The organism is Paraburkholderia sp. PREW-6R (genome assembly GCF_039621805.1).
Taxonomy (GTDB): domain Bacteria; phylum Pseudomonadota; class Gammaproteobacteria; order Burkholderiales; family Burkholderiaceae; genus Paraburkholderia.
Window position 1 is genome coordinate 1,946,807 of sequence record NZ_CP155074.1, and the last position, 57,671, is coordinate 2,004,477.

General features: G+C 62.9%; 46 protein-coding genes (2 of these 46 running past the window's edge). 16 read left to right on the forward strand and 30 right to left on the reverse strand.

What is annotated here, in order from left to right; genetic code table 11:
- Positions 1–703, reverse strand: partial view of a PHB depolymerase family esterase gene (locus AAGS40_RS23950; RefSeq protein ID WP_345815469.1) — the 5' portion only. 491 nt of this gene lie to the left of the window's left edge; 703 of the gene's 1,194 nt are visible here — the first part of the coding sequence; it begins with the start codon at positions 701–703; the stop codon falls past the left edge of the window.
- 376 nt (positions 704–1,079) lie between these two features.
- Between AAGS40_RS23950 and AAGS40_RS23955 the strand changes: the two genes are divergently transcribed.
- The gene (locus tag AAGS40_RS23955) at positions 1,080–1,781 is read left to right on the forward strand and encodes a phosphatase PAP2 family protein (protein WP_345815471.1); all 702 of its coding nucleotides are present in this window, start codon (positions 1,080–1,082) and stop codon (positions 1,779–1,781) included.
- Positions 1,782–1,971: 190 nt separating this feature from the next.
- On the opposite strand, the gene AAGS40_RS23960 is transcribed toward AAGS40_RS23955, so the two are convergent.
- Complete coding sequence (locus AAGS40_RS23960; protein ID WP_345815473.1) at positions 1,972–2,808, reverse strand: TOBE domain-containing protein; 837 nt, start codon at positions 2,806–2,808, stop codon at positions 1,972–1,974.
- A gap of 249 nt (positions 2,809–3,057) precedes the next feature.
- On the opposite strand from AAGS40_RS23960, the gene AAGS40_RS23965 reads away from it, so the two are divergent.
- Positions 3,058–3,852: an SDR family oxidoreductase gene (locus AAGS40_RS23965; protein ID WP_345815475.1), complete on the forward strand. Its 795-nt coding sequence runs from the start codon at positions 3,058–3,060 to the stop codon at positions 3,850–3,852.
- A gap of 221 nt (positions 3,853–4,073) precedes the next feature.
- Here AAGS40_RS23965 and AAGS40_RS23970 read toward each other — a convergent pair whose 3' ends face one another.
- On the reverse strand, positions 4,074–4,457 hold the full coding sequence (locus AAGS40_RS23970; protein WP_345815477.1) for a tautomerase family protein: 384 nt from the start codon (positions 4,455–4,457) through the stop codon (positions 4,074–4,076).
- Between the two features lie 100 nt (positions 4,458–4,557).
- Between AAGS40_RS23970 and AAGS40_RS23975 the strand changes: the two genes are divergently transcribed.
- Positions 4,558–5,409 (forward strand): LysR substrate-binding domain-containing protein, encoded by an 852-nt coding sequence (locus AAGS40_RS23975; protein WP_345815479.1) that lies wholly within the window; start codon positions 4,558–4,560, stop codon positions 5,407–5,409.
- A gap of 57 nt (positions 5,410–5,466) precedes the next feature.
- Here AAGS40_RS23975 and AAGS40_RS23980 read toward each other — a convergent pair whose 3' ends face one another.
- Positions 5,467–6,135, reverse strand: coding sequence for a hypothetical protein (locus AAGS40_RS23980; protein ID WP_345815480.1), 669 nt, complete (start codon positions 6,133–6,135; stop codon positions 5,467–5,469).
- A 111-nt stretch (positions 6,136–6,246) separates the two neighbouring features.
- Here AAGS40_RS23980 and AAGS40_RS23985 point away from each other — a divergent pair, with 111 nt between their 5' ends.
- Together AAGS40_RS23985 and AAGS40_RS23990 are read left to right on the forward strand one after the other, a co-directional pair.
- Positions 6,247–6,684 carry an MbcA/ParS/Xre antitoxin family protein gene (locus AAGS40_RS23985; RefSeq protein WP_345815482.1) on the forward strand — a complete coding sequence of 146 codons (438 nt, stop codon included), beginning with the start codon at positions 6,247–6,249 and terminating at the stop codon, positions 6,682–6,684.
- Positions 6,681–7,382 carry an RES family NAD+ phosphorylase gene (locus tag AAGS40_RS23990; protein WP_345815484.1) on the forward strand — a complete coding sequence of 234 codons (702 nt, stop codon included), beginning with the start codon at positions 6,681–6,683 and terminating at the stop codon, positions 7,380–7,382. The genes AAGS40_RS23985 and AAGS40_RS23990 overlap by 4 nt, the downstream gene beginning before the upstream one ends.
- 52 nt (positions 7,383–7,434) lie before the next feature.
- On the opposite strand, the gene AAGS40_RS23995 is transcribed toward AAGS40_RS23990, so the two are convergent.
- Complete coding sequence (locus AAGS40_RS23995) at positions 7,435–8,172, reverse strand: metallophosphoesterase (RefSeq protein WP_345815486.1); 738 nt, start codon at positions 8,170–8,172, stop codon at positions 7,435–7,437.
- A 510-nt stretch (positions 8,173–8,682) separates the two neighbouring features.
- Here AAGS40_RS23995 and AAGS40_RS24000 point away from each other — a divergent pair.
- From AAGS40_RS24000 to treY, 8 genes are all read left to right on the forward strand, one after another.
- Positions 8,683–9,345 carry a DUF1345 domain-containing protein gene (locus tag AAGS40_RS24000; RefSeq protein WP_345815488.1) on the forward strand — a complete coding sequence of 221 codons (663 nt, stop codon included), beginning with the start codon at positions 8,683–8,685 and terminating at the stop codon, positions 9,343–9,345.
- Positions 9,346–9,821: 476 nt separating this feature from the next.
- Complete coding sequence (locus AAGS40_RS24005) at positions 9,822–13,262, forward strand: maltotransferase domain-containing protein (protein WP_345815489.1); 3,441 nt, start codon at positions 9,822–9,824, stop codon at positions 13,260–13,262.
- Positions 13,259–16,723, forward strand: a complete 3,465-nt coding sequence (treS, locus tag AAGS40_RS24010) for a maltose alpha-D-glucosyltransferase (protein WP_345815491.1) — start codon at positions 13,259–13,261, stop codon at positions 16,721–16,723. The genes AAGS40_RS24005 and treS overlap by 4 nt, the downstream gene beginning before the upstream one ends.
- Positions 16,716–18,926 carry a 1,4-alpha-glucan branching protein GlgB gene (gene glgB / locus AAGS40_RS24015; protein WP_345815493.1) on the forward strand — a complete coding sequence of 737 codons (2,211 nt, stop codon included), beginning with the start codon at positions 16,716–16,718 and terminating at the stop codon, positions 18,924–18,926. Before treS ends, glgB begins: the two co-directional genes overlap by 8 nt.
- A 104-nt stretch (positions 18,927–19,030) precedes the next feature.
- Entirely contained in the window at positions 19,031–21,250 is a 2,220-nt protein-coding gene (gene glgX, locus AAGS40_RS24020; protein WP_345815494.1) for a glycogen debranching protein GlgX, read from the forward strand.
- A gap of 171 nt (positions 21,251–21,421) precedes the next feature.
- Positions 21,422–23,341: a malto-oligosyltrehalose trehalohydrolase gene (gene treZ / locus AAGS40_RS24025; protein WP_345815496.1), complete on the forward strand. Its 1,920-nt coding sequence runs from the start codon at positions 21,422–21,424 to the stop codon at positions 23,339–23,341.
- On the forward strand, positions 23,338–25,614 hold the full coding sequence (gene malQ, locus AAGS40_RS24030) for a 4-alpha-glucanotransferase (RefSeq protein WP_345815497.1): 2,277 nt from the start codon (positions 23,338–23,340) through the stop codon (positions 25,612–25,614). The genes treZ and malQ overlap by 4 nt, the downstream gene beginning before the upstream one ends.
- Entirely contained in the window at positions 25,611–28,469 is a 2,859-nt protein-coding gene (gene treY, locus AAGS40_RS24035; RefSeq protein WP_345815499.1) for a malto-oligosyltrehalose synthase, read from the forward strand. The genes malQ and treY overlap by 4 nt, the downstream gene beginning before the upstream one ends.
- A gap of 118 nt (positions 28,470–28,587) precedes the next feature.
- Here the strand turns inward: treY and AAGS40_RS24040 are convergent, their stop codons facing one another.
- Positions 28,588–29,931: a hemolysin family protein gene (locus tag AAGS40_RS24040; protein ID WP_345815501.1), complete on the reverse strand. Its 1,344-nt coding sequence runs from the start codon at positions 29,929–29,931 to the stop codon at positions 28,588–28,590.
- Between the two features lie 94 nt (positions 29,932–30,025).
- The gene (locus tag AAGS40_RS24045) at positions 30,026–30,832 is read right to left on the reverse strand and encodes a HAMP domain-containing sensor histidine kinase (RefSeq protein WP_345815503.1); all 807 of its coding nucleotides are present in this window, start codon (positions 30,830–30,832) and stop codon (positions 30,026–30,028) included.
- A gap of 186 nt (positions 30,833–31,018) precedes the next feature.
- On the opposite strand from AAGS40_RS24045, the gene AAGS40_RS24050 reads away from it, so the two are divergent.
- A complete protein-coding gene (locus tag AAGS40_RS24050; RefSeq protein ID WP_345815504.1) occupies positions 31,019–31,360 on the forward strand; it encodes an FKBP-type peptidyl-prolyl cis-trans isomerase in 342 nt (113 codons plus the stop codon).
- Between the two features lie 78 nt (positions 31,361–31,438).
- A complete protein-coding gene (locus AAGS40_RS24055; protein WP_345815505.1) occupies positions 31,439–32,221 on the forward strand; it encodes an AraC family transcriptional regulator in 783 nt (260 codons plus the stop codon).
- A 73-nt stretch (positions 32,222–32,294) separates the two neighbouring features.
- Here AAGS40_RS24055 and purF read toward each other — a convergent pair whose 3' ends face one another.
- From purF to AAGS40_RS24170, 23 genes are all read right to left on the reverse strand, one after another.
- Positions 32,295–33,845: an amidophosphoribosyltransferase gene (gene purF, locus AAGS40_RS24060; RefSeq protein WP_345815507.1), complete on the reverse strand. Its 1,551-nt coding sequence runs from the start codon at positions 33,843–33,845 to the stop codon at positions 32,295–32,297.
- A 153-nt stretch (positions 33,846–33,998) separates the two neighbouring features.
- The gene (locus AAGS40_RS24065) at positions 33,999–34,493 is read right to left on the reverse strand and encodes a CvpA family protein (RefSeq protein ID WP_345815509.1); all 495 of its coding nucleotides are present in this window, start codon (positions 34,491–34,493) and stop codon (positions 33,999–34,001) included.
- A gap of 7 nt (positions 34,494–34,500) precedes the next feature.
- Complete coding sequence (locus AAGS40_RS24070; RefSeq protein WP_345815510.1) at positions 34,501–35,475, reverse strand: SPOR domain-containing protein; 975 nt, start codon at positions 35,473–35,475, stop codon at positions 34,501–34,503.
- 29 nt (positions 35,476–35,504) lie between these two features.
- The gene (gene folC / locus AAGS40_RS24075) at positions 35,505–36,815 is read right to left on the reverse strand and encodes a bifunctional tetrahydrofolate synthase/dihydrofolate synthase (protein ID WP_345815512.1); all 1,311 of its coding nucleotides are present in this window, start codon (positions 36,813–36,815) and stop codon (positions 35,505–35,507) included.
- Between the two features lie 201 nt (positions 36,816–37,016).
- Positions 37,017–37,889, reverse strand: coding sequence for an acetyl-CoA carboxylase, carboxyltransferase subunit beta (accD, locus tag AAGS40_RS24080; RefSeq protein ID WP_345815514.1), 873 nt, complete (start codon positions 37,887–37,889; stop codon positions 37,017–37,019).
- 84 nt (positions 37,890–37,973) lie between these two features.
- Positions 37,974–38,786 (reverse strand): tryptophan synthase subunit alpha, encoded by an 813-nt coding sequence (trpA, locus tag AAGS40_RS24085; protein ID WP_345815515.1) that lies wholly within the window; start codon positions 38,784–38,786, stop codon positions 37,974–37,976.
- Positions 38,787–38,833: 47 nt separating this feature from the next.
- A complete protein-coding gene (locus tag AAGS40_RS24090; protein ID WP_345815516.1) occupies positions 38,834–39,751 on the reverse strand; it encodes a site-specific DNA-methyltransferase in 918 nt (305 codons plus the stop codon).
- Between the two features lie 11 nt (positions 39,752–39,762).
- Positions 39,763–40,956: a tryptophan synthase subunit beta gene (trpB, locus tag AAGS40_RS24095; RefSeq protein ID WP_345815518.1), complete on the reverse strand. Its 1,194-nt coding sequence runs from the start codon at positions 40,954–40,956 to the stop codon at positions 39,763–39,765.
- Between the two features lie 60 nt (positions 40,957–41,016).
- Positions 41,017–41,739, reverse strand: a complete 723-nt coding sequence (locus AAGS40_RS24100) for a phosphoribosylanthranilate isomerase (RefSeq protein ID WP_345815520.1) — start codon at positions 41,737–41,739, stop codon at positions 41,017–41,019.
- Entirely contained in the window at positions 41,736–42,548 is an 813-nt protein-coding gene (truA, locus tag AAGS40_RS24105; RefSeq protein WP_345815522.1) for a tRNA pseudouridine(38-40) synthase TruA, read from the reverse strand. The genes AAGS40_RS24100 and truA overlap by 4 nt, the downstream gene beginning before the upstream one ends.
- Positions 42,545–45,196: a FimV/HubP family polar landmark protein gene (locus AAGS40_RS24110; protein ID WP_345815524.1), complete on the reverse strand. Its 2,652-nt coding sequence runs from the start codon at positions 45,194–45,196 to the stop codon at positions 42,545–42,547. The genes truA and AAGS40_RS24110 overlap by 4 nt, the downstream gene beginning before the upstream one ends.
- Positions 45,197–45,335: 139 nt before the next feature.
- Positions 45,336–46,457 (reverse strand): aspartate-semialdehyde dehydrogenase, encoded by a 1,122-nt coding sequence (gene asd / locus AAGS40_RS24115; RefSeq protein ID WP_345815526.1) that lies wholly within the window; start codon positions 46,455–46,457, stop codon positions 45,336–45,338.
- Positions 46,458–46,807: 350 nt separating this feature from the next.
- Positions 46,808–47,875: a 3-isopropylmalate dehydrogenase gene (leuB, locus tag AAGS40_RS24120; protein ID WP_345815527.1), complete on the reverse strand. Its 1,068-nt coding sequence runs from the start codon at positions 47,873–47,875 to the stop codon at positions 46,808–46,810.
- 87 nt (positions 47,876–47,962) lie between these two features.
- Positions 47,963–48,616: a 3-isopropylmalate dehydratase small subunit gene (leuD, locus tag AAGS40_RS24125; RefSeq protein WP_345815528.1), complete on the reverse strand. Its 654-nt coding sequence runs from the start codon at positions 48,614–48,616 to the stop codon at positions 47,963–47,965.
- 86 nt (positions 48,617–48,702) lie between these two features.
- On the reverse strand, positions 48,703–48,861 hold the full coding sequence (locus AAGS40_RS24130; RefSeq protein WP_345815529.1) for an entericidin A/B family lipoprotein: 159 nt from the start codon (positions 48,859–48,861) through the stop codon (positions 48,703–48,705).
- Between the two features lie 5 nt (positions 48,862–48,866).
- Entirely contained in the window at positions 48,867–50,276 is a 1,410-nt protein-coding gene (gene leuC, locus AAGS40_RS24135; protein WP_345815530.1) for a 3-isopropylmalate dehydratase large subunit, read from the reverse strand.
- Positions 50,277–50,593: 317 nt separating this feature from the next.
- The gene (gltA, locus tag AAGS40_RS24140; protein ID WP_345815531.1) at positions 50,594–51,895 is read right to left on the reverse strand and encodes a citrate synthase; all 1,302 of its coding nucleotides are present in this window, start codon (positions 51,893–51,895) and stop codon (positions 50,594–50,596) included.
- Between the two features lie 83 nt (positions 51,896–51,978).
- Positions 51,979–52,251 (reverse strand): succinate dehydrogenase assembly factor 2, encoded by a 273-nt coding sequence (locus tag AAGS40_RS24145; protein ID WP_345815532.1) that lies wholly within the window; start codon positions 52,249–52,251, stop codon positions 51,979–51,981.
- A 1-nt stretch (position 52,252) separates the two neighbouring features.
- Complete coding sequence (locus AAGS40_RS24150; protein WP_345815533.1) at positions 52,253–52,957, reverse strand: succinate dehydrogenase iron-sulfur subunit; 705 nt, start codon at positions 52,955–52,957, stop codon at positions 52,253–52,255.
- Positions 52,958–52,981: 24 nt separating this feature from the next.
- Complete coding sequence (gene sdhA, locus AAGS40_RS24155) at positions 52,982–54,757, reverse strand: succinate dehydrogenase flavoprotein subunit (protein WP_345815534.1); 1,776 nt, start codon at positions 54,755–54,757, stop codon at positions 52,982–52,984.
- A gap of 4 nt (positions 54,758–54,761) precedes the next feature.
- Positions 54,762–55,130 carry a succinate dehydrogenase, hydrophobic membrane anchor protein gene (sdhD, locus tag AAGS40_RS24160; RefSeq protein WP_345815535.1) on the reverse strand — a complete coding sequence of 123 codons (369 nt, stop codon included), beginning with the start codon at positions 55,128–55,130 and terminating at the stop codon, positions 54,762–54,764.
- Between the two features lie 3 nt (positions 55,131–55,133).
- Positions 55,134–55,550 (reverse strand): succinate dehydrogenase, cytochrome b556 subunit, encoded by a 417-nt coding sequence (gene sdhC / locus AAGS40_RS24165; RefSeq protein ID WP_345815536.1) that lies wholly within the window; start codon positions 55,548–55,550, stop codon positions 55,134–55,136.
- Positions 55,551–55,706: 156 nt separating this feature from the next.
- Positions 55,707–56,507, reverse strand: coding sequence for a GntR family transcriptional regulator (locus tag AAGS40_RS24170; protein ID WP_345815537.1), 801 nt, complete (start codon positions 56,505–56,507; stop codon positions 55,707–55,709).
- Between the two features lie 539 nt (positions 56,508–57,046).
- Here AAGS40_RS24170 and AAGS40_RS24175 point away from each other — a divergent pair.
- Positions 57,047–57,671: the 5' portion of a malate dehydrogenase gene (locus tag AAGS40_RS24175; protein WP_345815538.1), read on the forward strand. 359 nt of this gene lie beyond the right edge of the window; only the first 625 of its 984 coding nucleotides appear in the window; the start codon lies at positions 57,047–57,049; its stop codon lies off the right edge, out of view.

Here is a 57,671-nt window from a genome sequence, read left to right on the forward strand (position 1 = left end):
ATGCGGGGCCAGAATGCAACGCGACCGCCGCAAAATGCTCCGGATAGGTCAACGCGAGCAGCGCCGTCAGCCCCGCACCCGCGGAAATGCCGGCGACATACACACGTTCGCTGTCGAAGCCATATTGCGCAATCAGCGCATCGACGAGCGATACGATTGCCTTGGCCTCCGCACCGCCTGCGCTCTCGCCGGCGTCGTACCAATGCCAGCAGCGATGCGAGTGCACGTGTTTGGACTGCTCGGGATAGACCACGGCGAATCCGTAACGATCGGCGAGCACGTTCATCCGCGTGCCTTCGGCGAATTCGTCGATCGACTGGGTGCAGCCGTGCAACATCACGACAAGCGGCATGGCCTCGTGCGCATGGCCCGACGGCAGGTACAGCCCGTATTGCAGATGGTTGACGAGCCGACCCGGCGCAGCGGGCGCCGAGTGGAACGAGCGTGTCCATGCACCGCTCGTCCACGCCGACGCGCGCGGACGCACACGCGACTCTCGAACGACGCGCGGCGCTTCGCGCTTCGCGGAAGCACGCACGACGGCCGCCGGCTTGGCAGGACGCGCTTTGGTTGAAGGCTTGGGGGTGGCGGGACGCGCGGGGCGGGTCGCCGACCGGCGGGTGGTCTTGCGCGCCTGTTCAGACTGGATGGTCAGCAGACGCTTCAGGCCACGCAGCCAGATCTTCGATAGACTTTTTGCCATCGGCGGATAACCTCGCAAAAAGGGACGGGTCCATTCGCATTGAACGGTACTTTGTTGTGCAATGCACAATAACACCAATCCTTATGCGATGCTGGATGCCGCCGAGACGTTTCGCAAGCAAATTGCCGTGCCGCAAACGCGTTTCTGATCGGCGCGAGACGGCCGTACAGCGCATTGGAAGCGGGGGCGAAGCGTGTTCGCCGACCCACGTTCGGAGGCAGAAACCGTCGCGCGCGCCAAACCCTGTTACCGGCCCGAGTCTATACTTAAGGGTAATTCACAAACGCGCCGGGACGGCGCGGCGTCGGCGAAACTTGCTGCACGCGCGTTGAATTGCCACCCACCCAATTCCAGCGGCACTGGTCGCGCTTTCGCTATGCCCGATTTGTCTACCCACCTGTGGTTATCGATTACCAGCCTCGGCAGCGCCGGCATGACGCTGCCTATCGCGTTTGCGATTGCACTCTGGCTGGCGGTCGGCTATAGCTGGCGCATGGCGGCGGCCTGGCTGGCGCTGCTCGGCGCGGCGATCGGCATCGTCACGGTGACGAAACTGGCCTTTCTCGGCTGGGGCGTGGGCGTGCGTGAGCTGGATTTCACGGGTGTCAGTGGACATTCGATGCTGTCCACGGCCGTCTACCCGGTCGCGTTGTTCCTGGTGTTGTTGCCTGCGCGGCCTGCTTTCCGGCTCGCCGGCGTACTGCTCGGCCTCGCCGCGGGGATCGCGGTGGGGCTGTCGCGCGTGGTATTGAGCGCGCATTCGCCGTCTGAAGCCATTACAGGCTGTCTCGTCGGGGCGCTTGCAGCGCTCGTTTTCGTGCGGATGGCGTGGAACGCCGAGCCGGGCAAGCTGTCGGCGCTGCCGGTAACGGTCAGCATGCTGGTGCTCGCCTTGTTGATGCACGGCGTGCACGTGCCCACCCAACGCTGGGTCACGCATATTGCGCTGAAAGTGTCGGGCCATGACCGGCCGTTTATCCGCGCCAGGTGGCACGCCCTGCGCAACGCCCGTCCGGCTGCCACACCGCTCTCTCAAACCCGCAACACATTGACGCCGAGCGACTCGGCGCACGCGTAACCGTTCTCTCGCTCGGTCCTCTGGCGCCAAACGAATGGCGCCGTCACCTTAGCCGGTTTGCTTTCAGCCGTGGCAAGCATGGCCCTTTCGGGCGCGATGGCCGCGGGCGGCCGGGTCAGGCATTCGCTAACCCGCTGCACAGCGAGCGTTGACAAGCAAAGCGCCGATCTTCGGGCACGTGGTCACCGCCTCAGTCCTTCACCCCGAGAATCACACTCGACGCCTTGAATGCCGCGACGGCATTGCCGCCTTCAACGAGTCCGAGCGTGTCGACGCTTTCGTTCGTGACCACTGCGGCAATCACCGCGCCGCCGTCCAGCAGGAGCGTCACCTCGGCGTTGACTGCGCCGCGCTTGACGCTCTGCACGATGCCACGCAACTGGTTGCGCGCGGACAGTTTCAGTGGCGCGCCGTTGTCACCGTCGACCAGCAGCACGACCCACGACGCCTTAATCAGCGCGAACGCCGCCGCGCCCACAGCAAGACCCAGCGCCTCGGTACTGTCATGCGTGACGACGGCGACGATCGCGTGACCGCCGGGCAGCGCCAGTGACACTTCGTCGTTGACCGTGCCGCGCGTGATCGACGACACCGTGCCGTAGAGCTGATTACGCGCGCTCGTCTTGACACCTATGCGGCCAATCAGATCCCAATCCGTCGCGAAGCCTTCGATCGCCGCGCCTGCCCGTTCGAGAAAGCGCCGATGCTCGCGCTCCACTGCGCGAAACGTCTCGATCAGCCTGATCGCGCGTGGCGTGAGCGTGGTGCCGCCACCGCCTTTGCCGCCGGTCAGTCGCACGACAAGCGGTTCGCCAGCGAGATTGTTCATCGTATCCACGGCGTCCCACGCGCCCTTGTAGCTGATGCCGACCGCCTTCGCCGCGCTCGTGATCGAGCCGGTTTCGCCAATTGCCGCGAGCAGCGCGATCCGCGACGCGCCGCCGAGCGTGTGCGCACCCGCCTGAAACCAGACGGAGCCACCGAGTTCGAGTGGACCGTGAGAAGGATCGGCGCGTTCGGAAGTCATGGCGATATGGCGCTCGACGCGTGTTCAGTCGAGACGGATGGCAAAGGACAACGCATCATATACGCCGTCGCCTCACGAATGCGAGCCCCGCCCGATGCGCAAGTGCCGCGCTCCCTGCTTTTCCACGCGATAGATGCAATACTTTGCGACACCTGAACTCAAAGCATTGACCATCCAGCTGTTCTTGGCATTTCCGGCGCGACCGGCCACCCATGCGCCGCGCGCCGCCACCTCGAAAGGAGCAAGCCAGTGAATCTCGATCTATCGGGCAAGACCGCCATTGTCAGCGCGTCCACGGCCGGCATCGGACTCGCCATCGCAACAGGTCTCGCCGCGGCGGGCGCCGAGACCATCATCAATGGACGCAAGCAGGAGGCCGTGGACCGCGCGATCGACGCGATCCGCAAAAGCGCGCCACAGGCAAAACTGCGTGGTTTCGCCGGCGATCTCGGCGCGCCGGAGGGCTGCGACGCACTCGCGAAGGCCGTGCCGCACGTGGACATTCTCGTGAACAACCTGGGCGTATTCGGACCCGGCGACATCTTCAGCACGACAGACGACGACTGGGAACGTTATTTCCAGATCAACGTGATGTCGGGCGTGCGGCTCACGCGCCACTATCTGAAGGGAATGATGGAGCGCAAATGGGGACGTGTGGTGTTCATCTCGTCCGAATCGGCGTTGAACATTCCGCCCGACATGCTCGCCTACGGCTTCTCGAAGACGGCGCAGTTGAGCGTGGCACGCGGCATCGCCAAATACGCGGCGGGCAGCGGGGTGACGGTCAACTCGGTGCTGCCCGGACCGACCCTGTCCGACGGCTTCCGCTCGATGGTGGAGGACACCGCGAAAGAACAGGGCAAGACCGTCGAACAGGTCGCCACGGAGTTCGTCCGCGAGCATCGCAGCAGCTCGATCATCCAGCGCGCGGCTAGTACGGAGGAAGTCGCGAACATGGTCGTCTATGTGTGTTCGCCGCAGGCTTCGGCAACCACCGGCGCGGCGCTGCGCGTCGACGGCGGCGTGATCGACACGATCGCGTAACGGCGGCGTGCGTCCGGCGCATCGAAGGAGGATGAGCGCTCGGACGGTCGGCAGACGCTGGACGGCCGGCGGCAGTGGCTTCGGCCTGCGCTGCCGGCCGCCCGACTTCTTGACGTTAGTGGCGCACCCGTCGCACGCGCCTCTCTAGCTCCAGCCGCAGCACAGGTGCCTCCCCATCCGGCCGCAAGCGCAACCGCGGCCGCAGCCCCGCCGCAGCCAGATCAAAGCGCGTATTGCGCAATGCCATTACCGAACGACCAGTTTTCCTTCAGTACCTCGACGAGATTAATCAGCACGTCTTCCCGTCGCAGCCCGGGCGACTCCGCCAGCTCATTCGCCATACGCTCGTAGAGCGCCTTTTTCTGCTCCAGCGTGCGCGTGTTATTCAGCGTGATCTGAATCATCACGAGTTCATCGCTGCGTTGCACGTTCAGATACTGGTGGTCGTACACGAAATTGCTCGCTGAGTGCTCGGTAAGGAGCATGAAGATGTCGTCTTTAGGGACATTAAATGTGTCCACCAGCGAACGTTGAATGCTTTCAGTGAGCGCCTTGCGATACTCGTCGGACTTGCCTGCGCGCAGCGCGATCCGGGTGAGCGGCATGATGAAACTCCTTCTCGGTGTTGATTAGGTAAGCACAGCTTAAGCGCACGCAGTCATAATAAAAAGATATCATGAGATATTTCATCCATTTTCAAATGAAATGAAAGTGCTCGATCTGGATGCCGTCCGCGCCTTCGTGCTGGTAGCTGACCTGCTCAGTTTCACGCGCGCCGCCGAGGCGCTCGACACCACGCAGTCCGCGGTCAGCCTGAAGCTCAAGCGGCTGGAAGCGCATCTGGGCAAGCAGTTGCTGGAACGCACGCCACGCGTCGTGCGGCTTTCCGCAGACGGCAACGCGTTTCTCAGCGCCGCGCGCGATCTGCTGAACGCGCATGAGCGCGCGCTCGGGTCGTTGTCGGTGGAGCGCAGGCGGCTGGCGTTGGGACTGAGCGAGCACGTCGCCGGGCCGGACCTAGCGACTCTGCTCGCGCGCCTGAATGCGCACGATCCCGGCCTCGTCGTGGAGTTGCATATGGGCTTGTCCGCCGCGCTGCTCGCCCAGTTCGACGAGCGCCGTCTCGACGCCGTGATCGTGCGCTACGGTGCGGACGAGCCGCCGCGCGACGACGCACAGGTGCTGTTCAGCGAGCCGCTCGGCTGGCTTGCCACGCCGGACTGGTCGCCGCGCGCCGGCGAGCCGTTGGCGCTCGCGCTGCTCGCTTCGCCGTGCAATGTGCGCGACGTGGCGCTGCAGGCGCTCGCCGGCGCGGGCGTTGCCTGGCAGGAAGTGTTCGTGGGTGGAGGTGTCGCCGCGGTCGGGGCGGCGGTGGCGGCAGGGCTGGCGGTCTCACCGCTGGCGCGCCGCGTCGCGCCGCGCGGTCTGATCGACGTCGGTGCGCGGCTAGGCTTGCCGGCATTGCCGGCGTCGCGCGTCACGTTGCACGCGCGGGTGAGAGACAAACGGTCGATGGAAACGCTGCGGCTAGTGACGAATGCACTCGCCTCGAACTGAATGCCGATCGGCCGCACCGCGCACCACTGCGGCAATGAAGAGCGCGTCGACGCCCGGTCAGTGAAGGATCGGCGGCAGCGACCCGCTGCTCGCGGTCGCGGGATCGGTACTGGATGTAGCCGGATGCGCCGCAACCGCCCCTGACGACATCGCGCCAACGTTTGCGGATGCGGCCGTCGTCGTACCGTGAGGCGCCGCCGGTTTGCCCACCGTGCTTTTCGCGGCGACTTTCACCGTCTGCGCACGGGCGCTGCGGCCTTGTACGAAATTCGCATGCACCACCTTGCCTTGAGATGCCCTGCTTTGCGCGAATTGCGCATGCGGCTTCTTGCTTTGCACCACGAGCGCGGCCTTCGGCTTAGCCTTGGTCGCATTCGGATTCGCCGCAGCGGCTTTGCCCGCCACCGTCTTCACCTGACCATGCGCAGTCTTGCCGTTAGATGCCGCCGCGACGTTCCGCGCCGAATGCGACGGGTGCCTGGTGCCCGCGACATGCTGTGCCACCGCTCTGGAGCCTGATTTCGAGCCTGCATGCGCCGCTGTCCTGGAAGCGGCATGATGACCCGCGCCGGACTGACCGATCGCGCCCCCCGTGGTTTGTTTCGAATGTTTCCCAACGTGCCCGGCTGCTTCCGGCGGATTCCACACTTCGCTGTATTCCGCGGCTGTCACCGCGCTCGATGCACACCATACGGCCACCGCCGCTGCGACTGCTCGAACCCACATCTGCTGCATCTCCTGATCTCTTGCTCATGACGAGCCCGGATTATATTCCCTTGCAAAAATCCATTTATAGACTATATTCATCACCAAGTACAAAAAAGGACTTATTCGATCATGGCTCACGCCGCTCGCGCTCCCCAGCCTGACCTACCCGGCCGCCAGCCGGTCTCGGCGCCCACGCTTTCAGACATGTCCGCAGCAGGATTGCGCGCATTCTTCAACATTGCCCGCGACTGGGACCTCAGTGCCGAAGAGCAGATCGTGTTGCTCGGCTCACCGGGCCGCTCCACTTATTTCAAGTGGAAGTCGGCACCTGAAACGGCCAGGCTTGGGCGTGACACGCTAGAGCGTCTGTCGCTGCTGCTCGGCATCTACAAGGCGCTGCAGATTTTGCTGCCGCAACCCAGCGCCGCCGACAGTTGGCTCAAGCGCCCCAACAGCGCAGCGCCGTTTGGCGGCCGCCGCGCGCTGGACCGCATGCTGGCCGGCAACGTCAGTGATCTCGTGGCCGTGCGCCAGTATCTCGACGCAATGCGAGGCGGCTGGGCGTGACACAACCGCAATGGCAGAACCGCTGGCGTACCGCGCCGCTCGACTGGGCGCCCGCTTACCGGGTGATTCCAACCCGTTTTCCCGCCGTCAATCTGTTCGACCGGGTCGCTTCGCCAGAAGATTTCGACGCCCTGTATGCGCTCGAGGCCATGACTAACGACCGCCTGCGCACCGAGGTAGGCGAACTGGAGCTCGTGCCGCGCGAAGAGCGCCGCTTCGGAACAGGTTACGGCCCGATCATGGCTGCGCTGACGCATCTGAATCCGCTCGGCAGCCGCTTCTCGGACGGCACCTTCGGCGTGTTTTATTGCGCGCGCTCGCGCGCCACGGCCATCGCTGAAACGCGCTATCACACTGGCAAATTTCTCGAAGCCACGGCCGAACCGCCAACGCGTCAGCAGATGCGGCTTTATACGGTCGTCGCGCAAGGCGAGGTGGTGGATCTTCGCAACGACGCGTCGCTCGATCCCTCCGTGCTCTCACCGGACGATTACCTGGCCGGCCAGGCGCTTGGCCGCGCGGCGCGCGAAGGAGGCGCGCCGGGCATCGCCTATCCGTCTGTGCGGGATGACGGCGGCGAATGCCTGGCCGCATTTAGCACGAGGCTGCTGCGCGACTGCCATCACGCAGCGTATCTGGAATACAACTGGAATGGCAGCAGCATCGACATGGTGTTCGAGCTAAGCCAGGTGGGTTGAAGGCCCGCGCGGCGCCGAACGGGCGCGAAAGGTGGGCGACGCCCGCGCGCTGTCAAGGCAGCGCCAGTTCCGCTGCGCCTTCCGCGCGTGCTTCGTCGACGGAGATGGACCAGCGGCGCAGCGCCAGCGGCTCGACGATGGTCAGCTTGCCGCCTGGCCCGAACGCGCCGGTATCGATGAAAATCTGCGAGCCGATCTGCTGGATGTCGCGCACCGGCGTATGACCGCAATACGTGAGCGAAAGACCGCGTTGACGCCGCGGATCACCGTTGCCAATGGCCAGTTCTCGACCCCACAGCAGTTGCTGCCGGACCTCGGCGGAGTAGTTGCCTGCGTCAAGTTCAGCGTCGGAGCCAAAAAATTCGGCATGCAAAACGTTGAAGCGTTCCTTGCCGCTGCCCACCACGCGAACCAGCGGCAGCGTGCGCAGATGGTCGGCATAGTGCTGCAGACGTTCGTCGGACAGCGCGGCGGCCCACGCGCCGCCAATGCCATACCACCACTGCCGCCGCAAGCGGCCTTCGGCGACGGAGCACAATGCGTCTTCGTGATTGCCGAGCACGGCGAAAAACCAGGGCTTGGCCAGCAGCGCCAGTGCCTGTTCGGAATGCTCGCCGCGATCGACCAGATCGCCGACCGAAAACAGGCGGTCGCGCGCCGGATCGAACGCAATGTCGCTCAGCAGATAGCGCAGCGCATCAACGCAGCCATGCAGATCACCGACGACGAAGTCGCGGCCTGCCACATTGGCAGCATGATGTTGGACGGAGTTGGAAAGTACGGTGGCCATTCGTTAATGATAGTGCCGCGCACAAGAGTGTGTATGCGGGGTGCCTATCTTATCCGGGCGTCAAGTTAAGTCAAAACCGCGCACTACCGCGCCAGGTTTCGACTTTGCGTGGTAGTGATTACCGGGCGGGCGTTGCGCGAAGCGGTCGCTATTGCTGATTTGCCGATTGAAGGCGGATCACCGCGACGGTGAACTGCCGATCAGCGAATCGCTGTACGCGCAGGTTCGTGAACCGCAGCAAGCGGCTCTGACCATCCCACGCCATTTTATTCAGTAAAGCTGAATATCGACAGCCCCGCGGAGCCGTCGACCGTCCGCCGAAGGGCTCGCACTTTACCGAGTCGCTCAGTCAGCGCACGCAACAAAAACATGCGCCGCCTGCCAATCCGCTTTCAACTGAAAGCGGTGCGCAAGCCCATTGCCGGAGACTAGCGTCCGGGTCTTCAATTCATCCACAAATGGTGCCCGAAGCGCGGGTAGAATCCGCGACAGGACATCCCACCGACATTCATGCTTACCAAATACTACCCACAGGTTTTACGCAACCGGCCACGAATGATCGTCGGCCTGGCTTTCGGTATAGTTGCCGCGCTCGTTGTCCCTGAACACTCGCGGCCAATGGTTCGCGTACTGGTCGGCTGGGATGCCGCAGTATGGAGTTACCTCGCGATGATCTGGACACACATGGCCCTCGCGGACGAAGGCCGTGTACGCGACTTCGCGCGACGTGACGACGAGAACGCAGGTGTGGTGCTCATCGTGATCTGCGTCGCGACGATCGCGAGTATCGTTGCGATCGTGATGGAGCTGGCGTCGGCGAAAGGCACGGCAGGCGCCTCCACGGTCTGGCATTACGTATTGACCGGTCTTACGATGATCGGCGCGTGGTTCATGATCCCGACGATTTTCACGCTGCACTATGCGCGTCTCTATTACGATCCGGACACGCCGGAAACCGCGCTGCTCTTTCCCGATCACAGTCTCGAACCCGACTACTGGGATTTCCTGTACTTCTCGTTCACCATTGCGGTAGCTTCGCAGACTTCCGACGTCGTGCTGCGCTCACGCACGGCTCGACGCGCGACGCTTGCCCAATCGATCCTGTCGTTCTACTTCAACGTCGCGGTCCTTGGCCTGTGCGTGAATATCGCCGCCGGCCTGCTCGGCTCGTGACAGCCAGGATGGCGGCAGTGTCACGCGCCTCAACTTCTCGTTTTGCGACAAGCGCGTCGACGCGGCCACCCGCTCAACTGCGCTCCATGTAAATCGCGGACCGCCGCCACCGCTTTTACACACGCGGCGTGTGCATCTCGTCTGATCAACGCAATGCAAACGGCTGGTCTCTTTCTTACAGGGCGCACACTTAACCTCACCCCCGCTCCAGGCGAATCTCAGTGGCACAAGGTTTGCTGCGTCTACGCAACAGTTCTGGCCGGTTGGCGCGTGCATCCAAGACGTCTCATGCCGCATTGGGGTTCATGCACCTCCCGCTGGCCAGCGGCGTGACGATCTTTGCACTACATTGACCAGTACGCGCCCTCGCTTCACGCTGTGCGCGGTATCCGGCTTTGGAACTCTGGAAGCCCAATGAGCGCTGTGATCGCATGCCTTTGCATCCACACCGCAGCAGGACAATCTGGAAACGACCGATGGAATCTCCAAACGGGTACGCGCCGCGGATCTACTTTTTTCATTCACTTCTGGTTGGGCCACTCGATGCATGGCCAGCGCAGTTCGCTCACGCGGCGGCGCTGGGCTTCGATCATGCGCTGATCGGCAGCCCGTTCGAGCCCGGACGGGCGGGACATGGGCAGGTGGTGGGCAATCATGCCCGCCTGCATCCCGTGTTCGAGGCACACGAGCCGGTCACTCAGGCCGTTAAATCGCTGACGGCCGCTGCAGGTCAGCAGGGCCTGACGGTGCTGGTCGATCTGGTGATCGACCGGATGGCCGCCGACGGCGCGCTGTATGCCGAGCATGCCGACTGGTTCCATCCATTCGAATCCGAAGAGGCGCGGCTCGACCCGCGCCATGTGCATCGCGAAGATAACGTTGCGTATGCCAACTTCGACGACCCGGGCACGACCGACGCGCTCGTGGGCTGGTGGACGCAGCAATTGCTGACGCTCGCCGACGCCGGCGTGGGCGGCTTCCGGTTCGACTCGCCGCATCGGGTACCGGCCGAGGTCTGGCGCCGCCTGCGCGATGCGGTGCGTGCCAGCCACCCCAACCTGCGCTTTCTCGCCGCCACGCCCGGTCTCTCGCGTGACGATCTGCTCGGGCTGCAAGGCGCGGGCTTCGACAGCGTGTTTTCGTCGGTGCGCTGGTGGGACTTTCGCGCCAGCTGGATGGTGGAGGAACATGCCGCGCTTGCCCGTGTGGGTGCGCCGATCGCGTTTCCCGAAGCACCTTACGGCAATCGCCTCGTTTCCGAGCTGACCGATACTCATGACGCCACCATTGTCGAGCGAGCCTACCGCCGCGCGCTCTTCACGGCAGCCTCGATCGGCAGCGGCTGGATGATGCCCATGGGTTTCGAATACGGCATCGGCGAACCGATGTCGCAGACGCGTGGCGACGCATCGCAATTTGCTTTGGCTTGTCAGTCGAAGCAATTCGATCTGACCGCGCCGATCGCGCATCTGAACGAGGTAGCAGGCAAAACGGGCGTGCTGCACGCAAACGGAGAGCTGCGCCCGCTCAGCGGTCCCGGCGCGCCTGCCGCCGTTCTGCTGCGCGCCAATCGGCCCGACGTGCGCGGCGCGGACGAAGCCATCCTCATCGCCATCAATCCTGAACTCGGCGCGCCGGTGCGCGTCGATCCGGCGCGCTTCCTGAACGGCGTGCCCGGCAACTTCACGCGTTTCGTTCCGCTCGACGCGCCCGGTCACGTCACGCCGACCACCCTGACGCCATTCGCCCTTGCGCCCGGCGCGGTGCGTCTGTTCCGCGCGGTGGCCGAGAAGCCGATCCGTCTCGCGCCGCCGGTCGACAAATCGAACAGCAAGCGCAGCGGCCGCAAAACAGTGGTGGAAGCGATCAACGCGCCGCGCGTGGCCATCGAAAGCGTGACGCCGTCCGTCGACAACGGACGCTTTGCCGCGAAGCGCACGGTCGGCGAACGCGCTGAGATTACCGCGGCGATCTTCGCCGAAGGTCACGACAAGATCGCCGCCGCGGTCGTCTGGCGCGCCGCGGACGAAACCGCGTGGCACGAAACCTTGATGACGCCCGCGCAGCCCGCCGGCCTAGACATCTGGAAAGCGCGCATTCCGCTCGAACGGATGGGCCGTTACGAGTTCACGGTGATCGCCTGGCGCGACGACTTCGCGTCGCTCGTCGAGCATGTGCAGAAGAAGCTGAAAGCCGGCCAGACCGTCGAACTCGAACTGGACGAAGCGTCACATCTGTTTGCGCTCGTGCTCGCCGAAGTGGAAACGGTGGAAGGCGCGGTGACCGAACCGCTCGAACACATCGTCAAGGTGTTCACCAAGGCCGACCCCGACACCAAACTCGCGCTGCTGCTTGCGCCGACTACCGCGAAAGCAATGACCGCCGCGCGCCATCGGCCGTTCCTGAGCCGCGATCCGGTGGTCTACAAGATCGACGCCGAACGGACCGCCGCGCGCTTTGCAAGCTGGTACGAGATCTTCCCGCGTTCGATGAGCGACGACGAATCGCGCCACGGCACGTTTGCCGACGTCACCACCAAGCTGCCGCGCATTCGCGACATGGGCTTCGACGTGCTGTATTTCCCGCCGATTCATCCGATCGGCGTGGCGAACCGCAAGGGGCGCAACAACACGCTGACCGCGCAACCGGGCGACGTCGGCAGTCCCTATGCGATCGGCGGCGCGGAAGGCGGCCACACCGCTGTGCACCCGCAACTCGGCACGCTCGACGACTTCAAGAAGATGCTCGCCGCTGCGCACGATCATGGCCTCGAAATCGCGCTCGACTTCGCAGTGCAGTGTTCGCCGGATCACCCGTGGCTGAAGGAGCATCCGACATGGTTCGCCTGGCGGCCCGACGGGACGCTGCGCTACGCCGAAAACCCGCCGAAGAAGTATCAGGACATCGTCAATCCGGACTTCTATGCGCACGACGCCAAGCCGGATCTGTGGCTCGCGCTGCGTGACGTGTTCCTGTTCTGGATCGACGCGGGTGTGCACATTTTCCGCATCGACAATCCGCATACCAAGCCGCTGCCGTTCTGGGAATGGGTGATCGGCGACATTCGTGCGCGCTTCCCCGACACGATTTTCCTTGCCGAGGCATTCACGCGTCCGCGCATGATGAACCGGCTGGGCAAGATCGGCTTCTCGCAGTCGTACACGTACTTTACGTGGCGCGAGACGAAGCGCGATTTCATCGAGTACATGACCGAACTCACGCAAACCGGCGCGCGCGACTCGTACCGGCCGAACTTCTTTGTCAACACGCCGGACATCAACCCGCGGCACTTGCAGTCGCAAGGTCGCACGGGTTTCCTGATCCGCGCCGCGCTGGCATCGACGCTGGCCGGTTTGTGGGGCGTGTACAGCGGCTTTGAACTATGCGAAGCCGCCGCGCTGCCGAACAGCGAGGAATATCTCGATTCCGAGAAGTATCAGTTGCGCGCGTGGGACTGGAATCGTCCCGGCAATATCGTCAACGAGATCAGTGCGCTGAACCGGATCCGCCGTGCGAACCCGGCGCTGCAAACGCATCTCGGCCTGACCTTCCTGACCGCGCACAACGACAACATCCTGTTCTTCGAGAAGGCGACCGAATCGCGCGACAACGTGATCATCGTCGCGGTCAATCTCGATCCGTATAACGAACAGGGTGCGGACGTCGAATTGTCGTGGGAAACTTTCCAGAACTGGAATCTTCACGATCATGGCGCACTGGAAGTTACCGACCAGATGACCGGCGCGCGTTTCGAATGGCACGGCCGCTGGCAGCATATCCGGCTCGGATCGGGCCAGCCGTTTTCGATCTGGCGCATCGCGCCGCTTGGCGGCCTGCCCGCCGAGCGCCCCGATGAAGCCGACAGCGACTATCACGCAGACGCTGGCAACCCAACCACCACGGAAGGTGCGACATGAAGCGTGACGATCCAACCCAAACCACGACGCAATCGCCAGTCGGCAACGCGCCCGGCAATACGGCGAGGCCGCGCACGAACCGGCGCGGCAAGCCCGCTGCGCTGAGCGACGATCCGCTCTGGTACAAAGACGCCATCATCTATCAGGTGCACATCAAGTCGTTCTTCGACGCGAACAACGACGGCGTGGGCGATTTTCCCGGCCTGATTGCAAAGCTCGACTACATCGCCGCACTGGGCGTGAATGCGATCTGGCTGCTGCCGTTCTATCCGTCGCCGCGTCGCGACGACGGCTACGACATCGCGGATTACCGCAATGTGCATCCGGACTATGGCCAGCTTTCCGACGTCAAGCGCTTCATTCAGGAAGCGCATGCTCGCGGCATCCGCGTGATTACGGAACTGGTGATCAACCACACGTCCGATCAACACCCGTGGTTTCAGCGCGCCCGCCGCGCGAAGCCGGGTTCGAACCATCGCAACTACTACGTGTGGTCCGATACCGATCAGAAATATCAGGACACGCGGATCATCTTCATCGATTCCGAGCCGTCCAACTGGACGCACGATCCCGTAGCGGGTGCGTACTACTGGCACCGCTTCTACTCGCACCAGCCCGATCTGAATTTCGACAATCCGGCTGTGCTGAAGGAAGTGCTGCAGGTAATGCGCTTCTGGCTCGATATGGGTATCGACGGGCTGCGGCTCGACGCGGTGCCGTATCTGGTCGAACGCGAAGGCACGAACAACGAGAATCTGCCGGAAACGCACGCGATCCTGAAGAAAATCCGCGCCACCATCGACGCGGAATATCCGAACCGGATGCTGCTCGCCGAGGCGAATCAGTGGCCCGAGGACGTGAAGGAATATTTCGGCGACGAAGACGAATGCCACATGGCGTTCCACTTTCCGCTGATGCCGCGTATTTACATGTCGATCGCGAGCGAAGACCGCTTTCCGATCACTGACATCATGCGGCAGACGCCGGACCTCGCCGCAACGAACCAGTGGGCGATTTTCCTGCGCAATCACGACGAATTGACGCTCGAAATGGTCACGGATTCCGAGCGCGACTACCTGTGGAACACGTACGCCAGTGATCGCCGCGCGCGCCTGAATCTGGGCATTCGCCGCCGTCTTGCACCACTGATGGAGCGTGACCGCCGCCGGATCGAGCTGATCAATTCCCTGCTGCTTTCCATGCCCGGCACGCCCGTGATTTATTACGGCGACGAACTCGGCATGGGCGACAACATCCACCTCGGCGATCGCGACGGTGTGCGCACGCCGATGCAATGGTCGTCGGACAGGAACGGCGGCTTCTCGCGCGCCGATCCGGAACAGCTGGTGCTGCCGCCGGTCATGGGTTCGCTGTACGGTTTTGACGCGATCAACGTGGAAGCGCAAAGCCGCGACCCGCATTCGCTGCTGAACTGGACGCGGCGCATGCTCGCCACGCGCCGGGCTAAGCAGACGTTCGGCCGTGGCACGATCCGCTTCCTGAAGCCGGAAAACCGCAAGATTCTTGCGTATCTGCGCGAAATGCCGGGCGAGCCGCCGATTCTTTGCGTGGCGAATCTTTCGCGTGCGCCGCAGGCGGTCGAACTCGATCTGTCCGAGTTCGCCGGATCGGTGCCGATCGAAATGACTGCCGACTCCGTGTTCCCGGCCATCGGTCAGCTCACGTATCTGCTGACTTTCCCGCCGTATGGCTTCCTGTGGTTCATGCTGTGCCCGGGTGGCCAGCGTCCGACCTGGGCGCAGGCGCATTCCGAACAGTTGCCGGAGTTCGTCACGATCGTGATACGCGAAGGCCAGGTCGGCCCGACGCCGGAAAACGTGCGTCTGCTGGAATCCGAAGTGCTGCCTTCATGGCTGAGCCGGCGCCGCTGGTTTGCGTCGAAGGATCAGAAGCTGAATGCGGTTCGGCTTGCCGCGCTGACCACGATTCCGAACGGCGGCTTTGCGTTCACCGAAATCGAGGCTGACGTGGGCGACCACACCGAACGCTACGTGGTGCCGATCGCGATCACGTGGGGCGGCGAAACCACCTTCCCGCTGTTCAAGCAACTGGCGCTCGCGCGTGTGCGCCGCGGCCGCAACGTGGGTCATCTGACGGACGCTTTCGCGCTGCCGATTTTTGCGCACGGCGTGATGCGCAAGCTGCGTGAGCGCGCGATCGTGCCCACCGTGCAGAAGAGCGAAATCAGGTTCATTCCGACCGAGCGATTCGATGAACTCAGTGAACTCGGCGAGCGTCCGGAGATCCGCTGGCTGGCGGCGGAGCAAAGCAACAGTTCGCTGATCATCGCCGACGCCGCCGTGCTGAAACTGGTGCGCCGGCTCGTCGCCGGCATCCATCCGGAAGCGGAAATCAGCCGTTATCTGACGCAGCTGGGTTACGCGAACACTGCGCCGCTGTTCGGCGAAGTGGTGCGCGTCGATCCGGAAGGCGTGCCGCATACGCTGTGCATTCTGCAAGGCTATGTGGAGAATCAGGGCGACGCGTGGAACTGGTCGCTCGACTTCCTGCGCCGGGCGGTGGATGAACTCGCGATCGCCGTCGATACCGAATTGCAGTCCACGCCGGATCGCGACAAAGAGTCCATTCTGAAGGAGAGCTATAGCGCACTGGCCGGCATTATCGGCCGCCGCCTCGGCGAGTTGCACGTGGCGCTCGCGTCGCCGACCGACGACCCGGCGTTCGCGCCGGAACCCGCCAACGCCGAGCAGGTGAAGGCGTGGGTCGACAGCACGCAGGCGATGCTCGCCACTGCGCTGGACAGGCTTGCCCAGCGCATTGACCAGATCAGCGATCCCGAGACGAAGGCGTTGGCGCAACGCCTGCTGGAGCGTCGCGAGGCGCTCGTCGACGCGGTCAACAAGCTGGTGTCGGCCAACGCGGGCGCACTGCGCATCCGGATTCATGGCGACTTCCACCTGGGTCAGGTGCTGGTCGCGCAAGGCGACGCCTATCTGATCGACTTCGAAGGCGAACCGGCGCGTTCGCTCGACGAACGTCGTCAGAAATCGAGTCCGTTGCGCGACGTGGCGGGACTGATGCGTTCGCTGTCGTATGCGAGCGCCGCCGCGCAGCCCACGTCGGAAGGCGCTCCGCAGCAGACCGCCGACCGCAAGCGCGCCCTGTTCGACCGTTTCCGCGCGCATGCGACCGACACGTTCCTCAAGGAATACCGCGCGGCCGCCGCAGAATCGCCGACGCCGCTGGTTGCGCCCGAAGCGGAGCAGGCGTTGCTCGACCTTTTCCTGATCGAAAAAGCCGCTTACGAAATCCGTTACGAAGCAGCCAACCGTCCGACGTGGCTCGGTTTGCCGGTTCGCGGTCTCGCGTCGCTCGCGAGCCGCCTGCTCGGCGACACCGGCACACCCCCGCAAGATTCCTCAACCCAGGCGCGTGGCGCCGCCACACCGCCTAATCCGGCCGAGGGCGACTATGAGTGAGCATGATCCGGCCGCTGGCCTCCAACCGATCGATATCGACGCGCTCGTCGAGGCGCGTCACCCCGATCCCTTTTCACAACTCGGGCTGCATCACACGGACGCGGGTCCGGTGGTGCGCGCGCTATTGCCGAACGCGGCGCGTGTCGCGGTCGTCGCGCGCAGCGACGGCTCCCTGCTCGGCGAGCTGGAACAGCTTCGCCCGGGCCTGTTCGCCGGGCGTGTGACGTCGGCAGCCCCATACCGTCTGCGGATCGACTGGCACGGCGTAGAGCAGGAGATCGAGGACACGTACTCGTTCGGCCCCGTGCTGGGCGACGAGCCGCTTGGCCGTCTCGCCGGCGGGGACCCGTACGCAGTGCTGGAATGTCTCGGTTCCCGTCCCATGGAAATCGACGGCGTGCCCGGTACACGGTTCGCCGTGTGGGCGCCGAATGCGCGGCGGGTTTCCGTCGTGGGCGATTTCAACGCATGGGACGGCCGCCGGCATCCCATGCGGCTGCGTCATCAGGCCGGTGTGTGGGAGCTGTTCGTGCCGCGCGTCGGTCCGGGCACCCGCTACAAATATGAGATGCTGACGCGCGACGGTCATCCGCTGCCGCTGAAGGCCGATCCCTGCGCGATGCAGACGGAAAAGCCGCCGGGCACCGCGTCGGTGGTGGCGCACGTGGATGAAATCGAGCAGTTTCCGTGGACCGATCAGAACTGGATCGAATCGCGCGGCGGCAAGCAGACGCCCCGCTCGCCGATCTCCATCTACGAAGTTCACGCAGAGTCGTGGCTGCGTATTGCGGAAGAAGGACAGCGTGGGCTCGACTGGGAAGAGCTGGCCGATCGCCTGCTGCCGTACGTGAAAAGCATGGGCTTCACGCACGTCGAGTTCATGCCGGTTGCAGAGCATCCGTTCGGCGGCTCGTGGGGTTATCAGCCGCTCGGACAGTTCGCGCCGTCCGCGCGCTTCGGGAAACCGGAGCAGTTCGCGACGTTCGTCAACAAGGCGCACGAAGCGGGCGTCGGCGTGATTCTCGACTGGGTGCCCGCGCACTTTCCGAACGACGCGCACGGCCTCGTGCAATTCGACGGTACGCCGCTCTACGAGCACGCCGACCCGCGCGAAGGCTATCACCAGGACTGGAACACGATGATCTACAACCTCGGCCGCAACGAGGTGAGCGCGTTCCTGGTGGCGTCGGGCCTCGCGTGGCTCAAGCGCTATCACGTCGACGGTCTGCGCGTGGATGCGGTCGCCTCCATGCTCTACCGCGACTATTCGCGCAAGGCCGGCGAGTGGGTGCCGAATATTTACGGCGGACGCGAAAACCTGGAGTCGATTGCTTTCCTGAAGCGTCTGAATCACGAAGTGCGCTATGTGCCCGGCGTGCCGGGCGCCATCACCATCGCGGAAGAATCCACTGCGTGGCCGGGCGTCACCGCGCGCGTGGAGGATGGCGGTCTGGGTTTCGACTTCAAGTGGAACATGGGCTGGATGCACGACACGCTGCACTATATGGAGGAGGACCCGGTCTACCGTCAGTACCATCACCACAACCTGACGTTCGGGATGGTCTACGCGTACTCCGAGCGTTTCGTCCTGCCGCTTTCACACGACGAAGTGGTGCACGGAAAAGGCTCGCTGCTTGGCAAGATGCCCGGCGACGCGTGGCAACGCTTCGCCAACCTGCGCGCGTACTTCGGCTTCATGTGGACGCATCCGGGCAAGAAGCTGCTGTTCATGGGCGGCGAATTCGGCCAGATGGCGGAGTTCAATCACGATACGTCGCCGCACTGGCATCTGCTCGACGATCCGCGTCATCACGGCGTGCAAAAGCTCGTGCGCGATCTGAACCGTCTGTATGCGAACGAACCTGCGCTGCATCTGCTCGACGCCGAACCGGGCGGCTTCGACTGGCTGATCGGCGACGACAGCGGCAACAGTGTGTTCGCGCATCGCCGCACCGATGGTGCAGGCCGTGAAATCGTCGTGGTCTGCAACATGACGCCGGTGCCGCGCGTGGGTTATCGCATCGGCATGCCGCGCGGCGGACGCTGGGAGGAAGTGCTCAATACGGACGCCGGCGTGTATGGCGGCTCGAACATGGGCAACGGCGGCGTGATCCATACCGAGGAAATGTCGAGCCACGGCTGGCCGCATTCGGCCGCGCTGACATTACCGCCGCTGGCGACGATCGTACTGCGCGCGGACTGATCGACGTGCTGTCAAGCGGGCGCGCGGCGTGCATTCGATGCGCCGCGCGCCCGTTGCATGAAGACCCACGATAGCGTTCAACAAACAGAACAGGAAGGGGAATCATGTCGCATGCAATGCCCGACCGGCTTCTGCCCGGCTCGCCCTATCCGCTTGGCGCCAGCTGGGATGGCCTCGGCGTGAATTTCGCGGTGTTTTCCGCGAACGCGCAAAAAATCGAGCTTTGCCTTTTCGATCCGACCGGCCGCAAGGAAATCCGCCGCTACGCATTGCCTGAATGTACCGACGAAGTGTGGCATGGCTACCTGCCGAACGCCCATCCCGGCACCGCTTATGGCTTTCGCGCGCACGGACCCTATCAGCCGCAGCAAGGACACCGGTTCAATCCGCACAAGCTGTTGCTCGATCCGTATGCGCGCAAGCTGGTCGGCCAGTTCCGCTGGTCGGACGCGTTGTTCGGGTATCGCGTGCATTCGAATCGCGCGGACCTTTCCATCGACCGGCGCGACTCGGCGCCCGCCATGCCGAAGTGCGTGGTGATCGACGAAGCTTTCGACTGGTCGCATGACAAGCGCCCGAATGTGCCGTGGGGCGAGACCATCGTCTATGAAACGCACGTGCGCGGCGCGTCGATGTTGCGTCCGGATCTGCGTCAGCATGAGCGCGGCACGTTTGCCGCGCTGGCGTCGCCGGAGTTCATCGAGCACATGGTGAAGCTGGGCGTGACAGCCATCGAACTACTGCCGGTGCATGCGTTTCTGAACGACCGCTTTCTCGTGGAGCGCGGCCTGCGCAATTACTGGGGTTACAACACCGCGGCGTTTTTCGCGCCCGAGCCATCCTATCTGAGCACGCATCGGCTCGACGAAATGCGCATTGCCGTCCGGCAACTGCACGCGGCGGGCATCGAGGTGATTCTCGACGTGGTCTACAACCACACGTGCGAAGGCAGCGAGATGGGTCCGACCATTTCGTGGCGCGGCCTCGACAACGCCAGCTATTACCGCCTGATTCCAGGCGACGAACGCCACCATATCAACGACACCGGCTGCGGCAACACCGTGAATCTGATGCACCCGCGCGTGCTGCAGATGGTGATGGACTCGCTGCGCTACTGGTCCACCGCGTTCAACATCGACGGCTTCCGTTTCGACCTCGGCGTGACGCTCGGACGCGAGCAGCATGGGTTCGATCCCGGCTCCGGCTTTTTCGACGCGTTGCGCCAGGACCCGATCCTGTCGCAACGCAAGCTGATTTCCGAACCGTGGGACATTGGCCCAGGCGGCTATCAGCTTGGCAATCATCCGCCAGGTTTTGGCGAATGGAATGACCGTTTCCGCGATACCGTGCGCCGTTTCTGGCGCGGCGACGCCGGCTTGCGGCCCGATCTCGCGGCGCGACTCACCGGTTCGGCCGACCTCTTCAACCGGCGCTTCAGGAAGCCATGGGCATCGGTCAATTTTGTCACGTCGCATGACGGTTTTACGTTAGCGGATGTGACCGCTTACGAGAAGAAGCACAACGAAGCCAATCGCGAAGGCAATAACGACGGCCACAACGAGAACTGCAGCCGCAATTGGGGCGTCGAGGGTCCGACCGATGATCCGGCCATTCTGGACACGCGCAAACGCGTAGCGCGCTCAATGATTGCCACACTGCTGATGGCGCTCGGCACGCCGATGCTGCTGGCCGGCGATGAATCGCTGCGCACGCAGAACGGCAATAACAACGCGTACTGCCAGGACAACGACATCTCGTGGATCGACTGGGAGCACGCCGCCGCGCCGGACGGCCAGCAAATGACGGCGTTCGTCGCGCGCGTGATTGCGCTGCGCAAGCAGCATCCGCTACTGCGCGAGACGCGTTTTCTGTTCGGCGATCGCGAAGTATTGCCGGGATTATTTGACGTCGGCTGGTTCGACGAACACGGCGACCCGCTCACGATCGAAGCATGGCAGGACCCGGAAGGCCGGGCATTCACGTTGCGCCGCGCCGGCCCAGGCCTGAACGGCGAAACGGAAGTATTGCTGATGATGCTCAACGCGTGCGATGGAACCATACGTTTCACGCCTCCGGCGCCGCACCTGGAATGGCACGTGCTGTTAGACACTGCCGAACCAGAAAGCGCGCCGCGCCGGTTGGCGGTTCCAGCGATCGAAGTGGCTGCGCACGGGCTCGTGATGCTCGCCGCGCAACCGGTGGGAGAAGCGGATTGGCAGGCCGGCTGGAAAGCCGGCGCGCAGCATGGGCCGCGGTTGCTCACTGCGTTGCCGCCCGACCCTGGCGCGCATCCGCCTGCTAGCGACATGTCGCCGACCAGTTAGGCCGCGGCATTCGTTGCAACAAACACGACAAGCATGCACGACGGGTGGCGTCGCGACAGGTCGGGTAACGCAAGAATATCGCACGCGAGCAGAGAAAAAACGCGGTCGATGGAAGGCGCTCCCGACACGTCAGACGCGGCCCGACAAGCAAAAACCGAATGGTGAAGAATCATGTCAGAAAGCCCGATTGATCCGCACGCGCATCATCATGCGCATTGCCTGCCGTTCGGCGCACAGTTGGTGGGCGCGGCCGGCGCGAAGCCGCGCACGCGGTTCCGTTTCTGGGCGCCGTCGTGCAAGAGCGTGCATGTGGATATCGAAAATGGTCCCGCCCAGGGCGCGCACGAAATGACCTCCACTGGAAACGGCTGGTACGAAGCCACCGTGGATACCGGCGCCGGAACGTTGTACCGCTTCCGCCTCGACGGTGAGCATGCGGTACCCGATCCCGTATCGCGTTTCCAGCCCGATGACGTGCACGGTCCGAGTGAGGTGATCGACGCGCGCGCCTATCGCTGGGAACACACGAACTGGTCTGGCCGGCCGTGGCAGGAAACGGTGCTGTACGAATTGCACGTCGGCACCATGGGCGGTTATGCGGGCGTGCAGAAGCGCCTGCCGGAACTCGCGGCGCTGGGCGTGACGGCCATCGAGTTGATGCCGTTGAACGATTTCCCCGGCAAGCACAACTGGGGCTATGACGGCGTGCTGCCCTATGCGCCCGACTCGGCCTATGGCCGTCCCGAAGAACTGAAAGCGCTGATCGACGCCGCGCACGGGCTCGGCCTGATGGTGTTTCTCGACGTGGTGTACAACCACTTTGGCCCGGACGGCAATTATCTCCACGAATACGCGCGGACATTCTTCCGCGAGGGCACGCATACGCCGTGGGGTCCGGCGATCGATTTCGACCGCAGCGAAGTGAGCGATTTTTTCACGGACAACGCGATTTACTGGATCAACGAATATCGGATCGACGGCCTGCGTTTCGACGCCGTGCATGCGATCGACAATCACCGCTGGCTGCGCGAGTTGTCGGATCGTATCCGCGCGAAAGTGCAGCATGGCCGGCATGTGCACCTGGTGCTGGAAAACGAACACAACAGCGCAAGTCTGCTGGAGACGCATTTCGACGCGCAATGGAACGACGACGCGCACAACACGCTGCACGTTTTGCTGACCGGCGAGACGGAAGGTTATTACCACGCGTATGAGGATCAACCGATTCGCCGGCTTGCGCGCGTGCTGTCCGAAGGCTTTGCCTATCAGGGCGACCCGTCGCCGATTCACGACGGCGCGCCGCGTGGCGAGCCGAGCGGGCACTTGCCGCCCACGTCGTTCGTGATGTTTCTGCAAAACCACGATCAGGTGGGCAACCGCGCATTTGGCGAGCGGCTGCGCAAACTCACGTCCGACGACGCGCTGCGCGCCGCTACCGGCCTGTTGCTGCTGTCGCCGCAAATCCCGCTGCTGTTCATGGGCGAGGAATATGGGTCGACCCAGCCCTTCCTGTTCTTCACCGATTACACCGGCGACCTGGCCGACGCTGTTCGCGAAGGACGACGCAAGGAATTTGCACGCTTTTCGTCGTTCAGCGACGAGAAGAAGCGCGCACAGATTCCCGATCCGAACGACGCGAAGACGTTCGCGTTGTCTTCGCCGCCCGAGTCGCCTCAAGCTCGCGCGCAGGACGACGAAGGTAAAGATCGGCTCGAGTGGTCGCACTTTTACCAGTCCGCGCTCGCGGTGCGCTCGAAGCTGATCACGCCGCGCCTTCAGCACAGCAAGTCGCTCGGCGCGACCGTGCTGGTCGCCCACGACGGCGGCGATGCGAACGCTCTGGTCGCGCGCTGGCAGCTGGGCGATGGCGAGACGTTGTCGATCGCGTTGAATCTGTCGAAGGAGAACGTGAAGTTTGCCGACGTGCCGGCCGGCAAAGTGATTTTTGAAACGCCGCCGCGCGTGCGCGAACAGATCGACGTCAACGTGTTGCCGTCCAATACGTTCGTTGCGTGGCTTACCGGCGACGTCTCCGACGACGCGAGCGGTCACGACGCGCGCATGGCCGGTCAACAGGAGCGCAACGCGTGAGCACCCGACGCCCCACCCCCAACAACACGATCGTCACACTCGCCACTCGCGCCGGCTTCGAGGTGGAGTGGGAGGACGCACATCGTAAAACGCAGCACGTGCCGGAGAAGACGCTCGCGGTGCTGCTCGAACGCATGGGTCTGCCCTGCGGCAACGCCACCCAGATCAAGCAGAGCGCCGCCACGCTCGACGCCGAGTTGTCCGGCCGCAAGCTGCCGCCGCTGATGACCGGGGAAGTAGGCCGGGGCATCGCGTTGCCGGCCGCAGCGATCCGCTCTGGCAGCCACTACCGGATCGAACTGGAAAGCGGTTCGATCATCGACGGCCGCTTCACTGCGCCCAAAGGCGAAGAAGCTTTGCTCGCGCCGATCGACGAACCCGGGTATCACACGCTCGTCATCAACGATCATCGGATGACGCTCGCCATCGCACCACGCCGCTGCTACACCCCCGCCGATGCATGGCGAACGCTGCACGCGGACGATGCGCCCGACGCTGCCAGCGACGACCACGCCAAGCCCGACGCGCCGCCGCTTTGGGGCGTCGCCGCGCAACTCTATGGCCTGCGACGCAATGGCGACGGCGGCATCGGCGACTATACGGCGCTCGCGCAGCTTGCCACCGGGAGTGTGAAACGCGGCGCGCACGCGCTAGCCGTGAGCCCGACACACGCCATGTTCAGCGCGGAGCCGCAGCGGTGCAGTCCGTATTCGCCGTCCTCGCGCTTGTGGTTGAACGTCACGCACATCGATCCGGCAGCCGTGTTCGGCGCGGAAGCGGTGCAAGCTGCGATCGAGTCGGCCGGCGGCGCGGACGACTGGTCGAAGCTCGAAGCCTCGCCGTTGATCGACTGGCCGAACGCCGTCGTGCTGAAGCTCAAGGTTTTGCGTGCGTTGTACGAAAAATTCTGCGAACAGGACCGCGCGCAAGACACGCCACGCGCGCTGGAGTTTCACGGCTTCTGCGAACGCAATGGACGCGCGCTGGAAGATCACGCGCGCTTCGAAGCGCTGCAGGCAACGCAACTTTCGCAGGAAGGCGGCAACGGGCACTGGCGCAACTGGCCGGAAGCGCTGCGCGATCCACGCAGTCCGGAAGTGGAAGCGTTCGCCGACGCCAATCGTCATGAGGTGGACTTTCATCTGTTTCTGCAGTGGCTGGCGGCAAAAGGTCTGTCGCATGCGCAGCACGCCGCGCGCGACGCGGGCATGGCCGTCGGCCTGATCGCCGATCTGGCCGTGGGCTGCGACAGTGCGGGCAGTCACGCGTGGTCGTATCGCGACGACATGCTGCAAGGCGTGTCGGTGGGCGCGCCGCCCGACCTGTTCAATCAGGCCGGGCAATCGTGGGGACTCACCACGTTTTCGCCGCGCGCCATGCGCACGCAGGGCTTCTCCGCTTTCATCGACATGCTGCGCGCCGCGTTCGCCCATGCGGGCGGCATTCGCATCGATCACATACTCGGGCTGCGTCGGCTGTGGCTCGTGCCGGACGGCGAGAGCGCGCGCAATGGCGCGTATTTGCGCTATCCGCTCGAAGACCTGCTGCGTCTGATCGCGCTCGAATCGTGGCGCCATCGCGCGATCGTGATCGGCGAAGATCTCGGCACCGTGCCGCCTGGCTTTCGCGAACGACTCGAAGAACACGGCATTGCCGGAATTCGGGTGCTGTGGTTCGAAGGCGCGGAGGGCGGCAAGGGTTTCAAGCCGCCGCACGAATGGGACCGCAACGCCGTGGGCACTACCACCACGCACGATCTGCCGACCGTCGCCGGCTGGTGGCAGGGCAGCGACATCACATGGCGCAACAAGATCGGGCAGACCATGAAGCGCGAAGACGGACGGGATGCGGAAGAAGCGGCGCAGGAAGAACGCGCCGACGACCGTGCGCTGCTATGGCAGGCGTTTCAGAAGGCCGGCGTCGCCGCGCCGGATGTAGGGACGCCGCCGCTGGATCAGCCGCCCGTGGATGAGGCGCTCGCTTTCGTTGCCGCCACACCCGGACCGCTTGTGACCTTTCCGCTGGAAGACCTGCTCGCGCTGGTCGAACAGCCGAACCTGCCCGGTTCCATTGACGAGCACCCTAACTGGCGCCGTCGCATGAGCCTGTCCGTCGACGAACTGTTCGAGGACGACACGTTCTGTGACCGCCTGCGGGCCGTCGATCGCGCGCGCCGCGACGCGGCGACGGCCACGCACCCTTCTGATTCTGCTTCTTCTGTTTCCAAACCGGCTTCCTCTAACCACGCTTCTTCGGAGCCTGATACGCCATGACCGTCCCGCGCTCCACGCTGCGCCTCCAGTTCCATCGAGGCTTTACATTCGACGATGCCGCGAAACACGTCGACTATTTCGCCGCGCTAGGCATCAGCCATGTCTACGCATCGCCAATCACGACCGCCGAGCCGGGCTCGATGCACGGCTACGATACGGTCGATTACACCCAGGTAAGCGCCGAATGCGGCGGCGAGGCGGGTCTCAAACGCCTCGTCGACAAGCTGCATGCTCACAACATGGGGCTCATCATCGACATGGTGCCGAACCACATGGGTGTGGGCGGCTCCAGCAACGCCTGGTGGCTCGACATCCTCGAATGGGGACGGCATAGCGCCTATGCGCGTCACTTCGACGTGGACTGGCACTCGCCCGATCCCGCGTTGCGCGGCAAGGTGTTGCTGCCGACGCTCGGCGGGTCGTACGGCGACGAGCTCGCGTCGGGCCGTATCGAACTGAAGTTCGCCGCCGATACGGGGCGCTTCTATATCGGCTACGGACCGCACGTGTTCCCGGTATGCCCGACCGACTATGCGGCTATTCTGCAAAGCGCCGATCGCGCCGATCTCACTGCGCTTGCCGAACGCTTCCAGGGTCTGACGACGCAGCCGGCCGACCAGCCGCGTGCCGTCGAAGGCCGCGAAATGCTGCGCGAATTCGTCAGGCAGAACGGCGAATCGGCGCTTGAGCTCGTATTACTCGCGTACTCGCCGCAAGAGCCGGTCACGCGCGACCGCCTGCATCGGCTGATCGAGCGGCAGCACTTCCGCCTCGCGTGGTGGCGCACCGCATCGGACGAAGTCAACTGGCGGCGCTTTTTCGATATCTCGACGCTCGCCGGCGTTCGTGTCGAGCGTCCCGAAGTTTTCGAGGCCGCGCACGCGCTCGTGTTTCGTCTGTATCAGGAAGGGCTGGTGGACGGCCTGCGAATCGACCACGTGGACGGTCTTGCCGAGCCGCGCGAATACTGCCAGCGTTTGCGGCAGCGGTTGATGGAACTGCGCGACACGACGCCGTATGTGATCGTCGAAAAGATTCTGGGACGGGGCGAACCGCTGCGCGACGACTGGCCCGTGGACGGCACCACCGGCTACGATTTCATGAGCGACGTGGGCGCGCTGCTGCATGATCCGGCCGGCGCCGAACCGCTCGCGCAAACGTGGACCGAACTGACTGGCCGCAGCCCGCGCTTTGCCGACGAAGCAATCGTCGCGCGGCGCAAGATTCTCGCTGAAAACCTGTCGGCGGAACTCGACCGTGCGGCGCGGGCGTTGCACCGCATTGCGCGCGATTCGCTCGCCACGCGCGACTTCACGTACACCGCATTGCGCCGTGTGCTGACGGAACTGGTGGTGCATTTCCCGGTGTATCGCATCTATCCGCAAAACGGCTTGCGCAGCGCCACGGACAACATCTACTTCGACCAGGCGTTGGCGGGCGCGAAGGCGTCGCTGCCGCTTTCGGATCACGCGGCGCTCGAGCGCGTGAATGCATGGCTTGGCGGCAGCGCGGAAGAGGCACCTTCGGGTCGTGCCAATCCGTCCGCGCAGCTTGCGCAGAACGGCGTGCAGCCCAATCACGCCGGTTCTGCCCGCCGCACTGCGCAAACGCTCTTTTCACAGCTCACCGCGCCCGTCGCCGCGAAGGCGGTTGAAGACACCGCATGCTATCGCTACGGTCGGCTGCTTTCGCGTAACGAAGTGGGCTCGGACCCGGGCGAGTTTGCGTTGTCCGTGGACGATTTCCATGCGGCCAATCTCGAACGCTCGCAACGCTTTCCTCACGCGATGCTCGCCACCGCCACGCACGATCACAAGCGCGGTGAAGACGTGCGGGCCCGGCTCGCGGTCCTCAGCGAGATCCCCGACGAATGGAGCGCCAAGTTGCGCGAATGGTCTACGCTGAATGCGCCGCATCGGCGTGCGCTGGACGGCAAGCCGGCCAGCAGCGCCGAACAGGACACGAGTGACGACTGGTCGCCTGGGCCCGCCGCGGAAGCGATGCTGTATCAGACGCTGGTCGGATGCTGGCCGCTCGATCTGAAGCCGGATGACGAAGCCGGCGTGAAGGAACTGGCCGAACGTGTCGCGCAATGGCAATTGAAGGCGTTGCGCGAAGCAAAGCTGCAAACCAGCTGGCTTGCACCGGACGAAGCGTATGAATCCGGCTGCCACGATTTCCTGTTCGACATTCTGGCGCCGCAACGTCGGGACGGCTTCCTGAAAGAACTCTACGAGTTCGTACAGCGGATTGGCCGCGCAGGCGCGCTGAACAGCCTGCAGCAGACGGTGTTGCGCCTGGCGTCGCCGGGGATACCCGATCTGTATCAGGGCACCGAGTTGTGGGACTTCAGCCTCGTCGATCCGGACAATCGCCGGCCGGTCGATTTCGACCTGCGCGCGTCATTGCTTGCTCAGGCGCCGCCGTCAGAGTTCCTGTCGACGTGGCATGACGGACACGTGAAGCTCGCGGTCGTGCAGCGTGTGCTGGCATTGCGTGCGCATCTGCCGGAGTTGCTCAGCCAGAGCACCTATCTGCCGCTTACGGTGCGCGGCGAGCATGCGTCGAGCGTGATTGCGTTTGCCCGGCGGCACGGCAACGCGTGGGCTGTCGTCATCGCGAGCCGGCTTGCGGCGGATTTGCTGGGCAACGAAGGCGACCTGCCACTCGTCGATCCGGCAAAGTGGGGCGACACGGCGATCGAGATGCCGTCGGATCTGTCGTCGCGCGCGCTGTTCGATTGGCTCAGTCCCGCCGCGCCAAAGGTCGACGAGAATGGCCTGCTGTATCTGCGTGATGCTTTGGGCAACATGCCGGTCGCCGTGCTCGTGGAGGATGGCGTGCCGCGCAGTTGATCGACGTGGTCTGTCAGCGGGCTGCAGGAGGCGGTTAAGGCGCGCGCTTTAACCGCCTCTTTTATTTCTTTCCAGCCGGCGCTTTGCTGGCGTTTCAGTTGGCGTTTCAGTTGGCTTTTTAGCCGCCTTCGTCGTCGAAGAGTTTCGGGTACACGCGAACCAGCACGATGCGCGGTCCCTTCATTTTCTTCACGACCACGTCGAAACGGTCGAACTCCACCCGTTGACCTTCCGTGGGCAGATCGTTGAGCGCCTGAATCACGAGACCGCCGACCGATTCGGCCTGACCTTCGTCGATATCGATACCCAGCGCTCGCTCGAGCGACACCACCGGGAGGCTGCCCTTGCCCATTAACGTGCCGTCGTCCATGCGAGTCCAGTCGGCGTCGCCTTGACGGAACTCGTCGTGGATCTGACCGACGAGCGCGCCGAGCAGGTTGTCGAGCGTGAGAAAACCAATCGGCTTCGAATTCTTGTGGCCCACGAGCGCCAGATGCGGCGCGCCTTTGCGAAAGCGGCGAAAAAGCTCTAACGCCGGCATGTCGGGCTTCACGTACTGCACAGGGCGTGCGTATCGGGAGAGATCGTCGAGCGTGCTGCCCGCATGGCGTGCGAGCAGTAGATCCTTCAAATGGATCATGCCCACGACGCGTTCACCGGCCGCATCCGCGAATAGCGGATAACGACTGAAGCGATGACGGGCAACCACCTGCATGTTCTCGCGCAACGGCAGATCGCGGCGCAAACCGATCATTTCGTGCGCCGGGCGCATCAGATCGGACACGGTCATGCGCGAGAAATCCAGCGAGTGCGCAATGGTGTTCCACTCGTCCTGGCTATACGCGCCGTCCGGCGAACCGAGTTCCGTTGCGACATTGGCGCGGCGACCGCGCAGGATCAGCTTGAGCTCGTCCGTCGAGTAATGCGAGTCGTGGCCATGATCGGCGTCGAGCCCGGCCAGCTTCAACACCGCGTTGGCGCTCGTATTAAGCACCCAGATCGCCGGATACATTGCCCAGTAAAAGCCGTACAACGGCATCGCGGCCCACAGCGACACCTTTTCCGCCTCGCGAATCGCAAGCGACTTCGGCGCCAGTTCGCCAACCACGATATGCAAAAAGGAAATGCACGAGAAGGCAAAGAATAGCGAGACGCCGTGAATCAGTCTCTCTGATTCGACGCCCAGCAGCGAGAAGACCGGCGTCAGCAGCTCGGCAAACGCGGGCTCGCCAATCCAGCCGAGTCCGAGGGACGCGAGCGTGATGCCAAGCTGACAAGCGGACAAATACGCGTCGAGCCGGCCGTGCACTTTTGCCAGCAGACTCCCACGCAGGCCGTAGTTTTTTGCGAGACTCTGAACACGCGTCTGGCGCAGCTTGACCAGGCCAAATTCAGCGGCGACGAAAAAGCCGTTCAGAGCCACGAGCAACACTGCACCGATAAGGGCGACAACCTGAATCAAAGCAAACAACTCCGGCAACAAAAGTTGTCAGTATAGAGGGTGAAAGCCCGGTGAAAGTGATGCGCGTGCAGCGGAACGTGAAAGTGCCTGGTGATCAGGTCGGAGATGTGGCGCTCAGCGGAATACGTAGTGACAGGGTGGCCGGCTCGCCGTCCTGCGTGTCGGTCTGCTCGAAGCCGCCGCCGTGCGCCTCGGACACGCGCTTGCACAGTGCAAATACCCAAGCAATGCGCTTCGCTTCGCGCGGCTCGCGCGCCTGCTTGCGGGCAAACGCTTCGAGCAGATGCGGCAGCGAAGGATCGTCGAGCGCAGCAGAGTTTGGCGTGAAAGTGGCGGCCGCATGGAACGCGCTGCCGTCCGCACGCACGGACAACGAGACGACCGCGTCCCTCAGGCTTGCTTCTACCGCGAAGGTGAGCATGACCCAGATTGCCGCAGCCAGGCGCTCACGGTCGCCGTTCAGCTGTTCGGTTGAGAGTTGCGAGTCCAGGTTAATGTCGACGCCGCGCGCCCGTGCAAGACCGGAACGCACTTCGTCCACGGTTTCATCGATAAGCGGATGCAGCGGGAACGGCGTTATGTCGAGCGCGAGCGCTTTGGTTTCGGCGCGCGTGGCGTCGACGATGGTCTCCAGCAGTTTGACCTGCTGGTCGACGCCGTTTCGTATGCCGGTGACGGCGCGCTGCGAGTTGGGATCGTTGGCGTCGAGTTTGCGCTCCAGCACGTAAGCCCAGCTATGAATGGCGTTCAGCGGACCACGCAGGTCGTGCGACACCAGCGAGAGTACGTGATCGCGCATGAACAGCGCGGTTTCCGCGCGCAGATGCGCGGTGCGTTCGGAGACGGCGAAGCCGAAAGGCACCGGCGTTGCGCCGGCGGTTCCGGTGAAAGACGTTGTCACGGTCGAGCCCTCTCAGGCAGTGCATGAAGATTGAAAGAAGCCCCATTATAGGCATGCCGTCTGGCTCGAACAGCCTGGCCAGACGGCTAACTGGACGCAAGGCGTATGCCACGCGTACTCTTCGACCGTATGCGCTCAAGACGCCTACAATGGCGGTTTTACATTTTTTGAACTGAGGAGCGACCTATGTCGACAGTGACGACCGATTCCGGCCTGAAATACGAAGACATCGTGGAAGGCAGCGGCGCCGAGGCAGTTGCCGGCAAGACCGTCAGCGTCCATTACACCGGCTGGTTGACCGACGGCCAGAAGTTCGACTCGAGCAAGGACCGCAACGACCCGTTTGCGTTCGTGCTGGGCGGCGGCATGGTGATCAAAGGCTGGGACGAAGGCGTGCAAGGAATGAAAGTAGGCGGCACCCGCAAGCTCACCATCCCCCCGCAACTGGGCTATGGCGTGCGCGGCGCAGGCGGCGTGATTCCGCCGAATGCCACGCTCGTGTTCGAAGTCGAATTGCTCGACGTCTGATTTTTGCTGCTTTTTTGTCGCTTTTTGTCGCTGTTTTGTAATTGCGCGCCGTCGTCGGTCGCACCGCCAGGTTAGCTCATGAGTCATGCCGATGTCACCGCTCCGTGCGTTTCGCTGCGCCGCTATGGCGCGACCGAAGCGTCGGACGTGCACGACTTCCATCAGGTGGTGCTCGGCCTCGACGGTACGATGGTGATGGCAGTCGACGGTGTCGCGCAGCAAATCGACGCGGGCTCGGCCTGGCTCATCCCAGCCGGCGCGCGGCATGACTATGCGGGCATCGGCGAAAACCGGCAGTTGGTGCTGGACTTGCCGGCCGCCTCGCTGGCAGTCCCGCAGCGGCTTTTCGACCGGGCGCGCGCCGTCACCGTCGATGCCTCCCTGACGGCGCTCGTCTGCCGCATTGCAGCCCATGCTGCGGGTGACGTGCAAGGCGACGATGTCGACGCGCGCCGTTTCCATTGGGACGCAGCGGCACGGCTGGGCGCCGCGCTCGTCGCGGACGCGGGCACGGCACCAGCAGGTGCAGTGGCTCACGGCGCCGGGCTCGACTTTGCCCGTATCGACCGCTGGCTGCGCGCGCATTTGTCGGAATCGTTACGCATTGCCGATCTCGCCGCGCATTGCGGCTTCGGCATGCGGCGTTTCCATCAGTTGTTTATCGAGGCGTTTGGGGAGACGCCGCACCGGTATTTGCAGCGCTTGCGACTGGATACGTCGATCACGCTGCTTGCGGACTCCCGTTTGTCATTGAGCGACATTGCGCTGGACATCGGCTTCAGCGATCAGAGCGCTTACACGCACGCGTTCACGCGGCGTTTCGGGCTGGCGCCCGGTCAATGGCGCGCGTTGCGCCACTGATTTTCGGCGGATATTCTGTTTGCGAACCGTCTTGTCGGAGACGGCCCGCGCTTCTTGCCAGGGTCTGCTGCGATTAACCCACTGACAATTGCAGATGCAATTGCGAACGGGCCGGCCCGCCACCGTCGATCGCTTCGCTCGCGGCGTCGCGGTCGGATTGGGACGACGGAGCAAGACGCGCCGTCTCGATGCGGTCGAGGTACTCGGTCGTCACATCGCCGGTCACGTAGTTGCCATCGAAGCACGACGCCTCGAACTCCTTGAGCGCCGGGTTGATATCGCGCACAGCCTGCTTGAGCGCGTCGACGTCCTGATAAACGAGATGGTCAGCGCCGATCATGCGCGCGACTTCGTCGTCCGTCCGGCCATGCGCGACGAGTTCGCCGCGCGTCGGCATATCGATACCGTAGACGTTCGGGAATTTCACCGGCGGTGCGGCCGACGCGAAAATCACCTTGTTTGCGCCAGCATCGCGCGCCATCTGCACGATCTCATGTGAGGTGGTGCCGCGCACGATCGAGTCGTCGACGATCAGAACGTTCTTGCCCTTGAACTCGATGCCCATGGCGTTCAGCTTCTGACGCACCGACTTCTTGCGCACGGCCTGACCCGGCATGATAAAGGTGCGGCCAACATAACGGTTCTTGAAGAAACCTTCGCGATACTCGACGCCGAGTTTTTTGGCGACCTGCATCGCCGCCGGACGCGACGAATCGGGAATCGGCATCACGACGTCGATCGCGACATCGGGCAGCTCACGCTTGATTTTCTCGGCGAGATAATCGCCCATGCGCAAACGCACGTTGTAGACCGGCACGCCGTCGAGCACCGAGTCCGGACGCGCGAGATACACGAGTTCGAAAATGCACGGGTTCAGGCTCGGGTCAGCCGCGCACTGCTGCGAATGCAGATTGCCGTCGAGGTCGATGAAAATCGCTTCGCCCGGCGCCACGTCACGCACGAATTCGAAGCCAATCCCTTCGATCGCCACGGATTCCGACGCCAGAATCCACTCCACGCCCTCTGGCGTTTCCTGCTTGCCGAGACACAGCGGGCGGATGCCGAACGGGTCACGGAATCCGAGCAGCCCGTAGCCTGCGATCAGCGAAACGATCGCATACGAGCCACGCACCCGGCGATGAACGCCCGACACCGCCTTGAACAACGCAGCCGGGTCGAGCTGCAAGCCCGAGCTGGAAAGCTGCAGTTCGTGCGCGAGCACGTTGAGCATCACCTCGGTGTCGGAATTCGTGTTGATGTGGCGGCGATCGATGCGGAACATCTCATCTTTCAGCTGCTGCCAGTTGGTCAGATTACCGTTGTGCGCGAGGATGATGCCGAACGGTGCGTTGACGTAGAACGGCTGGGCCTCTTCTTCACTCGACGCCGAACCGGCGGTCGGGTAACGCACCTGACCGATGCCGGTGGTGCCGGGCAGACTGCGCATGTTGCGCGTGCGGAACACGTCGCGCACCATGCCGTTCGCCTTGTGCATGTGGAAATTGCTGCCGTTCGCGGTTGCGATGCCGGCTGCGTCCTGACCGCGATGCTGCAGAAGCAGCAGGCTGTCATAGATCAGCTGATTGACCGGAGAATGGGAAACTACGCCTACGATGCCGCACATGGCATGTCCTTCAAAGGTACGAAATTCGTCGGGGCGCGAATGCCTGCCATGGTTCGCGCGGAGCGCGAGAGCATGTGGATGCTACTGACAGGCAACCGGATTGCGCCGGAGTCCTGCTGCGTCCCTTCGACCCTTCGAGTGCACGCCTGAGCGTCAAACGCGGACGTACGCGGCAAGCGTCTCGGGAAGCAGCGGTTTCATTATGTGCACGCCTTCGACCGCATAAGGCCGCAGCAAGGCGTTGCGCCAGAATTCCTGTTGGGGCAGTTCGGTCAAGCCAGCCAGGGCGACCAGAATCAGCACCAGAATGACCCCGCGCACGAGGCCGAACATCAAGCCGAGCGAGCGGTCAACGCCGCTCAAACCGGTTGCCTGCACAATGCGGCTCAGTAGCGCATTCAGCACGCTTGCAACCAGTACCACTCCCACCACCACGAGCGCAAAGGCCAGCAGCCACTGCGTCAGCGCGCCGCCCGGCCACGTGGCCGGCACATACGGCACGACATAGCCGACAAAACGGCACGCGACGAAAAATGCCGCGATCCAGCCGATCAGCCCGAATATTTCGGACAGGAAGCCGCGCCATGTGCCGCGCAACGCCGACAAACCGATCACCGCCATGACAGCGTAGTCGAACGCAGTGAACATCGTGCGCTTACTGTGCAGCGCCGCTGTTCGCGCCCGACGTCAAACCCGCCTCGCGAACCTTCGCAATCGCAGCGGTTGCGGCAGCACGATCGGCGAACGGTCCGGCGCGCAAAAGCGTGAGCGTGGAGCCGTCTGCCTGCTTCCGATGTTCGGTATATGCGGGCACACCCGCCGCTTTCAACTTCGCAGCCCAATTGCGAGCATTGGCGTCGTTCGCGAATGCGCCCAATTGCACTGCAAAGCGGCTGCCCGGCGGCGATGCCGGCGTGCCGGAATTCGCGTCGGCGCTGGCCGCCGCGGTGTTCGTATCGTCCGGTGACGGCACCGCGGTGGTGGCTGCGTTATGCGTCGTGACCGGCGTCCTCGCTGCCTTGGACGATGTGGACGGCGAAGGAACTGCTGGTGTCGTGTTGGCCGCGACAGCGGGCGCTTGCGGCTTCGAAGTCGGCTTACCTGAAGTTGCTGCCGTGCCAGTACCGGTGCCAGTTCCAGCTGCCGTGCTGGTGCCCGTTGCGGCGCTCTGCTGTTTGCCGCCGCTCGACGGCCCCGGCGCCGGCGCAACGCCCGCTGTTGCCGCAGGTGCCGGCGCAACGCTCGAAGCAGCGTTCGCCGATTCGGGCGTTGGGTTGTCCGGCGCTACGCCGGCTTGCGTGTCCTCGTTGCTCCGCGCGAGTTTGGGCGCGGGGCGGCTCGGAATGTCGATGGAGATGTCGTCGGTAACAGGCTTGGGGTGCGAATCTAGCACCATGGGCAGGATAACGACCGCTGCCACGACCAGCGCAATCGCGCCGACGAGCCGGCGGCGGGCGCGTTGTTTTTCGGGAAGCGTGGGGTCAAGCAGCATCGCGTCAGCGTCAACGGTGCGCTCCGTGCGGCGGGTTCGCCGCTCCACGCGCTCGCCACGGGCGGCCCGCGTGGAACTGGTGTTTGCGCCACGCCGGGTGGGCGCGTCGTCTTTCTTGCCGAACGAGAAAATTCCCATGAATCGCTTGGTTCGAGCCTGGCGCCCGTTCAGTGTTGCTGCGATTTGCGGTAGGCCATTACACCGGCTACCGTATAGAAACTGCCGAAAACCACGATTCTATCATTCTCTGACGCGCGTTTTAGCGCGTCTTGGAACGCTTCTGCAGGCGATGCATAGCGTGCCACACTGCTGTCAGCGCCATCTGCAAAGCCCTGGCCGCGCAGCGCGGCCTCCAGTTCTTCCGCCGATGCTGCTCGCGGCGTAGGCAAATCTGTCACACACCAGTGATCGATCTCACCCTTCAAATGGCTCAGGACGCCGGCAATGTCCTTGTCGCGCATTGCACCGAACACGGCATAGGTGTACGGGAAAAAGCCCATATTGCCGAGGTTTTGCGCGAGCACAGCGGCCGCGTGCGGATTATGGCCAACATCCAGCACGATAGCGGGCTTACCCGGCAACACCTGAAAACGTCCGGGCAATTCCACATTGGCGAGCCCCAGGCGGATATCCTGCGCGGAGACCGGCAGACGGTCGCGCAATGCTTCCAGGCCGGCGAGCGCCGCCGTCGTGTTGATCAGCTGGTTCGCGCCGCGTAACGCGGGATAAGCGAGCGCCGAACGGCGCATGGTCGGGCCTACGTAACTCCACTGCTGACGCTCGCTGCCCGCCTGCCCTTCATAACGGAAATCCCGGCCGAAGAGCCACAATTCGGCGCCGATCCGCTCCGCGTGGTCGATCAACGATTGCGGCGGCACCGGGTCCGCGCAAATGGCGGGCTTACCCGGCCGGAAAATGCCGGCCTTTTCGAAGGCGATCTTTTCGCGCGTGTGGCCGAGGTATTCCGTATGGTCGATATCGATGCTGGTGATGATCGCGCAATCGGTATCGAGAATATTCACCGCGTCCAGACGGCCGCCCAGCCCGACCTCCAAGATCACGGCGTCCAGCCGGCGCGACGCGAACAGGCTCATGATCGCCAGCGTCGTGAACTCGAAATAGGTCAGCGTGACCGGTCCGGACAGACTCAGGCGCGCGGCCTCGACGGCTTCGAAATGCGGCAGCAGTTCGGCGTCACTGGCCATTGCGCCGTTCACGCGCGCGCGCTCGTTGAACGTCAGCAGATGCGGCGACGTGTGACAGCCCACCGTAAATCCGGCACGCAGCAAAATCGATTCGAGAATCGCGCAGGTCGACCCTTTGCCGTTCGTGCCGCCGACCGTGATGATCGGACACGTGAACGACAGGTCCATCGCGTCGCGCACCTTGCTGATGCGCGCCAGCCCCATGTCGATGCCGACCGGATGCGCGGATTCGAGGTGCGTGAGCCACGCGTCGAGGGTGGGAAAGGTGGTCATCGGCTGAAGTGCGGGTGTGGCGTGTGAGTCGGTTAAGCGGTGTGGCAAGAGAAGCGTTGTGCAGCAAAGACCGTGATTATCCCGGAAATGACAGCGCGCCGCTTGATCCCTCTCGCGGCGCGCTATTTTCTGGCTATTGTCGTGACGCCAGCTGGCGGCGACCCCCTTGTCGGGCGTGGCCGCCAGCCGATTTGCAGACGTTCAGGCGACGGCATCCGCCGGTTGGTGGCTCAACAGCGCCATCAGTCGCGCGATTTCTTCGCGCAGCTTGCGACGGTCGACGATCATGTCGATCGCGCCCTTTGTCAGCAGGAACTCGGCGCGCTGAAAACCTTCCGGCAGCTTCTCGCGCACGGTCTGTTCGATCACGCGCGGGCCGGCGAAGCCAATCAGCGCTTTCGGTTCTGCGATCACCACATCACCCAGGAAGGCGAAACTGGCGGACACCCCGCCCATGGTCGGGTCGGTCAGCACGGAGATGAACGGCAGCTTGGCTTCGGCAAGTTTCGTCAGCATGGCCGTGGTTTTAGCCATCTGCATGAGCGACAGCAGACTTTCCTGCATGCGCGCGCCGCCCGAAGCGGTGAAGCAGATGAACGGGACTTTCTGTTCGAGGGCATTCTGCGCGCCGCGCGCGAAACGCTCGCCGACCACCGAGCCCATCGAGCCGCCCATGAACGAGAATTCGAAACACGCAACGACGACCGGCAGCGTATGAATTGCGCCGCCCATGACGACCATTGCGTCGGTTTCGTCGGTGTCGTCCATTGCCTCTTTCAGGCGTTCGGGATACTTCCGGCTGTCCTTGAACTTGAGCGCGTCGACCGGCACGATTTCCTGACCGATCTCGTAGCGGCCCTCCGGATCGAGCAGGCTGTCGAGCCGCTCCCGCGCGCCAATGCGCATGTGGTGGTCACATTTCGGGCAAACATGCAAATTCGCCTCGACGTCGTTGCGATAGAGCACCGCTTCGCAGGACGGACATTTGATCCACAAACCTTCCGGAATGCCTTTGCGGCTTTTCGGGTCGGTCTGTTTGATTTTCGGCGGCAGAAGCTTGTCGATCCAGCTCATAGTCAATCCTTCAGGTGTCGGCCAGTCTGCGAGAGGCGAGCAGCACGCCCCGGCTCTCGCACGCGAGACGACAAAAAATAACTGTTATCGGGCAGTCGCGACGCTGTCGATCGCTTCACGCACTTCGGCGACGAAGCGGGTCAGCGTCTGGGCAGCGGTGTCAGGCGCTGCCTGCTCGAGCAATTGCACGATGCGGCTACCGATCACGACGGCGTCGGAGACTTCAGCAACGAGACGCGCAGTCTGCGCGTCCCGAATACCGAAGCCGACGCCCACCGGCAGCGGTACGCGCGACTTGATCGCCGGGATTTTACTCGCGATGCTGGAAACGTCCAGATTTGCCGCGCCGGTCACGCCTTTTAGCGACACATAATAAACGTAGCCGCTTGCAATCTTGCCGACTTCGGCAATGCGCTCCTCCGTCGAGGTAGGCGCAAGCAGGAAAATAGGATCGATGCCCGCAGATCGCATCTTTTCGGCGAATTTAGCGCACTCTTCGGGCGGGTAGTCGACAACCAGCACACCATCCACACCCGCTTCCCTCGCCGCTGCCGCAAAAGCGTCGGCACCCATACGCTCAATCGGATTCGCATAGCCCATCAACACGACCGGAGTCGTGTCGTTGGTTTCACGGAAACGCTTTACGTCCGCGAGCACGCGTCGGAGGGTAACGCCCTGGGCCAACGCGCGCTCAGAGGATTGCTGAATCACCGGGCCGTCGGCCATAGGATCGGAGAAGGGCACACCCAATTCGATGACATCGGCCCCGCCCGCCGTGAGTGCGTGCATGAACTCGACGGTCTGTGCCGGATCGGGATCGCCGGCCGTCATGAATGGAATGAGGCCCTTTCTGCCTTGCGCTGACAGCGCGTCAAATGTCTTCTTGATTCGTGACATGAAAATATTCTCGATTGTCTGAATACCGCGCACGGACGACGAATCGCCTATTGCGTCTCGGTCTGCTGTTCGGGACGGATCGCGGGTTTGCGAGTCTTACGCGTGCTTGCCGGCGGCATTGCAGCGGCGCTCACGCGCTCGCGCGCGATCGCGCAGTAGCTTTCATTAATTTCGTAGCCGACGAATTCGCGCTGATGGCGGACGCAAGCAACTGCGGTGGTGCCGCTGCCCATGAACGGGTCGAGTACGCGACCACCTTTTGGGCAACTCGACAGCACCATTCGCTCGACGATTTCCAAGGGCTTTTGCGTCGGATGGGCGACGCGTTCGGCATGCTGCCGATGCAGTCGCGAGACCGACCATAAATCCTTCGGGTTATAGCCAAGCTCCAGCCACTTGCTTCCTTCGAACAACTTCCGCGAACGCGCCTTCTTCGTGACGGCATCGTAGGGGATGCGCACGGGATCGAGATCGAAGAAATAATCCTTCGAAGCCGCGAAGAAACCGATGTTGTCATGCACCGACGTAAATCGGCGCACGGTTCCGCCCATGCTCGGAACGCGCCGGTCCCAGATGATTTCGTTGATCATCGTGAGTTTTGTCTTCAGAAAGCTGAAGATTTCAGGCGCGTACTGCCACGTGCAGAAAATATAGAGCGAACCGGATGGCTTGAGCTTTGGGATGACCAGATCAAGCCAGCCGCGAGTCCAGGCGAGAAAGTCCTCGCCCGTTCGCATATCCGAGTCGTTGCCGTAGTCTTTGCCCAGACCATAAGGCGGATCGCAGACAATCAGGTCAATCGACCCATCGGGAATGTTCGCAACGTCCATCAGAAAGTCGCGGTTCAACAGCTGGATACCGGCGGGCACCTGCGGCAACAACTGCGCAAGTGTATCGGCCGCCGCTATGCTGGCGGCCGCGCTGCTTTCCTCCGCCGGCTGCGGCTCGTCGAACTCGTCGCGCATCGTCCGGGCGCTCAGAACTGGATGCCCGATCGCTCGGCGACCGTGTGCATGTCCTTGTCGCCTCGGCCCGACAGGTTGACCAGAAGGTATTTCTCCTTCGGCAACGTGGGCGCAAGCTTCGCGGCATAAGCCAGCGCATGACTCGACTCGAGCGCCGGAATGATGCCTTCAATGCGACAGCAGTCGTGGAACGCCTTGAGCGCTTCTTCGTCGGTGATGCCGACATATTGTGCGCGATTGCTTTCTTTCAGCCATGCATGCTCGGGACCTACGCCAGGGTAGTCGAGACCCGCCGACACCGAATGCGTCTCGATAATCTGGCCATTTTCGTCCTGAAGCAGATAGGTCCGATTGCCGTGCAGTACACCGGGGCTGCCACCGATCAATGAGGCCGCGTGCCGACCAGACTCAATGCCGTCGCCCGCCGCTTCGACACCGATCAACTGCACGGACGTATCGTCGATATACGGGTAGAAGATGCCCATCGCGTTGGAACCCCCGCCGACGCACGCAATCACTGCATCGGGTTGGCGGCCGACCAGTTCAGGCATTTGCACCTTGCACTCATCGCCAATCACGCGCTGGAAATCGCGAACCATCATCGGATACGGGTGCGGACCGGCGACCGTGCCAATAATGTAAAACGTGTTTTCGACGTTGGTTACCCAGTCGCGCATTGCCTCGTTGAGCGCGTCTTTAAGCGTGCGAGAGCCCGATTCCACTGGAATGACGGTCGCGCCCAGCAGCTTCATCCGGTAGACGTTGGCCGCCTGGCGACGCACGTCTTCTGCGCCCATGTAGACTACGCACTCCATGCCGAAGCGCGCGGCAATCGTCGCGGTGGCCACGCCGTGCTGGCCCGCACCGGTTTCCGCGATCACGCGCGGCTTGCCCATGCGCCTCGCCAGCAACGCCTGACCGATTACGTTGTTCACCTTATGCGCGCCGGTGTGATTCAGGTCTTCGCGCTTGAAGAAAATCTGCGCGCCGCCGAGCATCTCGCTCCAACGCTGCGCGTGATAAATCGGTGACGGACGACCCACGAAGTACTTCAACTCGCGTTCGTATTCCGCGACGAACTCCGGATCTTTCTGATATTTCTCGTACGCGGCACGCAGTTCGTCGAGCGCGTGGACCAACGTTTCTGCGACGAACACGCCGCCAAACTGGCCAAAATGGCCTCTTGCGTCAGGCAAGTTATACATGGTGATCACTCTGCTCAGTGTGTGACGCAAGCACGATACAAAGCTGCTGCGTCACTGGAATCATTCGGCGTCCGCCGCGCGCACTGCGCGCACGAATGCCGCCATCCGGGCGTGATCCTTCACGCCCCTGGCGCCCGGCACCTCGATGCCGCTGGAGACATCGACTGCGTACGGGCGCACGCGATGGATCGCCTCACTGACGTTTTGCGCGTTCAACCCACCACTCAAAACGGCCCGACGCGCGAGCTCTGCTGGAATAAGTGACCAATCGAAAACCTTCCCGCCGCCGCCGTAGCCTTCGACATGGGTGTCGAACAGGAGGCCGCTGGCTGCTGAATAGTTAAGCGCCGATTTTACCAAATCAGCCGGTTGAGTATCCGCTGCGACGCGCAATGCGCGCAACCAAGGCAAACCCGCAACGCCAGCGAGCATTTCGCACTGCCCCGCAGTCTCGTCGCCATGAAATTGCAGCAGCGAGAGGCCGACGTTGCTCACCACTTCGCGAACCCAGTCCGGCGTAGCGTTGACGAAGAGGCCCACCACGGAAACAAACGGCGGTATGTCATGGACCAGTTCCACCGCCTGCGCAACGCTGACCGAGCGCGGACTTGGCGGATAAAACACAAGGCCGATCGCGTCGGCGCCCAGGTTGATTGCATGCGCCACGTCTTCTGGCTTGGAGAGCCCGCACAGCTTGATGCGCGTGCGATACGCGATGGCGCGCGACGCCTCGCCTGCCTCCGCGCGCCCGTTTTGTGCCGCCGCGCATTGTGCCGGCTTCATCGGTTGACCTGCTCGGTCCATATATGACTCCACGGCACGCTGCCGGCTTGCGGCGCGGGCACAGCGAATTGCTCGGGATAGCCCACCTGCGCGAGATACAGGCCGTCCGGCATGAAAGTGGGCGCGGCGCACTCACGGTCACGGGCGGCGAGCACTTCCGTCATCCACGCGACCGGGCGACGCCTGCGGCCAACGTAGACCAGACAGCCCATCAGATTGCGCACCATATGATGCAGGAATGCGTTTGCCCGAAAGCGAAAATGCACGAAATCGCCCTGTTGCTGAATGTCGATCTGATACAGGTGCTTGACCGGCGTCTTGGCCTGACATTGCGACGACCGAAAAGACGAAAAGTCGTGCTCGCCAATTAGCAGCGCCGCGGCAGCCCGCATTGCGTCGACGTCGAGCGATGCATGTGTCCAGCCGGCGCGTGTCGCGAGCATGGGGGAACGCACCGGGTTCACGTACAGCAGGTAGTAATAGGTGCGCTCGAACGCCGAAAAACGCGCGTGGAATTCGTCGGGCATCGGCTTGGCCCACTGCACCGCCACGGTGGCAGGCAGAAACGAATTCGTGCCGCGCACCCACGAAACGTCCGCGCGATCCAGCTCGGTGTCGAAATGCACGACCTGGCCGAGACCGTGCACACCCGTATCGGTCCGACCGGCCACGATGGTTTGCACCGGCGTCTGCGCAAACGCTCGCAACGCGCGTTCGAGTTCGTCCTGAACCGTGTTGCCATGCGGTTGCGATTGCCAACCACAGAACGCCGAGCCGTCGTACTGAACGCCTAAAGCAATCCGCTTCACGACAACGGTGCGAGAGTCGAGAGCAGCGCGCGGGCCTCAGTGTGCGTTGCCGGATCGTTTGCCTCGATCACTTCGTTGATAAGCGTGCGCGCGCCGGAGAGGTCGCCGAGTTCGATGTACTCGGCGGCCAAATCGAGCTTGTTGCGCGCGATCCGCGCCAGCTCCCCATGTGTAAAGGCCGGCAGCGGCTGACTGCGGCTCGGTGGCAATTCGAGGTCGAAGTCGAGGTTGAGTGCACCGAAGCCGGACGTGCCGAGCGCGCCGCCCAGTCCCGTCCCCACACCTGCGCCCAGCCCCGCGACGGAGGCGTGGCCAGCGGTGCCGGCGGCGATTTCGTCGGCGATGTGCGGGGCGTCGTCGGGATCGTGCGGCGCAATAGCCTGCTGGGCGGTCGAGTTCGGCGACGCGACCGGCTGCGTGGTCAGCGATGCCGGCGCCTGCACGCTGTCAGCGTACGATTCGACGCGCGGCGGCAACGGCATGTCCAGGCTGCCGAAGGCGCTGAGCGCGTCGAGCGTCTCGGGAGGCATGCCGGCCGGTGCGGCTGGCGCTGCTGGCGCTGCTGGCGCTGCTGGCGCGACAGCAGTGTCGGCATGCGCGTCGACCGGCGGCGCAACCATCGGCGGCGGGATAAACGGGGCGATCGCATGCGGCTCGACAGGTTCCTGCGACAAGTCGATGACCGGCGCAGTCGCATCCCCTTGCTCGTGTGCGAGGAGACCGGCCGTCGCGATGCCGAGTGGCAGCGCCGACGGCTCGGGCGGTTCAGGCGGCTCGGTGAGCGCGTCGTCCAGCGATTTGTCGTCCCAGTGCAGCGCGTGCGGAAGGTCCGCCGGCTCGAAGGACGGCTCGTCGAACGGTGTAAGCGGCGCTAGCGCGGTTGGTGGCAACGCGTCCGCACCCAGTTCGGCTGCTGCGGCGAGACTTGCGGCCGTCGTTTCGCTGCTCGGATCGTCGTAATGATCGTGACGCGCCAGCGGAAGAGGTTCGGGCGATTCGCCACGGGCCGTGTCATCCGCTGTATCGAGGTGGTCCGGTGCTTTTGCAGCAAAGTCGTGATGCTCGGGACTGTCGGTTGATTCCGATTGCGCCGCCAAGGGTTCAGCTTGGGGTGCGAAGGCTTGCGCGTGTTCGGCGTGCGGCTCGTTGATTGCCGGGCGGGCTGCCATTGCCTCGTCCGCTGCCGCGCGCTCCGCCATCGCGCCATCCGCTTCGGCCAGCTCGGCTTGCTCGGCTTGCTCGGCCTGACGCCGCTCCGCTGTATCCTGCCCGGCAGCCAGATGTTCAGCGCTTACATGGCCGGTCGACGTGGGTTCCACGTTAGCCTGCTCCAAAGCGGCACGGTGCATTTGCGCTTCGTGCTCCGTCGCGTCAGCGTTCGCTGCTGACATTTCGACGCCCACCAGCGCGCCTGCGCCGCCGTGTATGTTTTGCGTTTCTTCGGCTGGATGCCCGACGCGCGCCGCGGCTGCGTCCCGTGAGCCGATTGCGGCGCCTGACGTTCCCATTGGTGCGCTGCCGTTCGTCGCCGCCTCAGGTGCAGCCGTGTCGTCACGCTTACGACGACGCATGCGCAGTGCAGCCAGCAACACGACTAGCGCCGCGCCGACCGCCGCAGCCACGCTCAGGCCGCTCTGCGAGATATGTGCGTTACCCGCCGTGGACATCGCCGCGGCGGGGTGCCCCGAGACCACCGCCGCCGATGAAGCGCCAGCCGCCGGCTGCACGCCGCTCGTGGACGCCGTGCCGGCCGTACCGGCCGGCGTCCCGCCGATCCCGTGCTTCTGCAGCTCCATCAGCACCCGATTTTTTAGCGCCAGCAGTTGTTGCAGGCTGGACACCTGACGCGGCTGCGAGGCGCCCTGCCCGGCCGCCGCGCCTGTCGCGGAATCACTTGCTGCCTCAACCGAGCCCGACCACGAATGCGCGCCGCTAGCCGGAGCCGCCGCCTGCGAGCCCGTGACAGGCGCGGACGTGGGCAAAGCGGCGCCGTTCGCTGCCGCCGCGCTCGAGCCGGTCGTCGCGCTAGCCGCTTCGGGCAGGCCCGGATTCGCTACCAGCGTCCCTGCGTTTGCTGCACTCGCCGGACTCGCCGAACTCGCCCCGTTCGCCACGCCCGCCGTGCCAGGGCTCGCCGCGCCCGTGGTTGCAGCAGCCGTTTGCGCAGCGCCAGGCGCGCCGCCCGCAGCCGACGCCGCGTTTGTCGCAGCCGACGAAGCATCGGCCGACGACGCCGTCGCGTTCGCCGCGGACGCCGCGGCGCCAGTCGCATCCAATGCCGGCACGGTCAGCACAGCGCCGAGACGCAGCTTGCTGGGATCGTGGCTCATGAAAGCGCTCGGGTTCGCGTCGAACAAAGCACGTGATGCGCGTGCGAGCGTCGCCCGATCGTGCGACTGCGTGGCCGCTATGGCGATGTCGTTCAGCGACTGGCCCGACTTGACCGTGACCTGACTGCCGGCCGCCAATGAGAACGAGGTGGCCGATGTGGAAGCCGATGCGGCGTCCGGCGCACTCGCCTCGGTCGCCGCCCGTGCGGCGCCGAGGCCGCCCGCTGTCAGCGTGACCGCGAGAACTGCAGTAGCCGTGAGCCGGGCTGCGTCCCGATGCAGGAACGTAGCCCATGGAAAAGAGTGTCGATGGTTCATCGGAACTCCAGGCGCGTCAGCGCGCAGCCCTTTTTTGCAATTGGAAAAAGACAAGATATGTGGAGCACACAATGAAAAAAGCGCCGCGCAAGCGCGACGCCTTTTGAGTTTTCTACGCGTCGTAACGGCGTAGTTTACTTCACTTGTCGAGCACAATGCGAAGCATGCGTCGCAGCGGCTCGGCCGCGCCCCAGAGCAGCTGATCGCCGACAGTGAACGCCGACAGATATTCGCCGCCCATCGCCAGCTTGCGCACCCGCCCGACGGGCACCGTCAGCGTGCCGGTGACCACCGCGGGGGACAGATCGCGCATGGAAGCTTCGCGCTCGTTCGGCACGACCTTAACCCAGTCGTTGCCCGACGCGAGGATGCTGTTCACCTCGTCCAGCGGTACGTCCTTGTTCAGCTTGATGGTCAGCGCCTGGGAGTGGCAGCGCATAGCGCCGATCCGCACGCATAGACCGTCGACCGGAATCGAGCCCGGCGTGCCCATGGCCGGCTTGCCGAGAATCTTGTTGGTTTCCGCGCCGCCCTTCCACTCTTCCTTCGACATGCCGTTGCCGAGATCCTTGTCGATCCACGGAATCAGCGAGCCGGCGAGCGGGACGCCAAAGTTGTCGGTCGGCATGCGGTCGCTGTTCATGGCGGTGAGCACGCGGCGGTCGATATCCAGAATCGCCGACGACGGGTCCGCGAGGTCTTCCTTGGCGGCGCCGTACAGCGTGCCCATTTGCTGCAGCAGTTCACGCATGTTCTGCGCGCCCGCGCCCGAAGCGGCCTGATACGTCATGGCCGTCATCCAGTCGACGAGGTTTTCGCGGAACAGGCCGCCGAGCGCCATCAGCATCAGACTGACAGTACAGTTGCCGCCGATGAAATTTTTCTGACCTTTCACGAGCGCATTCTTGATCACGTCGAGATTGACCGGATCGAGAATGATTACCGCGTCGTCTTTCATGCGCAGCGACGAAGCCGCGTCGATCCAGTAACCGTTCCAGCCCGCAGCGCGCAGCTTCGGGAACACCTCATTGGTGTAATCGCCGCCCTGGCAGGAGATGATCGCTTCGCACTTTTTCAGGTCATCTATGCTTGTCGCATCTTTGAGCCTGGTCTCGTTTTTGGCGAACGACGGCGCGTTGCCGCCCGCGTTGCTGGTGCTGAAAAACACCGGTTCGATCAGATCGAAATCGCCTTCCTGCTGCATGCGTTGCATCAGGACGCTGCCGACCATGCCGCGCCAACCTACGAGACCTACGTTCATGACTTCATACCCTTCGAGTGGAAACTTCCCCGCATCTTTGCCCGCGGTGACCGCGCGGGGAAGATGAGCGGGCACGACGGACGATCAGCGCTTCGTGATCGTTTTCGGGGTAATCGTTTTAATGAGTGCTGTAGTAGCAATGGCGAGCTCTGCCGCACGGGCCGTTTTGCCGTGCAGTTTCGAAATCGAGGAGATTTGAGCTTGGGGTGCCATCGTTACAATATACACGAAAACCGCCGCCTGGCGGCCCGATTGTCCGCCGCCTTAGTCCGATTATGCGCGGATCGATCTCATTCGAAGCCGATCCGCGATCTAAAGGCCTTTTTGCGGCCAATCGTGACCTTGCGTTGTTACAGCGCCGCCACCACTGCGTCGCCCATCGCGACTGTGCCGACCTGCTTGCAACCCGGCGTGAGAATGTCGCCCGTGCGATAGCCCTGTTCGAGCACTTTCTTCACTGCGACTTCAATACGATCAGCCTGTTCCGTCTTGTTCAGCGAATAGCGCAGCATCATCGCAGCCGACAGAATCGTAGCCAGCGGATTCGCGACACCCTTGCCGGCAATATCCGGCGCCGACCCGTGCGACGGCTCGTACAAGCCCTTGTTGTCCTTGTCCAGCGACGCCGACGGCAGCATGCCGATCGAACCCGTCAGCATGGCGGCCTCGTCGGAAAGAATGTCGCCGAACATGTTGCCGGTGACGACCACGTCGAACGCTTTCGGCGCCTTGACCAGCTGCATTGCCGCATTGTCGACATACATGTGCGACAGCTCGACATCCGCATATTCCTTCGACACGTCGATCATGATGTCGCGCCAGAATTGCGACGTTTCGAGCACGTTGGCCTTATCCACGCTCGTCAGCTTCTTCTGACGCTTTTGCGCCGCCTGAAACGCGACGTGCGCGATGCGGCGCACTTCCGGCTCTGAATAGCGCATGGTGTCGAAGCCTTCCTTCGCGCCGGCAAACGGGCCGTCCGGCGCTTCACGCATGCCGCGCGGCGCGCCGAAGTAAATGTCGCCGTTCAGCTCGCGCACGATCAGGATGTCCAAGCCCGAAACGATATCCTCCTTCAGCGATGAAGCGCCCGTGAGTTGCGGATAGCAGATCGCCGGACGGAAGTTCGCGAACAGTTGCAGATGCTTGCGCAAACCGAGAATTGCCTGCTCCGGGCGCAGCGCGCGTTCGAGCGAGTCGTATTTCCAGTCGCCGACCGCGCCGAACAGGATCGCATCCGCTTCTTTCGCAAGCGCCAGCGTGGAATCGGGCAGCGGGTGGCCCTTCGCTTCATAACCCGCGCCGCCGACCGGCGCTTCTTCGAGTTCGAACTTTTCGCCGAGCACGTTCAGAACCTTCACGGCTTCCTTGACGATTTCGGGACCGATGCCGTCGCCCGGCAACACTGCGATCTTCATGCGAATTCCTTAATGATATTTCTCAGGACTTTCAAGCTCGAACAGTCGAACAGGCCAGCATGCGCGCGGGCCCTCGACCCAACTGCTTCATCCGACAATGCGATGTGCCAGCCACGGCTGCTTCGTCATCCGCTCGGCTTCGAACTGGCGGATCTTGTCGGCGTGACGCAGTGTGAGGCCGATGTCGTCGAAACCGTTCAGCAGGCAGTACTTCCGAAACGCCGCAACTTCAAACGGATACTCCGTGCCGCCGTCCGACGTGCGGACCACTTGCGCTTCCAGGTCGACGGTCAGCTTGAAACCACTGAACGCGTAAGTTTCGTTGAACAGATGATCGACTTGCTGTTCCGTCAACACGATGGGCAGCAGTCCGTTCTTGAAGCAGTTGTTATAGAAAATGTCAGCAAAGCTCGGCGCGATGATCGCGCGAAAGCCGTACTGCTCGAGCGCCCACGGCGCGTGCTCGCGCGAACTGCCGCAACCGAAGTTCTTGCGCGCCAGCAGGATCGACGCGCCCTGATAACGCGGCTGATTCAGCACGAAGTCCGGGTTCAGCGGACGCTTCGAATTATCCTGGCCGGGCTCGCCGTGGTCGAGGTAGCGCCATTCGTCAAACGCGTTTGGGCCGAAACCCGTCCGTTTGATCGACTTCAAAAACTGTTTTGGAATGATCGCGTCCGTGTCGACGTTTTCGCGATCAAGCGGCGCCACGACGCCGGTATGTACGATGAATTTTTCCATGACGCTTCTGCCTGTCTCAAGACCGGGCGATGCGCGTGGCGGCTGCATAGCCCCTCGCCGCATCGCCGGCAAAAATCGAAAACCGCTTATTTGTCAGCGTGGTTGCTGATCGAATTGCCGAGGTGCGACATGTCCTCGCCGAATCCGTGCACCGTGTTGCAACCGGCCAGACCGAGCAGTAGCCCGGTCAGGGTGCCGAGTGCGAAGCGGCGCAGTAGAGTGGTGCGATTCATGTTCTTCATCATGCGATTTATCCAAGCTTGCGAATATCGACGAAATGCCCTTCGATGGCCGCAGCCGCAGCCATCGCGGGGCTAACCAGGTGGGTACGGCCACCGGCGCCCTGACGACCTTCGAAATTGCGGTTCGACGTGGACGCGCAACGCTCACCCGGATCGAGCCGGTCGGCGTTCATCGCGAGACACATCGAGCAGCCGGGCTCACGCCATTCGAAACCGGCGTCGGTGAAAACCTTGTCGAGGCCTTCGCGTTCCGCCTGCGCCTTCACCAGCCCCGAACCCGGTACGACCATGGCAAGACGGATGTTCGGCGCGACGCGGCGGCCAAGTTTCTTCACGACGTAAGCCGCGGCGCGAATGTCTTCAATGCGCGCGTTGGTGCACGACCCAATGAAGATTTTATCTGGCTTGATGGATTCAATCGGCGCATTCGGTTCGAGCGCCATGTATTTCAGTGCGCGCTCCATTGCGTCACGCTTGACCGGGTCTTTCTCGCGCTCGGGATCGGGCACGCGGCCGTCTACGGCAGTCACCATTTCCGGCGACGTGCCCCACGTGACCTGCGGCACGATTTCAGCGGCATTCAACTCGACCACGCGATCGAACTGCGCGCCGTCGTCGGACTTGAATTGCTTCCAGTACTCGACCGCGTGATCCCACTCGACGCCTTCCGGCGAAAACGGGCGGCCCTTCAGATAGTCGATCGTGGTGTCGTCCACGGCGACCATGCCGGCGCGCGCGCCGGCTTCGATCGCCATGTTGCAGACCGTCATGCGGCCCTCCATGGACAGCGCGCGAATGGTCGACCCGCCGAATTCGATGGCGTAGCCGGTGCCGCCTGCCGTGCCGATCTTGCCGATAATGGCGAGCACGATGTCTTTAGCAGTACAGCCGCGCGGCAGTTGACCCTCCACCTTCACGAGCATGTTCTTGCTCTTTTTCTGCAGCAGCGTTTGCGTGGCCAGCACGTGCTCGACTTCCGACGTTCCAATGCCGTGCGCCAGCGCGCCAAACGCGCCGTGCGTCGACGTATGCGAGTCGCCACAGACGATCGTCATGCCCGGCAGCGTAGCGCCCTGCTCCGGCCCGATGATATGCACGATGCCCTGACGCAGATCGTTCATCTTGAACTGCGTAATGCCGTAGCTGTCGCAGTTCGAATCGAGCGTATCGACCTGCAGCTTCGACACCGGATCGGCAATCCCGTGGCTGCGGTCCGTGGTCGGCACGTTATGGTCCGACACGGCCAGGTTCGCGCTGATGCGCCATACCGGACGCTCGGCGAGCTTCAGCCCTTCGAACGCCTGGGGGCTCGTAACTTCGTGCAGCAGGTGGCGGTCGATGTAAAGAATCGTCGTACCGTCGTCTTCCGTGTGGACCACATGGGTGTTCCACAATTTGTCGTAAAGAGTCTGTGCCATGGTATGCGGGGTAGTAATGACTGAACTGCAGACTGAACTGCGGGCTGACCGTGTCGGTCGATTATGCCACGCGGCGGCTCGCTCCGGGTCTCCCCATCAGGGAAAAAACCGATAAAAAACAGTGAGTTGGGTGGTAGTGCCGATACCTGTATGGGTGTTACCCGGCAAGGCATGACGTCCGTTTGTTTGCGGGTAAGCGCATAAAAGAAAACGCCCTGACGGTTGACCCGTCAGGGCGTTTTACTTCACTCGGTCTACGTTCAAACGATGCGGTTGCAGCGCACATTGCCTGCCAGGGCGCCGCCAACAACCTCGACTTAACGCTTGTCGATAGGCTTCGCTTCGCGTTCCGTGTCACCCACGAACAACTGACGCGGACGGCCAATCTTCTGTTCCGGATCGGCGATCATTTCATTCCACTGCGCAATCCAGCCGACCGTACGCGCCATCGCAAAGATACACGTGAACATGGACGTCGGGATGCCCAGCGCGCGCTGCACGATGCCCGAATAGAAGTCGACGTTCGGGTACAGCTTGCGCGACACGAAGTATTCGTCTTCCAGTGCGATCTTTTCGAGCGCCATGGCCAGCTTGAACAGCGGGTCGTCGTGCAGACCCAGCTCTTCCAGCACTTCGTGGCAGGTTTCGCGCATGAGCTTCGCACGCGGATCGTAGTTCTTGTACACGCGGTGACCGAAGCCCATCAGCTTCACGCCCGAGTTCTTGTCCTTCACCTGCTTGATGAACTCGGGAATGTTGTCGACCGAGCCGATCTCTTCCAGCATGTTCAGCGCTGCTTCGTTCGCACCGCCGTGCGCCGGGCCCCACAGACAGGCGATACCCGCGGCGATACACGCGAACGGGTTCGCGCCCGACGAGCCGGCGAGACGCACCGTCGAGGTGGAAGCGTTCTGCTCGTGGTCTGCGTGCAGGATCAGGATACGGTCGAGCGCGCGCACCAGCACGTCGTTGACCTTGTACTCTTCGCACGGATTCGAGAACATCATGTGCATGAAGTTCGCGCTGTACGACAGGTCGTTCTTCGGGTACGCGAAGGGCTGGCCGATGCTGTACTTATACGCCATGGCCACGAGCGTCGGCAGCTTCGCGATCATGCGAATGGCCGACACTTCACGGTGGCGCGGATTGTTGATGTCGAGCGAGTCGTGATAGAACGCCGACAGCGCGCCGACTGCGGCGACCAGAATCGCCATCGGGTGTGCGTCGCGACGGAAGCCGCGGAAGAAGAAGTGCATTTGCTCATGCACCATCGTGTGGTTCGTGACAGTCTTCACGAACTCTTCTTTTTGCTGCACGTTCGGCAGTTCGCCCTTCAGGAGCAGGTAGCAGGTCTCGAGGAAGTCTGCGTTCTGCGCGAGGTTGTCGATCGGGTAGCCGCGGTACAGCAGCTCGCCCTTGTCACCGTCGATGTACGTGATCGCCGAGTTGCAAGCCGCCGTCGACATGAAGCCCGGGTCATACGTGAACTTGCCGGTTTGACCGTACAGTTTGCGGATGTCGATCACGTCCGGGCCGAGGGTGCCCTTGTAAATCGGCATTTCAACGCTCGGCGAATTGTCGCTGAACGATAGCGTGGCTTTAACATCTGACGGGGTCATAGCACATCCTCAATCGAAGTATGGAAACAGGTTTTCGATAATTGCAGGCCTGGAACAGCGAACAGGCGGCGCGCTCAAGCCGGTCATGCGTTCCGCAGCAGCTCCAGCACCCGGATCATGTCCGGGCTGGCAAGTTCGCCTTCTGGTTCCTTGCGCGCAAGCAGCAAGTCCATCAGGTCGTTATCGCTCAGCTCGAGCAGGCGGGTAAGTGCACCCACGTCGGCGTCGCTGAGGTCATGCTCATATCGGCTGAAAAAACGTTCGAAGATCAGATCGTTTTCCAGCAGGCCGCGCCGCGCGCGCCAGCGAAGGCGAGCGCGGCGAAGAGGGTCGGACTGATGCGATGTTTCTTCCATCTCAGACCGCGCGGCGCACCATCAATTCCTTGATCTTGCCAATCGCCTTGGTCGGGTTCAGGCCCTTCGGGCAAACGTCGACGCAATTCATAATGGTGTGGCAACGGAACAGACGGTACGGATCTTCCAGGTTGTCCAGACGCTCGCCCGTTGCCAGATCGCGGCTGTCCGCGATGAAGCGATAGGCCTGCAGCAGGCCGGCGGGGCCGACGAACTTGTCCGGATTCCACCAGAAGCTCGGGCACGACGTCGAGCAGCTGGCGCACAGGATACATTCGTACAGACCGTCCAGCTCGTCGCGTTCTTCCGGCGACTGCAGACGTTCCCGCTCCGGCGGCGGCGTGTCGTTGATCAGATACGGCTTGATCGAGTGATACTGGTTGAAGAACTGCGTGAAGTCGCAGATCAGATCACGCACGACAGGCAGCCCCGGCAGCGGACGCAGCACGATCTTTTGCGGCAGATCGTTCAGGTTCGTGAGACACGCCAGACCGTTCTTGCCGTTGATGTTCATGGCGTCCGAACCGCACACGCCCTCACGGCACGAGCGGCGGAACGACAACGTTTCGTCGACAGCCTTCAGTTTGACGAGTGCATCCAGCAGCATGCGTTCGTGCGAGTCGATTTCGATCTCATACGTTTGCATGCGCGGCGCCGCGTCCTTGTCAGGATCGTAGCGGTAGATTTCAAATGTACGCTTAGCCATTTCTGAATTCCTTTGACTTGTGCCTTAGAAGGTCCGCGCCTTCGGCGGAACCGATTCGACTGTCAGCGGTTGCATGTGAACCGGCTTGTAGTCGAGGCGATCGCCTTCGCTGAACCACAGTGTATGGCGCAGCCAGTTTTCGTCGTCGCGATGTTCGAAGTCGTTCTGCGCGTGTGCACCACGGCTTTCTTTACGGGCTTCGGCGGAAACCATCGTGGCGCGTGCCACCTCGATCAGGTTCTCCACTTCCAGCGCTTCCACGCGGGCCGTGTTGAACACCTTCGACTTGTCTTTCAGGTGAATATGCTGGGCGCGTTCCGCCACTTCACGGATACGCTCGACGCCCTCGGCCAGCAGCTTCGACGTGCGGAACACGCCGGCATGGGCCTGCATCGTGGCGCGGATTTCGGCTGCGACGGTTTGCGAGTATTCGCCCGAAGAAGACCTTTCCAGCTTGTCCAGACGCGCCAGCGAGAAGTCGGCGGCGTCGGCCGGCAGCGGCTTGTGCTCTTTCAGGTCATTCACGTGCTTGACGATGTGGTTGCCAGCCGCACGGCCGAACACCACGAGGTCGAGCAGCGAGTTCGTGCCGAGACGGTTCGCGCCGTGCACCGACACGCACGAGCATTCGCCCACTGCGTAGAAACCGTTGACGACTTCTTCGTGACCCCGCGCCGTACCCACCACCTGACCGTTGATGTTCGTGGGGATACCGCCCATCTGATAGTGGATGGTCGGCACAACCGGAATCGGCTCCTTGATACAGTCGACGTTCGCGAACTTCATCGCGATTTCGCGGATCGACGGCAGACGCTTCATGATCGTCTCCGCACCGATGTGCGACAGGTCGAGCAGCACGTGATCCTTGTTCGGACCTACGCCACGGCCTTCCTTGATTTCCTGGTCCATCGAACGCGAAACAAAGTCGCGCGGCGCCAGATCCTTCAGCGTCGGCGCGTAGCGTTCCATGAAACGCTCGCCGTTCGAGTTGCGCAGAATGCCGCCTTCGCCACGCACGCCTTCGGTAATCAGCACGCCCGCGCCGGCCACGCCGGTCGGGTGGAATTGCCAGAATTCCATGTCTTGAAGCGCAATGCCCGAACGCGCGGCCATGCCCAGGCCGTCACCGGTATTGATGAACGCGTTCGTGGATGCCGCGAAGATCCGGCCTGCGCCGCCCGTGGCGAACAGCGTGGTCTTGCCTTCGAGGATGTAGACGTCGCCGGTTTCCATTTCCAGCGCGGTCACGCCGAGCACGTCGCCGTCGGCGTCGCGGATCAGATCCAGCGCCATCCATTCGACGAAGAACTGCGTCTTGGCCTCGACGTTTTGCTGATACAGCGTGTGCAGCAGCGCGTGACCGGTACGGTCAGCAGCCGCGCAAGCGCGTTGCACCGGCTTTTCGCCGTAATTCGCGGTATGGCCGCCGAACGGGCGCTGGTAGATCGTGCCGTCGGCGTTACGGTCGAACGGCATGCCCATGTGTTCGAGTTCGTACACGGCGTTCGGTGCTTCGCGGCACATGAACTCGATCGCGTCCTGGTCGCCGAGCCAGTCGGAACCCTTGATCGTGTCGTAGAAGTGGTAATGCCAGTTGTCTTCGCTCATGTTACCGAGCGAGGCGCCGATTCCGCCCTGAGCCGCAACCGTGTGCGAGCGCGTGGGGAACACCTTGGACAGCACGCAAACCGACAGACCGGCGCGTGCGAGCTGCAGCGAAGCGCGCATTCCCGAGCCGCCTGCGCCGACGATAACCACGTCAAACTTGCGACGCGGCAGAGAATTTTTGATTGCAGCCATTCTTTTACACTCTCCAGAGAATCTGCGCAGCGTAGCCCGCGCTTGCGAGCAGCCAGACGATCGTCAGCGCCTGAAGTAACAGGCGCACGCCAACGGGCTTCACGTAGTCCATCCAGATGTCGCGCATACCGACCCATGCGTGATAGAACAGCGCAAGCAGCGTGACGAAGGTGGCGAGCTTCATCCATTGCGTGGCGAAGATCGACGCCCAGCCTTCGTACGAGAAATCATGCGCGCCGAAGAACCAGGCGAGCAGGATGACCGTGTAGATCGCCATGATCGTGGCGGTCACGCGTTGCGCGAGCCAGTCGCGCAGACCGTAATGCGCGCCAACGACGAGACGCTTCGAACCAATTCGGTTATGAGAGGACATTTATTAGAATGCTCCGAACAGTTTTGCCGCGAATGCGATGGTGAGCAACGACGACACGACCATCACCACGATGGAAGTCTGCTTGCCCTTTTCCTTCGTGACGGAATTGTGATTCGTGTCCATCAGCAGGTGACGCACGCCTGCGCAGAAGTGGAACAGGAAGGCCCACGCCAGAACGAGCGTGATGAGCTTGACGATGATGTTGGAGAGGAAACCTTTGAAGACTTCGAAACTCAATTCAGAAGTCAGGCTCTGATCGAAGAGGTACAGCAGGAACGGAAGAAAAACAAAAAGCAGACCACCGCTCACGCGATGAAGAATCGACACACGCCCCGCTAGCGGGAGACGGTATGCCGTCAATATCTGCCCGATACCGATGTTCCGGAATTCCGGCCTCGGTTTTTTTACGGCTTCAGCCATGCTAGACCCCTACTATGTAGTCACACTAATCCGCAATTTTAGCGCCTTTTTATATCGCGCTGCAGCGAAAACCACCACAGGTCCGCTGGAGCGTGCGTGATGAAGGCGCCTTCAAACAGGCGTGCGTGTGGGACGCAGCACCCTTTTCATCCTGTCTCAGCTTAGATCGTTCTGATAGTAATACCCGGTTGTGACATACCAGCCGCGGCGCACCTCGACCGGCCGGTCTCCATATGTATAGGACACGCGCTCGACCGATAGCAACGGAAAACCCGTAGGCACACCCAGCAGATCAGCCACGGTGGGCTCGGCGGCCACTGCGCGGATTTTTTCCGTCGCGCGAATCATGCGCGTGCCGAACTCGGTCTCGAACATCGCGTACAGGGGACCCTTGTACTCCGACAGCCGCTCGAGCGTGAGCCCCCGGAACACGGCACCTGGCAGCCAGATTTCATCGAGGACGGTCACTTCGCCGTCGAACTGCAGCAGACGCCTGATCAGCACGACCGGCTCCGCAGGCTTCAGATCCAGCTGACGCGCGATATCCGCAGACGCACGCAAGCGCCGGCACTCCAGCAGACGGCTGACGTGCGGATGCTCCGCGCCGTCATCGGCCAGTAACCTCAGGAAGCGAAACTGAGCACGCTCTTCGTTGTGCGTCGCAACAAACGTACCTTTGCCCTGGCGCCGTACGAGCAGGTTATCTGCAGCCAGTTCGTCGATGGCTTTGCGCACCGTCCCTTGGCTAACCTTGAATCTGGCCGCCAGTTCGACTTCACTGGGAATGATCTCGCCAGGCTTCCATTCGCCGCTTTCAAGACTCTGTGTAATCAGACCTTTGATCTGTTGATATAGCGGGCTGAAAGTGGGCGAAGCAGCAGGCACGGCGGCGGATGCACCTTCTCCCGCGGCCCCTTGGCCATTGGGATTCGTGGTGTTCGCCGGGTTCGGATTCATCCGCGCATTTCATCATAAAGCGGCAGGGTGCGTCTAGGGTTTTCCCCGCAACAGATATGTCTTATATAAGACATAAGATAATGTTGACTTTGTGTGTGACGACTCCTACACTGCCTGTCGAGCAAGGGTTTGCAGGCTTTTCGGCGGTCGCTGTCAGCTGTTGGGCGCAGCGCCGCAAACGCACTGGCAGCCTCCCTGCACCATGCCGTTCCCACGCAGTTCAGGTTTCGATTCGCCGCCACTCGCTGGCCAGACGTTCGACGAAACGCGCTGTATCAAGGAGCCCGCACCGTGCAGCGGCTACCCGGCGTTTGAAGTCTCGCTGTCGCAACGTCCCCGAAGTTTCAATGCCCACTTCCCCCGCTCTGCAGCACAGGCTTCCGGCATGGCAGTCTCGCCACGCACGCCACGCAACCGTCGTGAATTTCGCGGCCGCGGGCGAGCAGTGAATTCCGCCGTGTTTCACAACGCTTCGCTGAACGCGCATATAGAATGGCGTTTTCCCCTAGCGTCTAACGCATCGTCCTGGAGATTTCTCAATGGCTAAGCCCGCAAAGCGCGTTGCCGTCACCGGCGCCGCAGGTCAAATCGCTTACTCCCTGCTATTTCGCATCGCCAACGGCGATCTGCTCGGCAAGGACCAGCCGGTTATCCTGCAACTGCTCGACCTGCCGCAAGCGCAAGGCGCCGTCAAAGGCGTCGTGATGGAACTGGATGATTGCGCATTCCCGCTGCTGTCGGGCGTCGTGATCACCGACGATCCGAAAGTCGCATTCAAGGATGCAGACGTGGCCTTGCTGGTCGGCGCGCGTCCGCGTTCGAAAGGCATGGAGCGTAAAGACCTGCTGTCGGCGAACGCCGAAATCTTCACGGTTCAGGGCAAGGCGCTGAACGAAGTCGCCAGCCGCGACGTGAAGGTGCTGGTGGTCGGCAACCCGGCCAACACCAATGCCTATATCGCGATGAAGTCGGCGCCGGATCTGCCGAAAAAGAACTTCACCGCCATGCTGCGTCTGGACCACAACCGCGCGCTGTCGCAACTGGCCGCCAAGTCGGGCAAGCCGGTCGCGTCGATCGAAAAGCTGGCCGTGTGGGGCAATCACTCGCCGACCATGTACCCGGATTTCCGCTTTGCAACGGCGGAAGGCGAGAGCCTGACCAAGC

Bases quoted from the DNA above. Each gene is read 5' to 3' on its own strand.
- leuB (WP_345815527.1), bottom strand. From the start codon at position 47,875: ATGAAGATCGCAGTGTTGCCGGGCGACGGCATCGGTCCCGAAATCGTC.
- AAGS40_RS24145 (WP_345815532.1), bottom strand. From the start codon at position 52,251: ATGGAAGAAACATCGCATCAGTCCGACCCTCTTCGCCGCGCTCGCCTT.
- AAGS40_RS24170 (WP_345815537.1), bottom strand. From the start codon at position 56,507: ATGAATCCGAACCCGGCGAACACCACGAATCCCAATGGCCAAGGGGCC.
- glgX (WP_345815494.1), top strand. From the start codon at position 19,031: ATGTCGCATGCAATGCCCGACCGGCTTCTGCCCGGCTCGCCCTATCCG.
- treZ (WP_345815496.1), top strand. From the start codon at position 21,422: ATGTCAGAAAGCCCGATTGATCCGCACGCGCATCATCATGCGCATTGC.
- asd (WP_345815526.1), bottom strand. From the start codon at position 46,457: ATGAACGTAGGTCTCGTAGGTTGGCGCGGCATGGTCGGCAGCGTCCTG.
- sdhD (WP_345815535.1), bottom strand. From the start codon at position 55,130: ATGTCCTCTCATAACCGAATTGGTTCGAAGCGTCTCGTCGTTGGCGCG.
- trpB (WP_345815518.1), bottom strand. From the start codon at position 40,956: ATGTATAACTTGCCTGACGCAAGAGGCCATTTTGGCCAGTTTGGCGGC.
- AAGS40_RS23970 (WP_345815477.1), bottom strand. From the start codon at position 4,457: ATGCCGCTCACCCGGATCGCGCTGCGCGCAGGCAAGTCCGACGAGTAT.
- glgB (WP_345815493.1), top strand. From the start codon at position 16,716: ATGAGTGAGCATGATCCGGCCGCTGGCCTCCAACCGATCGATATCGAC.
- AAGS40_RS23995 (WP_345815486.1), bottom strand. From the start codon at position 8,172: ATGGCCACCGTACTTTCCAACTCCGTCCAACATCATGCTGCCAATGTG.
- treY (WP_345815499.1), top strand. From the start codon at position 25,611: ATGACCGTCCCGCGCTCCACGCTGCGCCTCCAGTTCCATCGAGGCTTT.
- AAGS40_RS24000 (WP_345815488.1), top strand. From the start codon at position 8,683: ATGCTTACCAAATACTACCCACAGGTTTTACGCAACCGGCCACGAATG.
- AAGS40_RS24150 (WP_345815533.1), bottom strand. From the start codon at position 52,957: ATGGCTAAGCGTACATTTGAAATCTACCGCTACGATCCTGACAAGGAC.
- AAGS40_RS24100 (WP_345815520.1), bottom strand. From the start codon at position 41,739: ATGAAGCCGGCACAATGCGCGGCGGCACAAAACGGGCGCGCGGAGGCA.
- treS (WP_345815491.1), top strand. From the start codon at position 13,259: ATGAAGCGTGACGATCCAACCCAAACCACGACGCAATCGCCAGTCGGC.
- AAGS40_RS23960 (WP_345815473.1), bottom strand. From the start codon at position 2,808: ATGACTTCCGAACGCGCCGATCCTTCTCACGGTCCACTCGAACTCGGT.
- AAGS40_RS23985 (WP_345815482.1), top strand. From the start codon at position 6,247: ATGGCTCACGCCGCTCGCGCTCCCCAGCCTGACCTACCCGGCCGCCAG.
- leuC (WP_345815530.1), bottom strand. From the start codon at position 50,276: ATGGCACAGACTCTTTACGACAAATTGTGGAACACCCATGTGGTCCAC.
- trpA (WP_345815515.1), bottom strand. From the start codon at position 38,786: ATGTCACGAATCAAGAAGACATTTGACGCGCTGTCAGCGCAAGGCAGA.
- sdhC (WP_345815536.1), bottom strand. From the start codon at position 55,550: ATGGCTGAAGCCGTAAAAAAACCGAGGCCGGAATTCCGGAACATCGGT.
- AAGS40_RS23975 (WP_345815479.1), top strand. From the start codon at position 4,558: ATGAAAGTGCTCGATCTGGATGCCGTCCGCGCCTTCGTGCTGGTAGCT.
- AAGS40_RS24110 (WP_345815524.1), bottom strand. From the start codon at position 45,196: ATGAACCATCGACACTCTTTTCCATGGGCTACGTTCCTGCATCGGGAC.
- gltA (WP_345815531.1), bottom strand. From the start codon at position 51,895: ATGACCCCGTCAGATGTTAAAGCCACGCTATCGTTCAGCGACAATTCG.
- AAGS40_RS24065 (WP_345815509.1), bottom strand. From the start codon at position 34,493: ATGTTCACTGCGTTCGACTACGCTGTCATGGCGGTGATCGGTTTGTCG.
- folC (WP_345815512.1), bottom strand. From the start codon at position 36,815: ATGACCACCTTTCCCACCCTCGACGCGTGGCTCACGCACCTCGAATCC.
- AAGS40_RS24070 (WP_345815510.1), bottom strand. From the start codon at position 35,475: ATGGGAATTTTCTCGTTCGGCAAGAAAGACGACGCGCCCACCCGGCGT.
- purF (WP_345815507.1), bottom strand. From the start codon at position 33,845: ATGTGCGGCATCGTAGGCGTAGTTTCCCATTCTCCGGTCAATCAGCTG.
- accD (WP_345815514.1), bottom strand. From the start codon at position 37,889: ATGAGCTGGATCGACAAGCTTCTGCCGCCGAAAATCAAACAGACCGAC.
- sdhA (WP_345815534.1), bottom strand. From the start codon at position 54,757: ATGGCTGCAATCAAAAATTCTCTGCCGCGTCGCAAGTTTGACGTGGTT.
- AAGS40_RS24050 (WP_345815504.1), top strand. From the start codon at position 31,019: ATGTCGACAGTGACGACCGATTCCGGCCTGAAATACGAAGACATCGTG.
- AAGS40_RS24130 (WP_345815529.1), bottom strand. From the start codon at position 48,861: ATGATGAAGAACATGAATCGCACCACTCTACTGCGCCGCTTCGCACTC.
- AAGS40_RS24005 (WP_345815489.1), top strand. From the start codon at position 9,822: ATGGAATCTCCAAACGGGTACGCGCCGCGGATCTACTTTTTTCATTCA.
- AAGS40_RS24055 (WP_345815505.1), top strand. From the start codon at position 31,439: ATGAGTCATGCCGATGTCACCGCTCCGTGCGTTTCGCTGCGCCGCTAT.
- AAGS40_RS24090 (WP_345815516.1), bottom strand. From the start codon at position 39,751: ATGCGCGACGAGTTCGACGAGCCGCAGCCGGCGGAGGAAAGCAGCGCG.
- leuD (WP_345815528.1), bottom strand. From the start codon at position 48,616: ATGGAAAAATTCATCGTACATACCGGCGTCGTGGCGCCGCTTGATCGC.
- AAGS40_RS23980 (WP_345815480.1), bottom strand. From the start codon at position 6,135: ATGTGGGTTCGAGCAGTCGCAGCGGCGGTGGCCGTATGGTGTGCATCG.
- AAGS40_RS23955 (WP_345815471.1), top strand. From the start codon at position 1,080: ATGCCCGATTTGTCTACCCACCTGTGGTTATCGATTACCAGCCTCGGC.